Annotated in this window: 58 protein-coding genes (2 of these 58 only partly in view); 31 read left to right on the top strand and 27 right to left on the bottom strand. The window is 66.0% G+C overall.

Annotation, left to right across the window (positions count from 1 at the left end; genetic code table 11):
• The 3 genes from QTI04_RS18040 to QTI04_RS18030 all read left to right on the top strand — a co-directional run.
• Positions 1–87, top strand: the 3' portion of a protein-coding gene (locus QTI04_RS18040; protein ID WP_286599648.1) for a dienelactone hydrolase family protein. It extends 822 nt beyond the left edge of the window; only the last 87 of its 909 coding nucleotides appear in the window; the start codon falls outside the window, past its left edge; its stop codon occupies positions 85–87.
• A gap of 77 nt (positions 88–164) precedes the next feature.
• Positions 165–1,103 carry a ZIP family metal transporter gene (locus QTI04_RS18035; RefSeq protein WP_286616820.1) on the top strand — a complete coding sequence of 313 codons (939 nt, stop codon included), beginning with the start codon at positions 165–167 and terminating at the stop codon, positions 1,101–1,103.
• Positions 1,104–1,220: 117 nt separating this feature from the next.
• The gene (locus QTI04_RS18030; protein WP_286599652.1) at positions 1,221–1,454 is read left to right on the top strand and encodes a hypothetical protein; all 234 of its coding nucleotides are present in this window, start codon (positions 1,221–1,223) and stop codon (positions 1,452–1,454) included.
• A gap of 112 nt (positions 1,455–1,566) precedes the next feature.
• On the opposite strand, the gene QTI04_RS18025 is transcribed toward QTI04_RS18030, so the two are convergent.
• The gene (locus QTI04_RS18025) at positions 1,567–1,776 is read right to left on the bottom strand and encodes a dodecin (RefSeq protein WP_286599653.1); all 210 of its coding nucleotides are present in this window, start codon (positions 1,774–1,776) and stop codon (positions 1,567–1,569) included.
• 194 nt (positions 1,777–1,970) lie between these two features.
• On the opposite strand from QTI04_RS18025, the gene QTI04_RS18020 reads away from it, so the two are divergent.
• The gene (locus QTI04_RS18020; RefSeq protein WP_286616818.1) at positions 1,971–2,447 is read left to right on the top strand and encodes a GNAT family N-acetyltransferase; all 477 of its coding nucleotides are present in this window, start codon (positions 1,971–1,973) and stop codon (positions 2,445–2,447) included.
• Positions 2,448–2,460: 13 nt separating this feature from the next.
• On the opposite strand, the gene QTI04_RS18015 is transcribed toward QTI04_RS18020, so the two are convergent.
• The 7 genes from QTI04_RS18015 to QTI04_RS17985 all read right to left on the bottom strand — a co-directional run bounded on the left by QTI04_RS18015 (position 2,461) and on the right by QTI04_RS17985 (position 8,703).
• A complete protein-coding gene (locus QTI04_RS18015; protein WP_286599655.1) occupies positions 2,461–3,060 on the bottom strand; it encodes a DUF3299 domain-containing protein in 600 nt (199 codons plus the stop codon).
• Positions 3,061–3,062: 2 nt separating this feature from the next.
• A complete protein-coding gene (locus tag QTI04_RS18010; RefSeq protein ID WP_286616815.1) occupies positions 3,063–4,325 on the bottom strand; it encodes an FtsX-like permease family protein in 1,263 nt (420 codons plus the stop codon).
• A complete protein-coding gene (locus QTI04_RS18005) occupies positions 4,322–5,026 on the bottom strand; it encodes an ABC transporter ATP-binding protein (protein WP_286616814.1) in 705 nt (234 codons plus the stop codon). The genes QTI04_RS18010 and QTI04_RS18005 overlap by 4 nt, the downstream gene beginning before the upstream one ends.
• 7 nt (positions 5,027–5,033) lie before the next feature.
• Positions 5,034–5,588, bottom strand: coding sequence for a DUF2796 domain-containing protein (locus QTI04_RS18000; protein ID WP_286599658.1), 555 nt, complete (start codon positions 5,586–5,588; stop codon positions 5,034–5,036).
• The gene (locus tag QTI04_RS17995; protein WP_286616813.1) at positions 5,585–6,490 is read right to left on the bottom strand and encodes a sulfurtransferase; all 906 of its coding nucleotides are present in this window, start codon (positions 6,488–6,490) and stop codon (positions 5,585–5,587) included. Before QTI04_RS17995 ends, QTI04_RS18000 begins: the two co-directional genes overlap by 4 nt.
• A gap of 10 nt (positions 6,491–6,500) precedes the next feature.
• Positions 6,501–7,433, bottom strand: coding sequence for a DMT family transporter (locus QTI04_RS17990; RefSeq protein WP_286616811.1), 933 nt, complete (start codon positions 7,431–7,433; stop codon positions 6,501–6,503).
• A 133-nt stretch (positions 7,434–7,566) separates the two neighbouring features.
• Positions 7,567–8,703, bottom strand: coding sequence for an aromatic ring-hydroxylating dioxygenase subunit alpha (locus tag QTI04_RS17985; protein WP_286616809.1), 1,137 nt, complete (start codon positions 8,701–8,703; stop codon positions 7,567–7,569).
• Positions 8,704–8,992: 289 nt separating this feature from the next.
• Between QTI04_RS17985 and xseB the strand changes: the two genes are divergently transcribed.
• From xseB to QTI04_RS17965, 4 genes are all read left to right on the top strand, one after another.
• Positions 8,993–9,259, top strand: a complete 267-nt coding sequence (xseB, locus tag QTI04_RS17980) for an exodeoxyribonuclease VII small subunit (RefSeq protein ID WP_286616807.1) — start codon at positions 8,993–8,995, stop codon at positions 9,257–9,259.
• On the top strand, positions 9,256–10,173 hold the full coding sequence (locus QTI04_RS17975; protein ID WP_286616806.1) for a polyprenyl synthetase family protein: 918 nt from the start codon (positions 9,256–9,258) through the stop codon (positions 10,171–10,173). Before xseB ends, QTI04_RS17975 begins: the two co-directional genes overlap by 4 nt.
• Before the next feature lie 16 nt (positions 10,174–10,189).
• Entirely contained in the window at positions 10,190–12,073 is a 1,884-nt protein-coding gene (gene dxs / locus QTI04_RS17970) for a 1-deoxy-D-xylulose-5-phosphate synthase (RefSeq protein ID WP_286599663.1), read from the top strand.
• A gap of 90 nt (positions 12,074–12,163) precedes the next feature.
• Positions 12,164–13,243: a TRAP transporter substrate-binding protein gene (locus QTI04_RS17965; RefSeq protein ID WP_286599664.1), complete on the top strand. Its 1,080-nt coding sequence runs from the start codon at positions 12,164–12,166 to the stop codon at positions 13,241–13,243.
• Between the two features lie 85 nt (positions 13,244–13,328).
• Here QTI04_RS17965 and QTI04_RS17960 read toward each other — a convergent pair whose 3' ends face one another.
• From QTI04_RS17960 to QTI04_RS17950, 3 genes are read right to left on the bottom strand one after another with little or no spacing between them, the layout of a single operon-like run.
• The gene (locus tag QTI04_RS17960) at positions 13,329–13,820 is read right to left on the bottom strand and encodes a hypothetical protein (protein ID WP_286616804.1); all 492 of its coding nucleotides are present in this window, start codon (positions 13,818–13,820) and stop codon (positions 13,329–13,331) included.
• Positions 13,817–15,352 carry a TRAP transporter large permease subunit gene (locus tag QTI04_RS17955; RefSeq protein ID WP_286599667.1) on the bottom strand — a complete coding sequence of 512 codons (1,536 nt, stop codon included), beginning with the start codon at positions 15,350–15,352 and terminating at the stop codon, positions 13,817–13,819. Before QTI04_RS17955 ends, QTI04_RS17960 begins: the two co-directional genes overlap by 4 nt.
• A gap of 55 nt (positions 15,353–15,407) precedes the next feature.
• Positions 15,408–15,947, bottom strand: coding sequence for a TRAP transporter small permease subunit (locus QTI04_RS17950; protein ID WP_286599668.1), 540 nt, complete (start codon positions 15,945–15,947; stop codon positions 15,408–15,410).
• 167 nt (positions 15,948–16,114) lie between these two features.
• On the opposite strand from QTI04_RS17950, the gene QTI04_RS17945 reads away from it, so the two are divergent.
• Positions 16,115–17,407, top strand: a complete 1,293-nt coding sequence (locus QTI04_RS17945) for an SUMF1/EgtB/PvdO family nonheme iron enzyme (protein WP_286599669.1) — start codon at positions 16,115–16,117, stop codon at positions 17,405–17,407.
• Positions 17,408–17,413: 6 nt separating this feature from the next.
• Here QTI04_RS17945 and QTI04_RS17940 read toward each other — a convergent pair whose 3' ends face one another.
• Positions 17,414–18,514, bottom strand: a complete 1,101-nt coding sequence (locus QTI04_RS17940) for a substrate-binding domain-containing protein (RefSeq protein ID WP_286616803.1) — start codon at positions 18,512–18,514, stop codon at positions 17,414–17,416.
• Between the two features lie 129 nt (positions 18,515–18,643).
• Here QTI04_RS17940 and QTI04_RS17935 point away from each other — a divergent pair, with 129 nt between their 5' ends.
• From QTI04_RS17935 to QTI04_RS17920, 4 genes are read left to right on the top strand one after another with little or no spacing between them, the layout of a single operon-like run.
• Complete coding sequence (locus tag QTI04_RS17935; protein WP_286599671.1) at positions 18,644–19,393, top strand: ABC transporter permease; 750 nt, start codon at positions 18,644–18,646, stop codon at positions 19,391–19,393.
• The gene (locus tag QTI04_RS17930; RefSeq protein WP_286616802.1) at positions 19,390–20,109 is read left to right on the top strand and encodes a phosphate ABC transporter ATP-binding protein; all 720 of its coding nucleotides are present in this window, start codon (positions 19,390–19,392) and stop codon (positions 20,107–20,109) included. The genes QTI04_RS17935 and QTI04_RS17930 overlap by 4 nt, the downstream gene beginning before the upstream one ends.
• Positions 20,106–20,951 carry a substrate-binding domain-containing protein gene (locus QTI04_RS17925; RefSeq protein ID WP_286616801.1) on the top strand — a complete coding sequence of 282 codons (846 nt, stop codon included), beginning with the start codon at positions 20,106–20,108 and terminating at the stop codon, positions 20,949–20,951. The genes QTI04_RS17930 and QTI04_RS17925 overlap by 4 nt, the downstream gene beginning before the upstream one ends.
• The gene (locus QTI04_RS17920; RefSeq protein ID WP_286616800.1) at positions 20,938–21,765 is read left to right on the top strand and encodes a molybdate ABC transporter substrate-binding protein; all 828 of its coding nucleotides are present in this window, start codon (positions 20,938–20,940) and stop codon (positions 21,763–21,765) included. The genes QTI04_RS17925 and QTI04_RS17920 overlap by 14 nt, the downstream gene beginning before the upstream one ends.
• A 145-nt stretch (positions 21,766–21,910) precedes the next feature.
• On the opposite strand, the gene QTI04_RS17915 is transcribed toward QTI04_RS17920, so the two are convergent.
• Positions 21,911–22,378 carry a winged helix-turn-helix transcriptional regulator gene (locus tag QTI04_RS17915; RefSeq protein WP_286599676.1) on the bottom strand — a complete coding sequence of 156 codons (468 nt, stop codon included), beginning with the start codon at positions 22,376–22,378 and terminating at the stop codon, positions 21,911–21,913.
• Between the two features lie 129 nt (positions 22,379–22,507).
• On the opposite strand from QTI04_RS17915, the gene QTI04_RS17910 reads away from it, so the two are divergent.
• A complete protein-coding gene (locus tag QTI04_RS17910) occupies positions 22,508–23,818 on the top strand; it encodes a D-amino acid dehydrogenase (protein WP_286616862.1) in 1,311 nt (436 codons plus the stop codon).
• 98 nt (positions 23,819–23,916) lie between these two features.
• Here QTI04_RS17910 and QTI04_RS17905 read toward each other — a convergent pair whose 3' ends face one another.
• From QTI04_RS17905 to QTI04_RS17890, 4 genes are all read right to left on the bottom strand, one after another.
• Positions 23,917–25,047 (bottom strand): 2-aminoethylphosphonate--pyruvate transaminase, encoded by a 1,131-nt coding sequence (locus QTI04_RS17905; RefSeq protein ID WP_286599679.1) that lies wholly within the window; start codon positions 25,045–25,047, stop codon positions 23,917–23,919.
• 44 nt (positions 25,048–25,091) lie between these two features.
• A complete protein-coding gene (locus tag QTI04_RS17900) occupies positions 25,092–26,825 on the bottom strand; it encodes a putative 2-aminoethylphosphonate ABC transporter permease subunit (RefSeq protein WP_286616798.1) in 1,734 nt (577 codons plus the stop codon).
• Positions 26,822–27,955 (bottom strand): putative 2-aminoethylphosphonate ABC transporter ATP-binding protein, encoded by a 1,134-nt coding sequence (locus QTI04_RS17895; RefSeq protein WP_286599681.1) that lies wholly within the window; start codon positions 27,953–27,955, stop codon positions 26,822–26,824. The genes QTI04_RS17900 and QTI04_RS17895 overlap by 4 nt, the downstream gene beginning before the upstream one ends.
• 133 nt (positions 27,956–28,088) lie before the next feature.
• Positions 28,089–29,084 carry a putative 2-aminoethylphosphonate ABC transporter substrate-binding protein gene (locus tag QTI04_RS17890; RefSeq protein ID WP_286600073.1) on the bottom strand — a complete coding sequence of 332 codons (996 nt, stop codon included), beginning with the start codon at positions 29,082–29,084 and terminating at the stop codon, positions 28,089–28,091.
• A gap of 194 nt (positions 29,085–29,278) precedes the next feature.
• Here QTI04_RS17890 and QTI04_RS17885 point away from each other — a divergent pair, with 194 nt between their 5' ends.
• The 6 genes from QTI04_RS17885 to QTI04_RS17860 all read left to right on the top strand — a co-directional run bounded on the left by QTI04_RS17885 (position 29,279) and on the right by QTI04_RS17860 (position 35,162).
• Positions 29,279–30,007, top strand: coding sequence for a phosphonate utilization associated transcriptional regulator (locus QTI04_RS17885; RefSeq protein ID WP_286599682.1), 729 nt, complete (start codon positions 29,279–29,281; stop codon positions 30,005–30,007).
• Position 30,008: 1 nt separating this feature from the next.
• Entirely contained in the window at positions 30,009–31,235 is a 1,227-nt protein-coding gene (phnA, locus tag QTI04_RS17880) for a phosphonoacetate hydrolase (protein ID WP_286616797.1), read from the top strand.
• 20 nt (positions 31,236–31,255) lie between these two features.
• Positions 31,256–32,704 carry a phosphonoacetaldehyde dehydrogenase gene (gene phnY, locus QTI04_RS17875; RefSeq protein WP_286616795.1) on the top strand — a complete coding sequence of 483 codons (1,449 nt, stop codon included), beginning with the start codon at positions 31,256–31,258 and terminating at the stop codon, positions 32,702–32,704.
• Positions 32,705–32,706: 2 nt separating this feature from the next.
• Complete coding sequence (locus tag QTI04_RS17870) at positions 32,707–33,279, top strand: phosphonate degradation HD-domain oxygenase (RefSeq protein WP_286616794.1); 573 nt, start codon at positions 32,707–32,709, stop codon at positions 33,277–33,279.
• Positions 33,280–33,285: 6 nt separating this feature from the next.
• Positions 33,286–34,674, top strand: a complete 1,389-nt coding sequence (locus tag QTI04_RS17865; protein ID WP_286616793.1) for an FAD-dependent oxidoreductase — start codon at positions 33,286–33,288, stop codon at positions 34,672–34,674.
• A gap of 110 nt (positions 34,675–34,784) precedes the next feature.
• Positions 34,785–35,162: a nuclear transport factor 2 family protein gene (locus QTI04_RS17860; RefSeq protein ID WP_286616792.1), complete on the top strand. Its 378-nt coding sequence runs from the start codon at positions 34,785–34,787 to the stop codon at positions 35,160–35,162.
• 30 nt (positions 35,163–35,192) lie between these two features.
• Here QTI04_RS17860 and QTI04_RS17855 read toward each other — a convergent pair whose 3' ends face one another.
• The 3 genes from QTI04_RS17855 to QTI04_RS17845 form a co-directional block, all read right to left on the bottom strand.
• A complete protein-coding gene (locus QTI04_RS17855; protein WP_286616791.1) occupies positions 35,193–35,522 on the bottom strand; it encodes a thioredoxin family protein in 330 nt (109 codons plus the stop codon).
• 158 nt (positions 35,523–35,680) lie between these two features.
• Positions 35,681–36,841 carry an ABC transporter substrate-binding protein gene (locus tag QTI04_RS17850; RefSeq protein ID WP_286616790.1) on the bottom strand — a complete coding sequence of 387 codons (1,161 nt, stop codon included), beginning with the start codon at positions 36,839–36,841 and terminating at the stop codon, positions 35,681–35,683.
• A gap of 170 nt (positions 36,842–37,011) precedes the next feature.
• The gene (locus tag QTI04_RS17845; protein ID WP_286616789.1) at positions 37,012–38,166 is read right to left on the bottom strand and encodes a helix-turn-helix domain-containing protein; all 1,155 of its coding nucleotides are present in this window, start codon (positions 38,164–38,166) and stop codon (positions 37,012–37,014) included.
• A gap of 180 nt (positions 38,167–38,346) precedes the next feature.
• Between QTI04_RS17845 and QTI04_RS17840 the strand changes: the two genes are divergently transcribed.
• From QTI04_RS17840 to QTI04_RS17810, 7 genes are all read left to right on the top strand, one after another.
• A complete protein-coding gene (locus QTI04_RS17840) occupies positions 38,347–38,841 on the top strand; it encodes a (2Fe-2S)-binding protein (RefSeq protein ID WP_286599700.1) in 495 nt (164 codons plus the stop codon).
• Positions 38,842–38,851: 10 nt separating this feature from the next.
• Positions 38,852–41,296 (top strand): xanthine dehydrogenase family protein molybdopterin-binding subunit, encoded by a 2,445-nt coding sequence (locus QTI04_RS17835; protein ID WP_286616788.1) that lies wholly within the window; start codon positions 38,852–38,854, stop codon positions 41,294–41,296.
• Positions 41,297–41,317: 21 nt separating this feature from the next.
• Positions 41,318–42,109, top strand: coding sequence for a xanthine dehydrogenase family protein subunit M (locus tag QTI04_RS17830; RefSeq protein ID WP_286616787.1), 792 nt, complete (start codon positions 41,318–41,320; stop codon positions 42,107–42,109).
• Between the two features lie 108 nt (positions 42,110–42,217).
• A complete protein-coding gene (locus QTI04_RS17825; protein ID WP_286616786.1) occupies positions 42,218–43,141 on the top strand; it encodes a MoxR family ATPase in 924 nt (307 codons plus the stop codon).
• Between the two features lie 53 nt (positions 43,142–43,194).
• Positions 43,195–44,343: a VWA domain-containing protein gene (locus tag QTI04_RS17820; RefSeq protein WP_286616860.1), complete on the top strand. Its 1,149-nt coding sequence runs from the start codon at positions 43,195–43,197 to the stop codon at positions 44,341–44,343.
• Positions 44,344–44,385: 42 nt separating this feature from the next.
• Positions 44,386–44,994 (top strand): CoxG family protein, encoded by a 609-nt coding sequence (locus QTI04_RS17815; protein ID WP_286616785.1) that lies wholly within the window; start codon positions 44,386–44,388, stop codon positions 44,992–44,994.
• A gap of 26 nt (positions 44,995–45,020) precedes the next feature.
• On the top strand, positions 45,021–46,028 hold the full coding sequence (locus QTI04_RS17810) for an XdhC family protein (RefSeq protein WP_286616783.1): 1,008 nt from the start codon (positions 45,021–45,023) through the stop codon (positions 46,026–46,028).
• Positions 46,029–46,038: 10 nt separating this feature from the next.
• Here the strand turns inward: QTI04_RS17810 and QTI04_RS17805 are convergent, their stop codons facing one another.
• The 4 genes from QTI04_RS17805 to QTI04_RS17790 form a co-directional block, all read right to left on the bottom strand.
• Complete coding sequence (locus QTI04_RS17805) at positions 46,039–46,266, bottom strand: hypothetical protein (protein WP_286599708.1); 228 nt, start codon at positions 46,264–46,266, stop codon at positions 46,039–46,041.
• Positions 46,267–46,338: 72 nt separating this feature from the next.
• The gene (locus tag QTI04_RS17800) at positions 46,339–47,970 is read right to left on the bottom strand and encodes a sulfatase-like hydrolase/transferase (RefSeq protein ID WP_286599709.1); all 1,632 of its coding nucleotides are present in this window, start codon (positions 47,968–47,970) and stop codon (positions 46,339–46,341) included.
• Between the two features lie 35 nt (positions 47,971–48,005).
• On the bottom strand, positions 48,006–48,599 hold the full coding sequence (locus QTI04_RS17795; RefSeq protein ID WP_286599711.1) for a YceI family protein: 594 nt from the start codon (positions 48,597–48,599) through the stop codon (positions 48,006–48,008).
• Positions 48,596–49,378, bottom strand: coding sequence for a CDP-alcohol phosphatidyltransferase family protein (locus QTI04_RS17790; RefSeq protein ID WP_286599713.1), 783 nt, complete (start codon positions 49,376–49,378; stop codon positions 48,596–48,598). The genes QTI04_RS17795 and QTI04_RS17790 overlap by 4 nt, the downstream gene beginning before the upstream one ends.
• A 155-nt stretch (positions 49,379–49,533) precedes the next feature.
• On the opposite strand from QTI04_RS17790, the gene QTI04_RS17785 reads away from it, so the two are divergent.
• From QTI04_RS17785 to QTI04_RS17770, 4 genes are all read left to right on the top strand, one after another.
• Positions 49,534–50,442: a zinc-binding alcohol dehydrogenase gene (locus tag QTI04_RS17785; protein WP_286616781.1), complete on the top strand. Its 909-nt coding sequence runs from the start codon at positions 49,534–49,536 to the stop codon at positions 50,440–50,442.
• Positions 50,443–50,451: 9 nt separating this feature from the next.
• Complete coding sequence (locus tag QTI04_RS17780) at positions 50,452–50,865, top strand: 6-carboxytetrahydropterin synthase (RefSeq protein WP_286599717.1); 414 nt, start codon at positions 50,452–50,454, stop codon at positions 50,863–50,865.
• Positions 50,862–51,926 carry a glycosyltransferase family 4 protein gene (locus QTI04_RS17775; RefSeq protein WP_286599719.1) on the top strand — a complete coding sequence of 355 codons (1,065 nt, stop codon included), beginning with the start codon at positions 50,862–50,864 and terminating at the stop codon, positions 51,924–51,926. The genes QTI04_RS17780 and QTI04_RS17775 overlap by 4 nt, the downstream gene beginning before the upstream one ends.
• 128 nt (positions 51,927–52,054) lie before the next feature.
• Positions 52,055–52,804: a class I SAM-dependent methyltransferase gene (locus QTI04_RS17770; protein WP_286616780.1), complete on the top strand. Its 750-nt coding sequence runs from the start codon at positions 52,055–52,057 to the stop codon at positions 52,802–52,804.
• Here the strand turns inward: QTI04_RS17770 and QTI04_RS17765 are convergent.
• From QTI04_RS17765 to QTI04_RS17755, 3 genes are all read right to left on the bottom strand, one after another.
• Complete coding sequence (locus tag QTI04_RS17765) at positions 52,801–53,694, bottom strand: RibD family protein (protein ID WP_286616779.1); 894 nt, start codon at positions 53,692–53,694, stop codon at positions 52,801–52,803. The genes QTI04_RS17770 and QTI04_RS17765 overlap by 4 nt on opposite strands.
• Before the next feature lie 31 nt (positions 53,695–53,725).
• Positions 53,726–54,601 carry a hypothetical protein gene (locus QTI04_RS17760; RefSeq protein WP_286599724.1) on the bottom strand — a complete coding sequence of 292 codons (876 nt, stop codon included), beginning with the start codon at positions 54,599–54,601 and terminating at the stop codon, positions 53,726–53,728.
• A 61-nt stretch (positions 54,602–54,662) separates the two neighbouring features.
• On the bottom strand, positions 54,663–54,969 hold the final stretch of the coding sequence (locus QTI04_RS17755; protein WP_286616777.1) for a glutathione S-transferase family protein. It continues 386 nt past the right edge of the window; only the last 307 of its 693 coding nucleotides appear in the window; the start codon falls outside the window, past its right edge; its stop codon occupies positions 54,663–54,665.

Below are 54,969 nucleotides of genomic sequence, written 5' to 3'. Positions count from 1 at the left end.
GACAACCGGTCCAGCTACGTCAAAGAGGCGGCCGAAGACGGATGGAAGCGCGCCCTGGCCTGGTTCAAAGCCAACGGTGTGGCCTAGCCACATCCGCTAGCCGCTTTCAATCGAAAGCCGTCCGATGGACGGCTTTTGTTTTTGCCACCATTGCGCAAGCAGTCATGAATTTGTTAGCCATCATCGCCGCGACCCTTGTCGCCGGCATCGGAAGTGTCTGGATCGCCGCGCTGCTGCTGCGCGTGGGCGTGCGTAGCGGGGCCGGCGGCGTGAATCCGCAGCATTTGCTGAGCCTCGCCGCGGGCGCGCTGTTGGCGACCGCCTTCATGCACCTGCTGCCCGAAGCCTTCGAGAGCCACATCGCGCCGGCCGTGCTGTTCGGCGTGCTGTTGTTCGGACTGGTTTTCTTTTTTCTGCTCGACAAGGCAGAGTTGTGGCACCACGGGCACGAGCATCATCATGGCGAGCACGTCGACGAACCTGGGCACAGCCGAGCCAATCCGCACGATCAAGGCCATCACCACCTTCACGTTCACGCCCACGACCACGACCACGACCACGACCATGCGCATGCGCACGACGCCAAGGGCGGCGGCTGGGCCGTGCTCACCGGCGACAGCGTTCACTGCTTCGGCGACGGCATCCTGATCGCCTCGGCCTTCGTCGCGGACATGCGCCTGGGCCTGGTGGCTGCGATCGCCGTGCTCGCGCACGAGGTGCCTCACCACATCGGTGACCTGGTCGTGCTGCGCCAGAGTTCGTCCAACCAGCGCGTGGCGCTCGTCAAGGTCTCATTGGCCGGGACGATGACCGCGCTTGGCGGCCTGGTGGGCTGGTGGCTGGTCGACCAGCTGCATGGGTGGCTCCCCTATTTCCTGGTGCTGGCGGCCAGCAGCTTCGTCTACGTGGCGCTGGCCGACTTGATCCCGCAGCTGCAGAAGCGGCTGCCGGCGCGGCAGACGGCCTTGCAGATCGTGTGGCTGGCGATCGGCATCCTGCTCGTCACGCTCGTGAGCCGGTTCGCGCATGCCGACCATGACCATGCGCACGGCGGCGTTGCCGATCCGGACCACGCGCACGGGGCGTCCGACCACAAGCACTGAGTGGACACCCGCGGCACTTTCTGACACGCTTGTTGCCCCTTCGCCGAAGTGGCTGATTCGGCTGGGACCCACACTCGGGGTGCATCATGCAAACATCAGTCAGCCAGGAGTCCGATCATGATCAGCGCCGACCCCCCTCTGCGTCCCGGAGAAGCCGCAGACGAACCCGAGATCGACGAAGCCGAAGACACATTGCCCGAGGACGACGAGGCGTTCGAAGAAGATGACGCCGAAGCGACCGATGAGCTGTCCGAAGAAACCGGCATCGACCTGACCGATGCCAGTGAACTCGATGCCGACAACGTGCCGGCGGACGAGGAGTTTGACCGCGTGATTCAGGCCCCGGATTGACCAAGCTTACCCCCAGGCTTGCCTCACTTCGTGTGGCCGCCCACCCCCTGCCGGGGGCAATGCCTGCGGCCCGGCAAAGCCGGTTCCGCGGCATTCCCGGAATGGCGCGGGTCTAGTCCTCCAGCGTGAAGCCTGCCTTGATCGTCACCTGCCAATGGGCGACCTTGCCGTCGATCACATGGCCGCGCGTTTCGGTCACTTCGAACCACTGGATGTTGCGCACGGATTCGCTGGCTTTGGCGATGGCGCGCAGCACGGCATCGTCGCTGCTCGTCGGCGACGAGCCTGTGAGTTCGAGGAGCTTGTAGACGTGATTGGACATGGGGGCCTCCTGTCGCAGGGGGACGCGCGAATTGCGCGTGCCTCGCCGCGCGCCATGTTGGCACGGCATGGGCGTTCAGCACTCCTAGTTGAAACCCGGGGATTGCTTGTCCATGTCCCGCACCTGCCTGTGGCGGCACGGGCGTGCAATATGCTTCCCGCAACTTCAATACTCGAAATGATGGTCAAGCGTCGATGAACCCTTCATCTGCAGTCATTCGGATCGACCTCGACGATCTCTCGGGCCCGGAGATTCGTGCGTTGCTACAAGCCCATCTGCGCAACATGCACGAGCTTTCGCCGCCCTGCAGCGTTCACGCGTTGGACATCGACAAACTGCGACAGCCCGATGTCACGTTCTGGACGGCGTGGGGAGGCAATGAACTGCTCGGATGCGGCGCGCTTCGGGAGCTTTCGCCGAAACATGGCGAGGTCAAGTCGATGCGAACCTCGGATGCCCATCGGGGACAAGGGGTCGCACGCGCCGTGCTCCATCGCATCATCGAGGAAGCGCGGACGCGTTCCTACGATCGATTGAGTCTGGAGACGGGCCGGATAAAGGCGTTCGAGCCGGCGCAGAAGCTCTACGAGTCGTTCGGGTTCACGCGCTGCGCTCCCTTCGGCAACTACGTCAATGATCCCCACAGCGTCTTCATGACGAGGTCGCTGTAGCGGAGGTTGTCGGTTACTTCGCGCCGCCGGTGTACTTGGTGACGCTGTCGGCTGTGACGTGGTAGCCGCTCACGCCCATCATCGAATCGTTGCGCAGGGTCTGCAGCTTGCCGGTGACCCACACGGTGTCCATGGCGCGGAATTTCGCGCCTTGCTTCGGGCGCACGTGCAGGATCTGGTTGGCCGGCGGCGGCGGTGTGTGGATGCAGGCGCCGAAGTAGGGCACCAGCAGGAACTCGGTGACTTCGCCCTTGTTCTCTTCGAGCGGCACGATGAAGCCGGGGATCTTCACCTCGACGCCGTTCATCGCGGCGTTGGTCGGCGCGTTGTTCGAGGCGTCCTGGAGCTTCATAAGCATCTCGTTGGCGCGCGGGTCGCTGTCGTCGAGCTTGCTCAGGTCCATGCCCTTGAGTTCCTTCATCGGGTCCCAGTCTTTGGGCACTAGTTCTTCCCACGAGATGACGCGAGGCTGGCCGGGTGCGGCCTTGGCGTCGGCGGGCTTGCCACCGAGCGGGTTGGTCGGGGAGGTGGCCTGTGGCGAGGGCTCGGCGGCCCATGCGCTGCCGGCGATGACGACCGCGAGAAGGAAGGAAACGGGAAGGCGCAATGTCATGTTCAGATCCTTGGAGAGAGGCCATCGGCGAGTGAAAGCCGGTAGGCGCGGATGCCCGGCAGCAGGCTGGCGACCCAGCCGGCCACGACGAGGGCCGCGAGCAGCGTCCATTCGTTCAGTGTAGGTTCGGACAAGTGCAGCGCCAGTCCGAACTGCGATTGAAGCCAGGGGGAAAGCAGGGTGACACCCAGCACGGCAAAGACGACGCCGATCGCCACGCCCAGCAGCGTGACCAGCGCGCCTTCGAGCGCCAGCAGCGCGAGCACGTGGCGCAGGCTGGCGCCGACAGCGCGCAGCACGGCCAGCTCGCGGCGCCGCTCGTTGAGGCTGGCCATCACCACCGACACCAGCCCTGCGAGGCTGACGAGTGCGACCAGCGCCGACATCAGCAGCAGCGCGTTCTCGCCGACGCCGATCACGCCCCACAGCTCGTCGAGCGCCACGCCCGGGAGGATGGCCATCAGCGGCTCGTTCGCATAGGTGGAGACCCAGCGCTGCACTGCGAACACGGCGGCGCGGTTCTTCAGGCCGACCAGCGCGGCGGTCACGTTCTTGGGCGCGAGGTCGAACTTGCGAACTTGTTCCGCCGGGATCTTGACGCCCGGCATCGGGGCGCCGCCCATCCATTCGAGGTGGATGGCTTCCATGGCTGGGAGCCCGATGTGCACCGTGCGGTCGACCGGCGTGCCGGTGCGCGCCAGCACACCCACCACGGTGAAAGGCTTGTCGGCATGCTCGGACACGTTCAGCTCGCCGCTCCCGTGGGCCAGCGTGATCTTCTGGCCGACGTGATAGCCCAGCTTGTCGGCCACCTCGGCGCCGACCATGGCATCGAAGAGTTCGCCGAAGGGCTTGCCCTCGCGCATCCGGAGCGGCTGGCGGTTGCCGTAGTGGAAGTGCTCGAAGTAGGCGGGCGTGGTGGCCAGCACCGAGAAGCCGCGGTGCGAGTCGCCCAGCGACAGCGGCACGACCCAGTCGACGCCAGGGTGCGCGGCAAGCGCCTGCACGCTCTTCCACTGCACGTTGTTGGTGGCGGCGCCGATGCGAAACACGGAATAGAGAAGCAACTGCGTCGAGCCGGTGCGCGCGCCGACGATCAGGTCGGTTCCCGACACCGAGGACGAGAAGTTCTCGCGCAGTTCGGTACGGATGCGCTCGACGCCGAGCAGCAGAAAGGTCGATAGCGCGATCGACAGCAGGGTGAGAGCGAGGGTGAAGCGGCGGTTCCACGCGCTGCGCCACGCGATGCCAAAGAGGGCGCTCATGCCAGCTCCCCCGAAGCCGCACGATTGATCTCGGGCAACAGTACATGGCGCGAGAAGCGTTCGGCGATGCGCTGGTCATGGCTCACGAACACGAGCGCGCTGTGGTTCGTCCGGCAAGCCGACAGCAGCACGTCGAGGAAGGCTTCGCGGCGGTCCTCGTCGAGCGCCGAGGTCGGTTCGTCGGCAATCACGATTTCGGGATGACCGACGAGCGCACGCGCGGCGGCCACGCGCTGTTGCTGGCCGACCGACAGCTGCATCGCCTGGCGCTGCCACAGGCTGGCATCCAGGCCCATCTGCGCGAGCAGCTCTTCAGCCTGCGCCCGCGCCGTGCCATCGCGCGACGCCCGTTCCATGCGCCGCGCCGAGAAGCGGCAGGGCAGCAGCACGTTGTCGAGCACGCTGAGGTACGGCAGCAGGTTGAACTGCTGGAAGATGTAGCCCACATGCGCGACGCGCGATCGGTCGCGCGCGGCTCCCGAGAGTGCGGCCCAATCGTGTCCGAGCAGGGTGATGCGGCCCGCGTCGGCCACCAGCACGCCGGCCAGCAGCGACAGCAGCGTGCTCTTTCCGCAGCCGCTGGGGCCATGCAGGAAGACGGCCTCGCCGGCCGAAATGTCGAGCCGTTCGATGTCGATGCAGGGCGTTTGGGCGCCGGGCCAGGCGAAGCGCAGCGATTCGGCGGAAAGGACGAGCGTCACGAGCGAATCACTTGGTCCAGGTCAGTCGCGTGGCCGGCCGTTTCAGCGTGCGCTTGAACTGGCCCTGCGGCGAAACGATCTGGGCCTCAATCTGGCGTGGACCCTTGAAGACATTGAAGAGATCGATGTCGATGAATTTCGCCGCACCGGCGTTGGTGCAGTTGAACGCGATGGTGGCGTCGAGGTCGGCGTGGCCTTCGGTGGCAGTGGCGTCTGGCTTGCCCAAGCCCAGCGCGGCGGAGCGCAGCGTCACCGGACCGAGCTTGCAATTGGCGGTGGGATCGATCTTGAAGAGATGATCCGCTGCGCGAAGCTGTGCGACGGCATCGACGACGGCTTTTTTCTCGGCATCGGTGCGCGGCGCGCGTTCGAAGCCGACGAAGTTGTCGAGCGGCGATCCCATCTCGATCACGACGGTGGGGCCTTCGACGACGACGTCGAGCTTGATCTGGCCATGCACGTGGGCGTGCTGGGTCTGAGCCGAGGCGGCGAGAGGAAATGCGGTGAGTGCGAAGAAAGCGGTCAGTGCGAGGGTCGAGAGCGGCCTGCTCGTCAGGATCATGGTTGTGCGCCTTGCCGGGTCGGCAGCCCCGGCGTGTTGCTCCACTCGCTCCAGCTGCCGGCATAGAGCGCGGTCGGCCCGAGACCTGCGATCTGCATGGCGAGCAGGTTGGGCAACGCGCTCACGCCGCTGCCGCACTGGTGGACGACCGTGGTGGGATCCCGGCCCGCCAACAGTGCTTCGAATTCGGCGCGCAACTGCGCGGCCGGCTTGAACTTCCCGTCGGGGCCGAGGTTCTCGGTAAAGGGCCGGTTGAGGGCCCCCGGGATGTGACCTGCGATCGGGTCCAGAGGTTCCACCTCGCCGCGATATCTTGCCGCCGCGCGCGCGTCGATCAGCGTCTGGCCGGCTTGCTCGAGACGCGCGGCCACGGTCTTGGTGTCGGTGAGCGAGAGCAGAGGCTTGTCGGCGACGAAATTCGACTGGAAGTGCGATGGCTCCTCGCGACCGGTGACTGCACCGCCCGCCGCCTGCCAGGCCTGCAGGCCGCCATCGAGCACGGCCACGGCATCGTGGCCCATCCACTTGAGCATCCACCAGAGCCGGCCGCAATAGTTGGCGCCGTTGCGGTCGTACACCACCGCCTGCATGTTGTTGGCAAAGCCCACGCTCGACAGCCAGGCCGCGAACTTCTCACGGCTCGGCAGCGGGTGGCGGCCGCCCGAGGCGGGAGGGCCTTCGTCCTGCGCCACGACGACGCCGTGGGCGCCGGCCACGCCGTGCTTCGCGCTGAGGTCGGTATCGAGGTTGGCGTACACCGCGCCAGGCATGTGCGCCGCCCGGTACTGCTGTGCGCCGGATTCGGGCTTCATCAGGTCGAAGGTGCAGTCGAAGATCATCAACGGCAGGTCGCTGGCCTGCAAGGCGATGAGCTCTTCGGCGGAAATCAGCGTCGTGTACATGCGAACTCCTTCAATGTTCCTCGGCCGGTGCCTTCGGCAACGACCGCTGGCGCAGCACCGTGGCCGCGATGCCGCTCGCGACGATCAGCGCCATGCCGGCCCAGCCCGCGGCATCGATGCGATCCCCGAACAGCAGCACGCTGTACATCGCGGCAAAGACGATGCCCGAATACTGGAGATTGGCAACCAGCAGCGTACCGCTTTCGGTCTTGGCGCTGGCATAAGCGCGCGTCATGCAAAGCTGGCCGAGTGCCGCCAGAACGCCGACGGGCAGCAGCCAGAGCGCGTGCGACCACGTCCAGTTCGACCATGGGGTGGATTCGCCCAGCAACGTTCCGAGGCCGCCCGCCACGGCCGAGCCGACCGCGAAATAGAACACCGTGCGCGCTTCGGGTTCTCCGAGCCTCGAAAGTGCCACCACCTGCATGTATGCAAAGGCGGCCGTGAGGCCGGACAGCAGCCCCATCAGACCCGCGAATCCCTGGTTGTCGCCGACGGTGGGCTTGAGCATCAGCACGACGCCGCCGAAGCCCGCGAGCACCGTGAGGACCAGCGGGCCTTGCAGCGGCGGGCGCGACACGCTGCCGTCGCGTCCGGGAACTGGCACCCAGGCGAGCAGGGCGCCGCCGACCAGGAAGGCGGCGATCCAGACGCTGCTCATGTAGTTGAGCGTCATCGCGGTGGCGAGCGGCATGTGCGCGATCGCGAAGAACCACGCGCCAAGGGACACGACGCCAATCAGGCTGCGCCATGCGTGCATGCCGGGGTATCGGGTGGCGAGCGTGACGCCGCGGCTGCGCGCGAGCACCCAGAGGAACACGATGCCGATCAGGCCGCGATAGAGGACCAACTCGGCGCTGGAAAACCAGGCCGAAGCAATCTTCACGCACACGCCCATCGTGGCGAAGATCAGTGCGCCCAGCACCATCCAGAGCGCTTGCATCAGGAGCTCACCCCCAGGCTTCGCGCACTTCGTGTCGCTTCGCCATCCCCCTTGCAGGGGGCAACACCAGCGGCCCGGCAGAGCCGGTTCCGCGGTGTTTCTGGCACAGCGGGTGTGGGGGGCATCGATCGCATCAGGACGACATCTCGCGGCGGTACCACTCGTGGAACTGCTGCATGCCATCTTCCATCGGGCTTTGGTACGGGCCGCTTTCGTCGTCGCCGCGCAGCATCAGGGCGCGGCGGCCGGCATCCATGCGTTCCGCGATCTCGTCGTCTTCCACGCAGGTTTCCATGTAGGCGGCCTGTTGCGCTTCGACGAACTCGCGTTCGAACGCGACGATCTCCTCGGGATAGAAGAACTCGACCATGTTGAGCGTCTTCTGCGGGCCGATGGGGTGCAGCGTGGAGACGGTCAGCACGTGCGGATACCACTCGACCATCACGTGCGGGTAGTAGGTGAGCCAGATCGCGCCGTACTTCGGCGGCTTGCCTTCGCGGTACTTCAGGAGCTGTTCCTGCCACTTCTGGTACACCGGGCTGCCCGCGCGGCCGAGCCGGTTGGCGACACCCACCGTCTGCACCGAGTGATGACGGCCGAATTCCCAGCGCAGGTCGTCGCAGGTGACGAAGCTGCCCAGTCCTGGATGGAAGGGGCCGACGTGGTAATCCTCCAGGTACACCTCGATGAAGGTCTTCCAGTTGTAGTTGCACTCGTGCAACTCGACGCGGTCGAGCGCATAGCCCTCGAAGTCGAGATCCGCGCGGGCGCCGATGTTCGCGAGGTCGGATGCGACGTCACGACCCTTGCCCGTGCCGTTCTTCTCGAACAGCAGGCCGTTCCACTCGGTCAGCGGGTAGTTGTGCAGACTGAGGCAGGGGTCCTGCTCGAAGTGCGGCGCCCCGATCAGCGTGCCTGTGGTGCGCGGGTCCGCAGCGGCGTACGTCCAGCGATGCAGGGGGCAGACGATGTTGCCGCCGGCCTGTGTGTCGAGCTGGCCGCGGTCCTGGAGGATCAGGGCCTGGCGATGGCGGCAGACGTTGGAGATCAGTTCCACGCCCTTGGGCGTGTGGACGAGCGCACGACCCTGATGCTCCTGCGGCAAGGTGTGGAAGTTGCCCGGTTCAGGCACCGCGAGACGATGGCCGACGTAGCGCGGCCCCGCCGCGAAGAGCGTTTGCAGCTCGCGGGCATAGAGCGCCTCATCGAAGTACGCGGAAACCGGGAGTTGGCTGGAAGCCTGCTGCAGTTGAAGACTTAAATCAGACATGGGTGACCTGACCAAGCTCCCCACAGGGAGAAAGATAGAACGGAAGGCTGCCGTCAAAGGTGCGGGACGGCCCGAAGATTGCGCCGGCAGCTGCCGGCCAGGGAGCCGCGGATTGTACCCCGGAGAAATTTTTCCCCCCACGCCCTCGATCCGGCAAGTGCCAGGGCTGCCACGGAACCGGCTCTGCCGGGCCGAAGGCAGCGCCCCCGGAAGGGGGTGGGCGGCCACACGAAGTGGGCAAGCCTGGGGGTGAACTTAAAATCCCATGTTTCACCACGATCCGCCCCGCATGCCCAAGGTGCCTTCCTCCTCCCCGTCGGCCTCGCCAGACGCGCCCGGTACCGGCGCGCTGCCAGCGAGCTACGAAGCCGGGCTCCAGGAACTCGAACAACTCGTGACCGAACTCGAGTCGGGTCAATTGCCGCTCGACCAGCTGCTCGGCAGCTACCAGCGGGGCGCGGCGCTGCTCGCGTTCTGCCGCGACAAGCTGCAGGCGGTCGAAGACCAGATCAAGGTGCTCGATGCGGGCAGCCTCAAGGTCTGGGCGGCCGAATGACGGTCGCCGACACCTTGCGCTGGGACGCCGCCCGCCTTGCCGCGTGGAGTGAGCCGAAGCTGTCCAGTGTCGAAGCCGCATTGTCCGAATGGGTCGGTGTCGACGCACCTGTGGAACTCGGCGACGCGATGCGCTACGCGGTGCTCGACGGTGGCAAGCGGCTGCGACCGATGCTGGTTTTTGCCGCGAGCGAAGCCGTCGGCGGCCACGCCGAAGCGGCCTTGCGCGCGGCATGCTCGGTTGAATTGATCCACGCCTATTCGCTCGTGCACGACGACTTGCCGTGCATGGACAACGACGTGCTGCGTCGCGGCAAGCCGACCGTGCACGTGAAGTTCGGCGAAGCCGATGCGCTGCTGGCCGGCGATGCCCTGCAGGCGCTGGCTTTCGAACTGCTCACGCCCGATGGCGACGCCATCGCGCCCGCCGTTCAGGCCAACCTGTGCCGCCTTCTGGCACGCGCCGCTGGCAGCCAGGGCATGGCGGGGGGGCAGGCGATCGATCTGGCGAGCGTCGGCCTTGCGCTCGATGAAGCGCAACTGCGCGAAATGCATCGGCTCAAGACCGGCGCCCTGCTGCAGGGCAGCGTGGAAATGGGCGCGACCTGCGGCAATGCGCTCGCGCCCCACGTCCTTGATGCACTGCGGGAGTACGGCGCGGCCATGGGCCTCGCCTTCCAGGTGGTGGATGACATCCTCGACGTCATCGCCGATTCGGAAACGCTCGGCAAGACGGCCGGCAAGGACGCCGCGAGCGACAAGCCCACCTATGTGTCCCTGCTCGGCCTCGACGGCGCCCGCGCCCAGGCCCGCGAACTGTTGGCCGAGGCGCTCGCCGCGCTGGACCGCAGCACACTGGCCGATACCGGCGCACTGCGCGCGCTGGCCCACATGGTCGTCGATCGCGATCGATAGACAACAACAACATCCCATGGCTCCGTTGCTTCCAACCATCCACGACCCTTCCGTCCTGCGACACTTCGACCGCGCCCAGCTCAAGCAGCTGGCCGACGAAGTGCGGACCTGCGTGCTCGACAACGTGTCGCGCACCGGCGGGCACCTGAGCTCGAACCTCGGCACGGTGGAGCTCACGGTCGCGCTGCACCATGTGTTCAACACCCCGCACGACCGGCTGGTGTGGGACGTGGGCCACCAGACCTATCCGCACAAGATCCTCACCGGCAGGCGCGAGCGCATGCCCACCCTGCGGCAGCTCGGCGGCATCTCCGGATTCCCGCAGCGTACCGAGAGCGAGTACGACACCTTCGGCACCGCCCATTCGTCGACCAGCATCTCGGCCGCGCTGGGCATGGCGATGGCTGCGCGGCAGAAGGGCGAAGACCGTCATTCCGTCGCGATCATCGGCGACGGCGCATTGACTGCAGGCATGGCCTTCGAGGCACTGAACAACGCGGGCGTGTGCGACGACTGCAAGCTGCTCGTGATCCTGAACGACAACGACATGTCGATCAGCCCGCCGGTCGGTGCGCTCAACCGCTATCTTGCACAGTTGATGAGCGGCAACTTCTACGCCGCTGCCAAGAACGTCGGCAAGAGCGTGCTGCGTGCGGCGCCGCCGCTCTTCGAGCTGGCCAAGCGCTTCGAGCAGCATGCCAAAGGCATGGTGGTGCCGGCCACGCTGTTCGAGCAGTTCGGCTTCAACTACGTCGGGCCGATCGACGGGCACGACCTCGATTCGCTGGTGCCCACGCTCGAGAACCTCAAGCATCTGCAGGGTCCGCAGTTCCTGCACGTGGTCACGAAGAAGGGTCAGGGCTACAAGCTGGCCGAGGCCGACCCGGTGGCCTATCACGGCCCCACCAAGTTCGATCCGGCCGTCGGCCTCGTCAAGCCGGCGACCGCACCCAAGCAGACCTTCACCCAAGTCTTCGGCACATGGCTGTGCGACATGGCCGCGCAGGACGGCCGCCTGGTCGGCATCACGCCGGCCATGCGCGAGGGCTCGGGGCTCGTCGAATTCGAACAGCGCTTTCCCGGTCGCTACTACGACGTGGGCATTGCCGAGCAGCACTCCGTGACCTTCGCGGCCGGACTCGCATGCGAAGGTCTCAAGCCAGTGGTGGCAATCTACTCGACCTTCCTGCAGCGCGCGTATGACCAGCTCATCCACGACGTCGCGATCCAGAACCTGCCGGTGGTCTTCGCGCTCGATCGCGCCGGCCTCGTGGGGGCCGATGGCGCGACGCATGCCGGCGCGTACGACATCCCTTTCCTGCGCTGCATTCCGAACATGAGCGTGGCATGCCCGGCGGACGAGGCCGAATGCCGTCAGCTGCTGACCACGGCCTACGAGCAGAACCATCCGGTCGCGGTGCGCTATCCGCGCGGCGCCGGTGCCGGCGTCACGCCGCATCTCACGCTCGAGGCGCTGCCCTTCGGCAAGGGCGAGATTCGCCGCGAGGGCCAGCGGATCGCGATCCTGGCGTTCGGCACCTTGCTCTATCCGGCACTGCAGGCGGCCGAGGCGCTGGATGCCACGGTCGTGAACATGCGTTGGGCCAAGCCGCTCGACATCGACCTGCTGTTGAAAGTTGCGGGTACGCACGATGCCATCGTGTCGGTGGAAGAGGGCGCCATCATGGGCGGCGCGGGCAGCGCGGTGCTGGAGGCCTTGCAGTCCGCCGGCATCCAGAAGCCTGTGCTGCAACTCGGCTTGCCCGATCGCTTCATCGAGCATGGCGACCCGAGCAAGCTCCTGGCCGGTATCGGACTCGATGCAATCGGCATCGAACAGTCGATTCGGCAACGCTTCGATCGCGTCGCCGCAGGGAAAACCCCCCCCGGCGCCTTGTAAGCGTTTTTTACAATCGTTGTCGACTCAAAAAGTCAGCAACGCGGCCACAAGCCGCGTTCTCGTTTTCTAAAAGCACTCGGAGTGAATTCAATGGATCGTCGTTCCCTCATCAAAAACGCCGGCATTGCCGGCGTCCTCGCTGCCGGCATCGCGCCGGCAGTTCACGCGCAGGCAGCCGTCCGCTGGCGCCTGGCATCGAGCTTCCCCAAGTCCCTCGACACCATTTTCGGAACGGCTGAAACGTTCTCCAAGAGCGTCAGCGACATGACCGGCGGCAAGTTCCAGATCTCCGTGCATGCCGGCGGCGAACTGATGCCCGCTTTCGGCGTGGTGGATGGCGTGCAGAACGCATCGGTCGAAATGGCGCACACCGCGCCTTACTACTTCTACGGCAAGGACCCGACCTTCTGCCTCGGCTGCGCAGTGCCCTTTGGCCTCAACACCCGCCAAATGAACGCGTGGATGTATGAAGGCAATGGCCTGAAGCTGATGCGCGACTTCTACGCCAAGTACAACATCTACAACCTGCCGGGCGGCAACACCGGCGCGCAGATGGGCGGCTGGTTCCGCAAGGAAATCAAATCGGTCGCCGACCTGAAGGGCCTGAAGTTCCGCACCAACCCGTTCGCGGGCCGCGTGCTCGAACCCTTCGGCGTGATTCCCCAATCGATCCCCGGCGCCGACCTGTACCCGGCGCTCGAAAAGGGCACGCTGGACGCGCTCGAATGGGTTGGCCCGTATGACGACCAGAAGCTCGGCTTCAACAAGGTCGCACCGTTCTACTACTACCCTGGCTGGTGGGAGGGCGGCCCGCAGCTGGACTTCTACATCAACACCAAGGCCTGGGAAGGCCTGTCGGCCGAGTACAAGGCGATCGTCACCGCGGCAGCCGCGCAGGCCAACATCGGCATGACGGCGAAGTACGATGCACGCAATCCCGTCGCGCTGAAGCAGCTCGTCGGTTCCGGCACGAAGCTGCGTCCCTTCACGCAGGACGTGATGAACGCGGCCTTCAAGTCGGCCCAGCAGATCTACTCCGACCTCAACGGCAGCAATCCCGAGTGGAAGAAAGTCTACGGCGACTACTCGAAGTTCCTGGCCGACCAGAACGCCTGGTTCCGCTTCACCGAAGGCACCTTCGACCGCTTCATGCAGCAACAAAAGCTGTGAGCGGGGCCGGCTCAGGCCGGCTCCCCAAAGCAAAAAGCCCCGCTGGCAACAGCGGGGCTTTTTTCATGGGCGCGCTGATCGAAGCTCAGGGCTTGGCGTTCGGGAAGCTGCGCGCCGCAACGCGCTCGGCAAAGCCCGTCAGCAGGCGCGCATCGGCCGAATGGATCCACGTGACGGCGCCATTGCGACGGCGCACCAGCAGGCGCGGCGCAATGATTCGTTCAAGCCAGCGCCAGTGCACGAGCTTGAGATGGGCCACGTCGGCCGCGTGCTCGCGCTTGTTCCACAGCCATGTCTGCGTGAGCACGTCGCCATCCAGGCGCGTGCGGCTGCTGACAATCCAGTAGCCCATCCAAGCAATGCACAGCGCAGCCAACCCGAAAAGCACGATGCTGCTGACGGACCACGACGCACCACTGAGCGCAGGCAGGCTCCAGATGCCGAAGCCGATCAGATCGACCACGAGGATGACCGCCAGGACCCGCACGAAGGGCGGATAGGCGGGGCTCTCGAGCGCGGCCGGGGTTTCCTCGATCTCGCCCGGCGCGCCGGTTTCTCCTGCCTCGGTGGCGCTCACTGCTTGGTGCCGGCGTCCGGCGCCGGGCTGGCCGGCGCGGCCTCTTCCGGCGCGGCCTGCTTCTGGTTGCCGAACGGATCTTCCATGTTCATGCCGCTGTTGTCCGAACCTTGCGATTCGGCCGGCATTTCAAGCTGCACCTTGTCCACGTCGACCACGACCTTCTTTTCGAGGAAGACAGTGACGGTCTGCGGAAAGAAGATGACGATCGCCACGAGCAGCAGCTGCAACCCGACCCACGGAATGGCGCCGAGGTAGATGTCGCGTGACTCGATCTTTCGCGGCAGCGCGCCGTTCTTGAACAGCGTGTCGGCAATGCCGCGCAGATAGAACAGCGCGAAGCCGAAGGGCGGGTGCATGAACGAGGTCTGCATGTTCACGCACAGCAGCACGCCGAACCAGACCATGTCGATGCCGAGCTTGGCAGCGACCGGGCCCAGCATCGGCAGGATGATGAAGGCGATCTCGAAGAAGTCGAGGAAAAAGGCCAGGAAGAAAACGAAGATGTTGACGACGATCAGGAAGCCGATCTGTCCGCCCGGCAGGCCCGAGAGCAAGTGTTCGATCCACTTCGCGCCGTCCACGCCCTGGAACACCAGCGAGAACATCCGCGAGCCGATCAAGATGAAGACCACCATGGCCGTCAGGCGCATGGTGCCGTCCATTGCGTCTCGGAGCATCGGCCAGTTGAGGCGGCGATGGATCGCCGCGAGAATCAGCGAGCCCACGGCGCCCATGGCGCCGGCTTCGGTCGGCGTGGCGATCGCGTGGTCCATGAAGGGCAGGCCGCCCATCGAACCGAGCACTGCGAAGATCAGGATGGCCGACGGGATGATGCCGCGCAGGCACTTGCCCCACAGCGCCCAGCCGGTGAGCGTGCGCGCCGAAGCCGGCACGCCCGGAACGTAGCTCGGACGGATGCGCGAGATCAGGAAGGTGTAGACCGCGAAGATCAGCACCTGCAGGATCGACGGGCCCCACGCGCCCTTGTACATCTGGCCCACGTCGGTGCCGAGCTGGTCGGCCATGACGATGAGCACCAGCGATGGCGGCACGAGCTGCGTGATGGTGCCGGAGGCGGCCAGCACGCCCGTCGAGTACCGCATGTTGTAGCCGTAACGCATCATCACGGGCAGCGAGATCATCGCCATCGCGATCACCTGGCCGGCCACGGTGCCGGTGATGGCGCCGAGGATGAAGCCGACGATGATCACCGAGTAGCCCAGGCCGCCGCGGATCGGACCGAAGAGTTGGCCCATCGAATCGAGCATGTCTTCGGCCAGCCCGCATTTCTCGAGCACCGCGCCCATCAGCGTGAAGAAGGGAATCGCCAGCAGCGTCTCGTTGGACAGGATGCCGAACACATTGAGCGGCAGGTTGGCCATGAAGCCGGCCGGGAACCAGCCCATCTCGATCGCGAAGAAACCGCTGAACAGGCCGAGTGCGGCGAGAGAGAACGCGACCGGGAACCCGATCAGCATGATCACGACCAGCCCCGCGAACATGATCGGGGCGAAGTTTTCCATTTCCATTTTTCTTATCCTGCGAAGCGGTGCGAGAGGCGGGCGTTGCTTGTGAGGAGGGCACTCATTGCACGGGCTTCTCGTAGTGCGTGTCCATCTCGATCAGGCCACGCAGGTAGGCAATGCGCTTGATGATTTCGGCCACGCCTTGCAGGAACATCGCGCCGAAGCCCAGGGGCATCATCAACGCCGCGGGCCAGCGGATGAGGCCGCCGATGTTCCCCGAGATCTCGCCTGTGCGCAGCATGTTGAGGAAGAAAGGGAAGGTGAGCCAGAACAGCAGGCCCATCACGGGCAGCAGGAAGAACACCAGGCCGAACAAGTCGACGTAGACGGGGCCGTTGCGCTTGAGCTTGCCGTAGATGATGTCGACGCGAACGTGTTCATTGAGCTTGAGCACCAGCGGGGCACCGAGCATGACAGTGGCGGCGAACAGATACCACTGAATCTCGAGCCACGCGTTGTTGCTGAGGTCCAGGCCATAGCGGATGACGGCGTTGCCGGCGGAGATGACCGAAGCGGCCAGCACGGCCCAGGCGGCGACCTTGCCGAGCTTGGCGCTGATCCAGTCCATGACGAGCGCGAATTTGAGGAATGCTGACAACGTTTTGTCTCCCTGCGGGATGAATGCGGTGGCGCCGGGTCGTTTGGCGCAAAGTTGACAATGGTAACGCTCTGTAGCGCCTGCTCTTCCCTGTGCTCGTGCCCGGGTTTACCCCGAGGCGGATTGCACGGCGCCAACGCGGTCGATGCGCCTCGCCATAATGGCCGATGCCCTCGAGCCCGCCGTCATCGACGCCGTTCAGCACGCCCGGCCTGCCGCATTCCATCGACTCGCCGGACATGCGTCGCGCGGGTCGCGAACTGCTTTCGCTGGCGCTGATCGACGCGCGCAACCACACGCTGCATCTTCTGTCGCTCTACGAGCAGGCGCTCGGCTCAGCGGCGCTGGCCGTGCCCCGGGTCGAGGGAGTCGATCCGCCCGTATGGCTGGCCGGCCACATCGGCTGGTTCGCGGAGTGGTGGATTGCGCGCAACACGCAGCGCGCGTTCGGTACGGAATGCCCGGTGCGGCCCACGCGCCTGGCCGCGATCGAGCCAGATGCCGACGCATGGTGGAACCCGCTGCAGATCGACGTGCACGAGCGTTGGTCGCCCGAGATGCCCGATCTGACGCAGACCAAAGCCTATTTGCTCGAAACGCTGGAGAGCACGCTCGAACTGCTCGAGCACGCGGCCGAAACCGATGCCGGCTTGTACTTCTACCGGCTCGCCCTGTTTCATGAAGATTTGCGCGGCGAGCAACTGGTCGTCATGGCGCAGACGCTCGGCTTGCCGTTGGGCGTCGAACTGCCGCCGGCCGCGGTCACGCGGGAGCCGCTGCTGGTGCCTGCGACGCCGTGGGAACTCGGGCTGCCCGACTCGGGGTTCGTCTTCGCGCAGGAGCGCGGCTTGCAGCGGGTCGATGTGCCGGAGTTCGAGATCGATGCCCAGCCCGTGACCTGGGACCAGTACGTGGAGTTCGTCGATGACGGTGGCTACGATCGGGCCGAACTGTGGCGGCCCGAGGGACTGCAATGGCTCGAAAGCCAGACCGAAGGGCGACGCGGGCCGCGACACGTGGAGCAGATCGGCGCGGCGCGCCACGGCACCGGCGGCTCGGTGCTGCAGCAGCATTTCGGCCGGACCGTGCGCGCGGCGGGCAACCAGAGCGCCGTGCACGTGAGCTGGTGGGAAGCGGACGCATGGGCGCGCTGGGCCGGGCGCCGGATCGCCACCGAAGTCGAGTGGGAGATTGCCGCGCACACCCTGGGACGCCGTGGCTTCCGGTGGGCCGATGTGCACGAATGGACCGCTGGCACCTTGCAGCCCTGGGAGGGCTTTGCGCCGGACCCGTGGAGCGAAGGCACCGAGTTCGATCCTCAGCCTGCTTTTGGAAAGGCTCGTGTGCTGCGCGGCGCATCGTTCGCGACGCGCGCACGGCTGCGTTCGCCGAAGCGCCGGGGCTTTGCATCGCCCGCGCGCGACGACGGATTCTTCGGCTTCAGGACCTGTTCGCTTTGATGCTGGCTACCCGGCCTTCTTCGGCTTGAAATTCCACCACGGCAGCAGCGCGCTCAGCGATTGCACCTCGCCGCTGCTTGCGCTTTCGTAGCCCGGCAACGTGCCCAGCCGATGCTGCCAGGCAGCACCGTGCAACAACTTGAGCAGCGCTTCGATCGCCGGTTGGTCGAGTGCCGACTTGAGGCAGGCCAGGTGGTAGCGCTCGTTCACCAGCGGCACGAAGCCAAGACCCGCAGTGCGTGCCGCGGATTCGAGCCCAAGCCCCGCATCGGCCTGGCCGGCCGCGACCGCATGTGCGACGGCTGCATGCGAAGGCTCATCCCTCGCGTACCCGTCGACCGCATCGGCGTCGAGCCCATCGCGAGCCAGCAGCTCGTCGAGCAGAACGCGTGTACCCGTGCCGAGCGCCCGGTTCACGTAGCGCGCCCGGCGCGCAATGACATCCGGGAGGCCGTTCAACTGCAGTGGATTGCCGGACGCGACGATCAGGCCCTGCGTGCGCCGTGCGAATCCGATGATCTTGTGCAGGCCGGGCTTCAGCAGCGGCTTGTAGGTGCGCTGCGCGATCGAGCCGATCGGCGGCCGCTCGATGGTGTGAAAGCCCGCCATCACGCACCGGCCCTGGTTGAGCGCGCTGATCGCATCCACGCTGCCGGTGAACCGGATGTCCAGTTGCAGTTGGGCCGTCGCGGCCGCATGGGCGCGCAGGAGGACGAGCGCGTCATCGTGGCTTGCATGCAGGCTCAGCACATGCGTGCGGTCATCGAATGCAAGCGCAAACGCGCGTTCGAGATCGGCGTGCAGCGCTTCGATCTGTGGCGCCAGCCGCGCCTGGGCCTGGCGCTCGGCCCACAACAGTTTGTCGCCGAACTCGGACAACTGCGCCGATCGTCCCTGGTCGCCCGTCACCAGTGGATGGCCCAGCGTCTGTTCCCAGCGCTTCAGTTCGCCCCACACGTGCCGGTAGGAGAAGCCGAGCGCACGCGCGGCAGCCGAGATCGAGCCGTGCTCGCGCACTGCGTGCAGCAGTTCCATGAGCGGATTGCGGATCAGCGCACGGCCACTGCGGCGCGGCGCGATGGCATAGGAGAGTTCGATCTGTTGCACAAGGAGTGGGGGGCGTGTGAATGGCGCGAAGGATTATGCAGACGCGGCCGTCTACCTATGCAAGAGATTGCATAGGTAGCGCGTCGATGCTTGCCCATACTGCGTGCGCTTTTCTGAACCACCCCTTGAATGAACACCTTTGCCGATAGCGTTGCCGCTGCTGGACACCTCGTTGTCTCGGGCGATCCCGTTTTGCTCGCCATCGTCGGCCGGTCGCTCGCAGTCAGCGCCACTGCCTGCCTGCTGGCCTGCGGCTTCGGCTTGCTGCTGGGGGCATGGCTCGCGGTGAGCCGGTTCGCCGGCCGGGGCTTGCTGCTCACGCTGCTCAATACCTTGCTGGCGCTTCCCTCGGTGGTCGTGGGGCTGGTGATCTACCTGTTGTTGTCGCGCTCGGGGCCGCTCGGTTTCCTGGGCTGGCTCTTCAGCTTCAAGGCCATGGTGCTCGCCCAGACGATCCTCGTGCTCCCGGTGGTCACGGCCCTCACGCGCCAGACCATCGAGGACGCCGACCGCGCGCACGGCGAGCAACTGCGATCGCTCGGCGCCGGTGCTTTCGCGCGCGCGCTGCTGCTCGTGTGGGACGAACGCTATGCGCTGGTCACCGTGGTGATCGCCGCCTTCGGCCGTGCAGTTTCGGAGGTCGGCGCGGTGATGATCGTCGGCGGCAATATCGACGGCTTCACGCGGGTGATGACCACGGCCATTGCGCTGGAAACCAGCAAGGGTGACCTGCCCCTGGCGCTCGCACTCGGACTCGTGCTGCTGGGTGTGGTGCTGGTGCTCAACTTCGCCATATCGGCCCTGCGCGGCTGGCGCGAGCGGGTCGACGGCGGCGCTGCCGATGCGTCCGCGGTGCGGCATCTGGAGGTGGCTTCGTGAGCGGGACGGGTGACGGCTCGGCGAACGACGAGGCGCTCTTCAGCCTGCGCGGCGTCGATGTGCAATTCGGCCGCGTACGGGCGCTGGCCGGCGCCACCTTGTCGATCCATCCCGGCGAGCGTGTCGCGCTGATCGGCGCCAACGGCAGCGGCAAGAGCACTCTGCTGCGCGTGTTGCATGGTCTCGTGCCGCATGCCCGCGGCGCAGTCGTCAGCAGGGTGCCGCGCCGCGCGCAGGCGATGCTGTTCCAGCGGCCGCACATGCTGCGCGCGAGCGTGCGCAACAACGTCGCGCTCGCCCTGTGGCTGCACGGCGCGCGCTGGCGTCATGCACGACAGGAGGCCGTCGATGCGCTCGGGAGGGTCGGGCTCGCCGACCTCGCGGGGCGCAACGCGCGCACGCTGTCGGGCGGTCAGCAGCAGCGCATGGCGCTCGCAAGAGCCTGGGTGCTGCATCCTGACGTGCTGTTCCTGGATGAGCCGACGGCCAGCCTGGACCCTACCGCCAAGCGCGAGGTCGAGGCATTGATTGCCGATGCTGCGCAGGGCCGCACGCTGGTCTTTGCCAGCCACAACCTCGGCCAGGTCAAACGGCTTGCGAGCCGCGTGATCTATCTGGAGCACGGCCGCGTACTCGCCGATCTCCCGGCACACGATTTCTTCAGTGGACCCCTGCCAGAGGAAGCCCGTCTTTTTGTCAAAGGAGAGTTGGTATGAGCTATTTCAATCTGCCCAAGAGGGCGCGTTCTGCGCTTGGCGCGATCGTCCTCACGGCGGGTACGCTGGCTGCACATGCCGAGACCATCACGATGGCCTCGACCACGTCGACCGAGCAGTCGGGCCTGTTCGCCCACCTGCTGCCGGCGTTCAAGCAAGCCAGCAACATCGACGTCAAGGTGGTTGCCGTTGGCACCGGCCAGGCGATCGACATGGCAAAGCGCGGCGATGCGGATGTGCTCTTCGTGCACGACACGGCTGCGGAGGAGAAGTTCGTCGCCGAGGGATTCGCGGCCCAGCGTTTCCCCGTCATGTACAACGACTTCGTGCTCGTGGGCCCGAAGGCCGACCCGGCCGGCGTGAAGGGCAACGACATCGTCGCCGCGCTGAAGAAGATCGCCGCGACCAACTCACCCTTCGTCTCGCGCGGCGACAAGAGCGGCACGGACGCCGCCGAGCGCCGGCTGTGGTCGCAGACCGGCATCGTCGAAACGGGCCAGCCCGTACCCAACGAAAAGAAAGGCACGGGCTACAAGGAATGCGGCTGCGGCATGGGCCCGGCGCTCAATATCGCGGCATCGAGCGGTGCCTACGTGCTGAGCGATCGCGGAACCTGGCTGAGCTTCAAGAACCGTGCGGATCTGGCGGTGCTGGTCGAAGGCGACAAGCGCCTGTTCAACCAATACGGGGTGATGGTCGTGAGCCCGACGAAGTTTCCACAACTCAACAGCGCGGGCGCGCAGAAGTTCGTGGATTGGGTGATCTCGCCAGCCGGGCAGTCGACCATCGCGAGCTACAAGATCGGCGGCGAGCAGTTGTTTTTCCCCAATGCCACCAAGTAAGGTGCTGGGTGCCGCGGTGCTCGCTTCAGGTCTGATCACAGGCGCGGACGGGGCTCAGACAGCGTCACCCGACGCGACCGTGTCGGTCTTCGCGGCCGGCAGCCTGCGTCGGCCGATCACGCAGGCGGCGCAGGCCTTCGAGAAGGCGAACCCGGGCACCCGTATCGCACTGACCTTCGGCGCGTCGGGCCTGCTGCGCGATCGCATCGCTGCGGGCGAGCGCGTCGATGTGTTCGCATCGGCCAACATGGCGCATCCGCAATCGCTGGCTGCGGGCGGCAATTGGGGGTCGACCGTGGCCTTTGCGCGCAATGCGCTGTGTGCGCTCGCTCGGCCCGGCCTCAAGGTGACGCGCGACACGCTGGTCCGACTGCTCCTCGATCCGTCGATCAGGCTCGGCACCTCGACGCCGAAGGCCGACCCCTCGGGCGACTACGCCTTCGAACTTTTCGAGAAAGTGGAGCGCAGCGGCGCTGCGCCTGCCGGGTCCGCCAAGTCATTGGCCGACAAGGCGCTGCAATTGACCGGCGGGCCGAATTCACCTGCGCCACCTGCGGGACGCAACGTATACGGCATGCTGGTCGCGAGCGGCCAGGCCGACGTCTTCCTGACCTATTGCACGAACGCGGTGCTGGCTGTCAACGAGGAACCGGGCCTGCAGATGATCGACGTTCCGCCCGCGATCAATGTGAGTGCGGATTACGGGCTTGCCGTGCGAAGTGGTGCGCCCCAGCCGGCGCAGGCCTTTGCGGATGATCTGCGCAGCGGCACCGGGCAGCAGGCCTTGCGCCGGGCCGGATTCCTGGCGCCCTGAACCGCGCTTTCAATCGAGCGCGCGGTCACCCCTGACTACGAGTTGCTGGCTCGGTTGTGCCGCGGCGCTTGCCCACACGGCGCAAAGCAGGATCAGGCGAATGGCAAGTTGAAAGACGCGCATCGGGCAACTCCAGGATGGCGGTTCATCGGTCCATCGGAAGGTACAGGCTTTCCTTGACTTCTTCCATCACGATGTAGCTGCGCGACTCCGCCGTGACCGGCAGCTTCTTCAACAGGTCGCCCAAGAGGTTGCGGTAGTCGCTCATGGCGCGCAGCCGCGCCTTGATGAGGTAGTCGAAGCCGCCGGACACCAGATGGCATTCCATCACTTCCGGCACGTGCAGCAACTCCTTGCGCACCTTGTCGAAGACGTCGCCCGACTTGGACGACAGCGTGATCTCGACGAACACCAGCAGCGTCTTGCCGATCGCCTGCGGATCGATTCGGGCGTGGTAGCCCGTGATCACGCCGTCACGCTCCATGCGCCGAACGCGCTCCGAGCAGGGGGAGGTCGAAAGCCCGATCTGCTCGGCCAGGTCGGTCATGGAAATGCGTCCCTGGCGTTGGAGGATGTCGAGGATTTTTCGGTCGGTGCGGTCGAGATCGATAATTTCACTCCTTCGGGGCCTGTTGGCCTCAAAAATCAGCAAGAACCACTGAGCATGGAGCACATTTCAGTGGAGTTTATGGCGATCCGAAGAATACGCTTGAATCCTTTCCTGCATGCAAAGGGTTTCGCGATGAAAGTGATCGTTTTGGGTGGCGGAGTCATCGGTGTCACGACCGCTTACTACCTGGCCCGCGCTGGCGCCGAGGTGACGCTGGTCGACCGTCAGGATGGCCCCGCGCAGGAAACGAGCTTTGCCAACGCCGGGCAGGTGTCGCCCGGTTATTCGACCCCGTGGGCCGCGCCCGGCATCCCCTTGAAGGCGCTGAAGTGGATGTTCCAGAAGCACGCGCCGCTGTCGATCCGGCCGGACGGCACGCTGTTCCAGTTGCGCTGGATGGCCGCCATGCTGAAGAACTGCTCGCCCGAGCGCTACGCGGTCAACAAGGAACGCATGATGCGGGTGGCCGAATACAGCCGCGATTGCCTGCGTGAGCTTCGTGCCGAAACTGGCATCCGCTATGAGCACCGCACACAGGGCACGCTGCAGCTGTTTCGTACGCAGGCGCAGTTGGACGCCGTGCAGCGCGACGTCGCGGTCCTGCAGGAGTGCGGCGTTCCCTATCAATTGCTCGATCGCACGCAACTCGCCACGGTCGAGCCGGCGTTGGCTCACACGGGCGATATGCTGGCCGGCGGCCTGCGTTTGCCGAACGATGAGACGGGCGACTGCAACCTGTTCACGCGCGGGCTGGCGGACATCGCTCGCGGCCTCGGCGTGAACTTCCGCTTCGAGCAGTCGGTCGATGGCCTCATCACCGAAGGCGGTCGCATTGCCGGCGTTCGTCTGGGTGGCGCGTCTCGCGAGGTGCTGAGGGCCGACCGTTACGTGCTCGCCTTCGGCAGCTATTCGCGCGACTTCATCGCGCCGTTGGGCCTGGACATCCCGGTGTACCCGGTCAAGGGCTATTCGCTGACGGTGCCGTTGATCGACCCATCGGCGGCGCCACAATCGACCGTCCTCGACGAAACCTACAAAGTCGCTGTCACGCGTTTCGACGACCGCATCCGCGTCGGTGGCATGGCCGAACTGGGCGGCTTCGACCTTCGCCTGAACCCGCGCCGGCGCGAAACGCTGGAGCGCGTGATCACCGATCTGTTCCCTTGCGGCGACCTGCCGCGTGCCACGTTCTGGACGGGCCTGCGACCGATGACGCCGGACAGCACGCCCATCGTCGGCGCGACGCCGTACGCCAACCTGTACCTCAACACCGGCCACGGCACGCTGGGTTGGACCATGGCGTGCGGGTCGGGCAAGGTGGTGGCGGACCAAGTGATGGGACGTCGGCCGGACATTCGCACGGATGGGCTGTCCGTCGATCGTTATCTGGCGCCGAGTTCGGGTCCTCGCGGTACTGCTCGGCCGGCGGGCGTTCCTGCTTGAACTGAGGTTGGTGGGCAGCGTCGTCGGGCGGTGTGCCTTGTGCCGGCCGACGTCACCGGGCGCCCGCCCCAAAGGAACAAGCGCCCAACCGTCAGAGCCTATGCCAAAGCCGCAGCAGAAACCTGCCGGATCCCCATCGCCTTCAACGTATCCGCGACGGCGGCTACAGCTCCCGGAATCCCCGCATCGCCAAAGTGCCCCATGCATCCGACGCGGAAGGTTTCCACCTGCGTCAGCTTGCCCGGATAGAGGATGTACCCACGCTTCTTGACCTCTTGGTAGAAGGTCTTGAAGTCGTACTTCGGATCGTCTGGCGCGTGAAAGGTCACGATGATCGGCGCCTGGATCGCAGGATCGAGATAGGTGCGGAAGCCGAGCGCCGCGAGACCCGAAATCAGAGCCTTGCAATTGCGCGCATACCGACCGCCACGCGCTTCCAGGCCGCCTTCCTCGAAGTACTGCGTGATCGCCTCGTCGAGCGCCGCGACCACGTGCGTCGGCGGCGTGAAACGCCACTGTGTCGTCTTGCCCATGTAGACCCACTGGTCGTACAGATCCATCGCGAGCGAATGACAGTGACCTTCGCACTTCTCGAGAGTGCTGCGCTTGATGACCACGAAGCCCATCCCCGGCACGCCTTCGAGACACTTGCCAGAGGCTGCGACGACCGCATCGAAGGGCGTCTTGCGCGCATCGATCTCCAGCGCGCCAAAAGAACTCATCGCATCGACGATCAACCCGCGGCCATGCTTGGCCACGACCAGCGCAACCTCGTGCAGCGGATTGAGCACGCCCGTTCCGGTCTCGCAGTGCACCAGCGCAACGTGCGTGATCGTCGGATCGGCCGCCAGCACGCGATCCACATCCGCCGCTGTCACCTGCTTGTCCTCCGTGTAGTCGATCGTCGTCAATTTGCGCCCCAGCACCTTGCAGATGCGCGCAATGCGCTGGCAGTACGCGCCGTTGTTCGGCACCAGCACATGGCCACCGCGCGGAACCACCGTGCCGATGGCTGCCTCGACCGAGAAAGTGCCGCTGCCTTGCAATGGGACGCATTCGTGCGTGCCCTCGCCGTGGACGATGCGCAGCACCTGCTGGCGAATGCGTGCAGTGATCTGGTTGAAATCCGAATCCCATGAACCCCAGTCGCGCAGCATGGCCGCCCGCGTGCGGTCGGACGTCGTCAACGGGCCGGGTGTGAGGAGGATCGGGTGGGAGGCTTGACTCATGGTGTCTCCAGGTGAGGGAAGGTCAGCAGGAATGAGGATGAAGATCAGGCACGCCGCAAGTTGCGCCACGCCTGGGTGCGGGTCAGCATCACTCGCGTGAGCAGCGAATAGGCGATGCAGACGACGGTCGAGGTCGCCACGATCAGGCTCGCCAGCGCCGCCGCGGGGCCGATGTCGCCGGCCTCGTCCAGATGCATGATCGCGACGGAAGCCAGGATCGTCTCCGGCGAATACAGGAAGATCGCGCACGACAGGCTCGCCATCGAGACCACGAAGAAATAGCGGCCGATGTCCAGGATGGCCGGCAGGCACACGGGCACCGTCACGCGGATGAAGGTCTTGAAGAACGGCACCTTCAGCGAGGCCGACACTGCCTCGAATTCGTTGTCGATCTGCTTCAGCGCCGTCACCGCAGTGAGGTGGCTCGACGTGTAGTAGTGGACGATGGTGGACACGATCAGGATCGCCATCGTCTGGTACATGAAGTTGAGTGGGTTGGCCGGATGGTTGAAGAACATCACGTAGCCCAGGCCCAGTACCAGGCCCGGCACGGCCATCGACAGGACGGCCATCAGGTGCATCGTGCGGCGCATCAGGTCGATGTTGCGCGTCTTCTCGATCAGGTAGGCGCCCACGAAGACGATCAGCGAGCCAGCGACCGCGGTGGAGATCGCCAGGATCAGGCTGTTGGTGTAGGCCGCCGCCATGTCGCTCTCGACCAGCGCAAAGTGATAGTGCTTGAGCGTGAACGAGAGGTCGTACGGCCAGAGCTTGATCAGCGAGGTGTAGACCGCCATGCCGATCGTGGCCAGCAGCAGCAGGCATACCACCGTGCAGAACAGCGCCAGCAGTGTGTCGCCCAGCCGGCTCGGCTTCGGGCTGTAGGGCACCGAACGGGCCGTGAGCTGCGCTTTGAGCTTGCGCCGCACCGTGTAGTCGATCGCGAACGAGATCAGGGAAGGCACCAGCAACAGCATGCCGACCACCGCACCCATCGAGAAGTTGTGCTGCCCGACCACCTGCTTGAACACATCCACCGACAGCACGTTGAAGTTGCCGCCGATCACCTTGGGCGCGCCGAAGTCGCTGACCACGTACGTGAAGACGACAGTCGCCGCGCTGATCAGGCCGTACTTGCACGAGGGCAGCGTGATCGTCGTGAACTGGCGCCAGGCGGGCGTGCGCAACGCCGTGGCCGCTTCGTACAGCCGCCCGTCGGCGAGCGACAGAGCGGTGACGAGGATCATGAGCGCGTGCGGAAAGGTGTTGTAGACCTCCGCCAGGATGATCCCCGGCGCGCCGTAGATCGATGCGCCGCCGAGCAGGAACTTGAGCGCGCCCTGGTTGCCGAACCACTGCACGAAAGAGATGGCCGACAGCAGCGAAGGAGCCAGCAGCGGAATCAGCGCGATCAGCCGGAACGTGGCCTTGAACGGCGTCGGCAGGCAGGTGCGTGTGAGCGCATAGGCGCAGACGAAGGCCGTCGGCACCGAGATCAGCACGACCACCGTCGAGACCCAGATCGAGTTCCACGCTGCCCGCATCAGGCTCGGCGTCTGGAAGTAGGTGATGAAGTGCGCGAGGCCGACGAAGCGGCCTTCCTTGTCCAGCACGGCGTTGATCAGGATCGTGAAGAGCGGCGCGATCAGGAACACGAAAAGCATCGCCATCACGAGAAGCAGCACGCCGCGCGCGATGAGTTCGTCGCGGCTCCAGCGCATGCCGGGACGACCGAGCCACGCGGCGCGGACAGGGTGGGCGTGTGCCAGTGTGTTCATCTCTTAGAGGTCCTCTCGCAAAAGGCCCGGATGCGGTTCGCGCGCAGCGCGATGTCGATGTGATTGCCTTCGCGGATGTCGAGGTCGTGGAGTTGGTTGAGCGAGAAGTGCAGGCCGAGCGTCTGGCCGTGCAGTGCGTCGGCGGTCACCTCCGCAATGCAAAGGCCACCGAGGAACTCGACCTTGGTGACCAGTGCGTTGAGCCGATTGGGCGTGTCGGGGCCGAGGTGCTCGGCAACGCGGTCTTCCGGGCGCAGGTAGAGATTCACCGCATCGCCAGGTTCGAAGCCCGTATCGCAGGCGTCGCACTGCAGTTCCATGTCGCCGACGCGGAAGAGATTGCCGCCCAGTGCGTGACCGCGCAGCACATTGACCTTGCCGACGAAGTCAGCGACGAAAGGTGTGGCAGGCCGCTCGTAGATTTCCATCGGCGTGCCGACCTGCTCGATGACGCCGTGGTTCATGACCACGATGCGGTCGGCCATCGACAAGGCTTCTTCCTGGTCGTGCGTGACCATGATGGTCGTGATGCCGACCTGCTTCTGTAGCCGGCGGATTTCACCGCGCAGGCGAATCCGCTCCAGCGCGTCGAGCGCCGACAGCGGCTCGTCCAGCAGCAGCAGGCCAGGGCGCGTGGCGAGGGCACGCGCAAGCGCGACGCGCTGCTGCTGGCCACCCGAGAGCTGGCTCGGATACTTCTGGCCCGAGGTCGGCAGGCCGACCAGCGCGAGGAGCTCTTCGACGCGCGCCTTGATCTCGGCCTTCTTCGCCTTGCCGTTGACCAGGCCGTAGCCCACGTTGTCCGCAATCGTGAGATTGGGGAAGAGGGCGTAGGACTGGAACACGATGCCGTAGTCGCGCTTGTCGGGCGGCAGCCACGAGACATCGCGTCCGTTCTGCAGGATCTGCCCGGAGGTCTGCGCCTCGAGGCCCGCGATGATGCGCAGCAGCGTGGTCTTGCCGCAGCCGGAGGGACCGAGGAAGCACAGCATCTCGCCGGGCTTCACGCGCAGGTGCACGTCGCGCAGGGCGCTGAAGGACTCGAAGTCCTTGCGGATGCCGACGACCTCGAGGGCGGCGGTCTTTTGTTGCAGTTCGTCTGCGATGAACTTGGCGGCGGTCATATCCATTGAGAGCAACTCCGGAACACATGAGATGCGTATCCCTGCCAGAAACACCGCGGAACCGGCTTTGCCGGGCCGCTGGTGTTGCCCCCGGCAGGGGGTGGGCGGCTACACGAAGTGAGCCAACCTGGGGGCGAGCCTAGTTACTTTTCGCTTCTGCCTTGCCTTCGTAGCGCTTGCTCCATTCGGCCAGGATGCGCTCGCGGTTCTTGGCTGACCAGTTCAGGTCGTTCTTGGCCAGCAGCTTTTCGTAGTTTTCCGGGATGCCTTCCAGCTTCTTCGCCACGCCGGGGTAGGCGACGATGGCCCACCAGTTGGAGGTGACCTGGTTGGCCTCCTTGCTGGCCATCCAGTCCGCCAGGCGCTTGGCCTGCTCCATCTTCTTGGTGGTCTTCATGACGCCGGTGGCCTCGATGTCCCAGCCCAGGCCTTCCTTGGGGAAGACCAGTTCGACCGGCGCGCCCGACTTCTTCACCTGGTGTGCCCGGAACTCGAAGGAGATGCCAATCGGGAATTCCCCGGCCCCGGCCTGCTTGCAGGGCTTGGAGCCCGAATGCACGTATTGCGCGATGTTTTCATGGAGGGCATCCATGTACTTCCAGCCCTCGGGCTCGCCCCACATCTGCAGCCACGCGGCCACGTCGAGATAGCCGGTGCCGCTGGAAGCCGGGTGCGGCATCACGATCGCGCCCTTGTAGATGGGCTTCGTGAGGTCCTTCCAGCTCTCGGGCTTCGGCAAGCCGCGCTTCTGGGCTTCGACCGTGTTGAAGCAGATCGTCGCGGCCCAGACGTCCATGCCGACCCAGGCGGGCGGGCTCTTGCTGTCCGAATAGGCGGGCGTCAGCGCCTTGAAGCCCTTCGGCTCATACGCGGCGAGCATGCCTTCCTGGTCAAGGAGGGCGAGGCTGCTGGCTGCGACGCCGGCCACCACATCGGCCTGGGGATTGGCTTTTTCGGCCAGCAGCTTGGCGGTCACGATGCCGGTGGAGTCGCGAACCCACTTCACTTCGATGTCCGGATTGGCCTTTTCGAAGCCGTCCTTGTAGAGCTTCATCGCATCGGTTTCGAGGGCGGTGTAGACGAGAAGTGGCGTCCGTTGCTGGGCCAGCGCGGCACCCGTGGCAAAGGCAAGCATGGCGGCGCACAGGGCGATCGCGAGAGGACGCGCGCTCTTTCGTGTGTTCATCGTTTTCTCCGGTAGAGAGGGGGTTGGACTGATCACTGCCCAAGCTCTTGACTGGCTTCGGTGGGCTCAATGTAGGTTGTCGATTGGAGACTGTCAATAAAAAATTGTTGACAGTTGGCAATTCGAAGCGAAAAATGCGCTGCATGCAAACGAACAAGTCGACCGCCGCCCTAGCTTTTCTGCAATCCAGTTCCCTGCCGATGCTGGTGCAAGAGGAGATCGAGCGACTCATCATGACGGGCGAGTTGGCGGTCGGGAGCCGCATCAACGAGAGTGAACTCTCGCTGCGCTTCAACACCAGCCGCGGCCCGATCAGGGAGGCCTTGCGGGCGCTGGAAGAAGCGGGCCTGGTGCGCAACGAAAAGAACCGCGGCGTGTTCGTGCGCGAGATCGCCTTCGAGGAAGCCGACGAGATCTACGAACTTCGCGAGGCGCTGGAAGAAATCATCGGCCGCCGCGTGACGCGCGCCATCGCGCCTGATGCGCTCGAGCGCCTCAAGGCCATGCTCGATCCCATGAAATCCGCCGCCCAGGCGGAGGACCTGGAGCAGTACGCGCAGCTCAATCTGCAGTTCCACGAGATCCTGCTCGACACCGCGGGCAGCCAGAAGCTGACCGAGACCTACAAGCGCCTGATCAAGGAGCTGTCCCTGTTTCGCATGCGCGCCCTCGATGGCGGCGGCGGCCTGCGCGTGTCGGTCGATGAACACCGCGAGATCGTCGAGGCCATCGCTTCCGGCGATGCCGACCGTGCTGGCCGCGTGATGCGCGAGCACGTCGCGGGCAGCCGCGCTCGAATGCACAAGGCCCTGGGCCGCTCTGATACCGCGCAAATCGTGCCAATCACTCACTCACCTACCAAGGAAGCTTGAAATGACAACGGAGACCATCGAAGTCAACGCCAGGAACTACCGCTGGATGAGCCGGCCCGTGGTCGTTGTGTGCGTGGACGGCTGCGAGCCCGCCTATCTCGACGCCGCCGTGGCAGCAGGCGTTGCCCCGTACCTCGCGCGCATGATGAAGACGGGCGCCAATCTGCTGGCGGACTGCGTGGTGCCTTCGTTCACCAACCCCAACAACCTGTCGATCGTCACGGGCGCGCCCCCGGCCGTGCATGGCATCTGCGGCAACTACTTCTTCGACCGCGAACTCGGCGAGGAAGTCATGATGAACGACCCCAAGTACCTGCGCGCCGGCACCGTGCTGGCCGCGTTCGCGGACGCGGGCGCCAAGGTGGCCGTGGTCACGGCCAAGGACAAGCTGCGCAAGCTCCTCGGCAACCACATGAAGGGCATCTGCTTCTCGTCCGAGAAGGCCGACCAGGTGACGCTGGTCGAGAACGGGATCGACAACGTGCTCGATCTCGTCCGCATGCCGGTGCCGTCTGTGTACAGCGCCGAACTGTCCGAATTCGTGTTCGCTGCCGGCGTCAAGCTGATGGAGACGCGCCGCCCCGACCTGATGTACCTGTCGACCACCGACTACGTACAGCACAAGGCAGCGCCCGGCAGCGCCGCCGCGAACTCGTTCTACGCAATGATGGACCGCTACCTCGCGCAGCTCGACGAGCTCGGCGCCACCATCGTGCTCACTGCCGACCACGGCATGAATGACAAGCACGACAGCGACGGCAAGCCCAACGTGATCTATCTGCAGGATGTGCTGGACGGCTGGTATGGCGTCGACAAGGCGCGCGTCATCCTCCCGATCACCGACCCCTACGTGGTGCACCACGGCGCGCTCGGGTCCTTCGCGACGGTGTATGCGCCCGACGAGGCCACCGCTGCGCAATGGATCCTTCGCATCAAGGAGGTCCCGGGCATGGAGTCGGTACTCTCCCGCGCCGAAGCCGCCAAGCGCTTCGAGCTGCCGCCGGACCGCATCGGCGACATCGTCGTCGTCAGCGAGCGCAACACCGTGATCGGCACCTCCGCCAGCCGACATGATCTTTCGGCACTCGAAGTGCCGCTGCGCTCGCACGGCGGTGTGTCGGAGCAGCGCGTGCCGCTGATCTGCAACCGGCCCGTCAACGGTATCGCGAGCGGCCGACGCTTGCGCAACTTCGACGCTCTCGATCTCGCGCTGAACCACGCCCAGTAACGTCGCACGGAAGCACCACGATGAGCCAGCCCATGCCGAAGCCAGCCGACATCCACTGCGAAGCCCTGCGCATTGCCGGCGAGCGCGTCTATCGCGACGAGGTGATCGAGGTCACCTATCCGTACACGGGGGAGGTGGTCGCCACCGTGCCCAAGGCGACGCTGGACGACGTGCGCCGCGCCTACCGCATTGCACGCGACTACAAGCCGACGCTGACCCGCTACGAACGCTACAAGATCCTGATGCGTGCCGGCGAGATCATCGCCTCGCGCCTCGACGAGATCTCGCGCACGATCACGCTCGAGTCCGGCCTCTGCCGCAAGGACTCGCTGTACGAAGTCGGCCGCGCCTCCGATGTGCTGCTCTTCGCCGCGAACCAGGCGCTGGTCGATGACGGCCAGGTTTTTTCCTGCGACCTGACGCACCACGGCAAGAGCCGCAAGGTCTACACGCTGCGCGAGCCGCTGCTGGGTGTCATCACGGCGATCACGCCCTTCAACCATCCGCTGAACCAGGTGATTCACAAGGTGGCGCCGGCCATTGCGACCAACAACCGCATCGTGCTCAAGCCGAGCGAGAAGACGCCGCTGACCGCCTTTGTCCTCGCCGACATCCTGTATGAGGCGGGCCTGCCGCCGGAGATGCTCTCGGTCATCACCGGCGATCCGCGCGAGATCGCCGACGAGATGCTGACGAACCCTGACGTCGATCTCGTCACCTTCACCGGCGGCGTCGCGATCGGCAAGTACATCGCGGGCAAGGCCACCTACAAGCGACAGATCCTCGAACTGGGCGGCAACGACCCCATCATCGTGATGGAAGACGCCGACATCGAGGAGGCCGCCACACTCGCCGCCAGCGGCTCGTACAAGAACTCGGGCCAGCGGTGCACGGCCATCAAGCGCATGCTCGTGCACGAGGCCGTGGCGGACCGGTTCGTCGAACTGCTGGTGCAGAAAACCAAGGCCCTGAAGTATGGCGACCCCATGGATCCGACCATGGACATGGGCACGGTGATCGACGAAGCCGCTGCGATCCAGTTCGAGTCGGTGGTCAACGAAGCCATCGCTGGGGGAGCCAAGCTGCTCTGCGGCAACGTGCGCCGTGGCGCGCTGTATTCGCCGACCGTGCTCGACCGCGTCGACCCGGAGATGACGGTGGCCAAGCACGAGACCTTCGGCCCGGTCTCGCCGGTCATCCGCTTCGGCAGCATCGAGGAGGCGATCCGCATCTCCAACGGCACGGCCTATGGCCTGTCGTCGTCTGTGTGCACCAATCGGCTCGACTACATCACGCGCTTCATCCGAGAACTCAACGTCGGCAGTGTCAACGTGCGCGAGGTGCCGGGCTACCGGCTCGAACTCACGCCTTTCGGCGGCATCAAGGACTCGGGCCTGGGCTACAAGGAAGGCGTGCTCGAGGCGATGAAGAGCTTCACCAACAGCAAAACCTACTCGCTCCCCTGGTAGCCATGAGCCTCACCATTTCCGACATCGTCGGTCTGTTCGAGTCGAAGGGCCACGCCCAGTACGACGGCGAGCCCGTGACGCAACTCGAGCATGCGCTGCAGTCTGCCCATCTGGCGGAGCAGGAGGGTGCCGACAGCGCCCTGATCACGGCCTCGCTGTTGCACGACCTCGGTCATCTACTGCACGACTTCGGTGGCACGCCGACGCAGCAGGGGCTGGACGATCTGCACCAGTACCGCTGCCTGCCCTTTCTTCGTCCATTGTTCGGACCGGCAACTCTGGAGCCGATCCGGCTGCACGTGAACGCCAAGCGATTCCTGTGCGCCCGGGAGGTCGGCTATCTCGAATCGCTGTCAGCCGATTCGAAGCGCAGCCTGGCGCTGCAAGGCGGTGTGTTCGACGACGCGCAGGCCAAGGCTTTTGAGGCCTTGGCTTTCGCCAGCGACGCGGTCCGCCTGCGTCGTTGGGACGACACGGCCAAGTCCGCCGCTGCCGCGGTGCCGGATCTGGCGCACTTCGTTCGCCACATGGAAACCTGCGCAGCCGATCATCGGCGTGCAGCCGTAGCGGCCTAGACCGACATGCGTCCGTTCTGGATCGAGCAGGCGCTCTTCAACGACGGCGATCTCGCGCCGGCCTTGCAAGGTGCGCAGCGCGCCGATGTCTGCATCGTCGGAGGCGGCTTCACCGGGCTCTGGACGGCGATCCAGGCCAAGCAGCAAGACCCTTCGCTGGACATCGCGATCGTCGAGAGCGATCTCTGCGGAGCGGGCGCCAGCGGGCGCAACGGCGGCTGCCTTCTCACGTGGTCGGCCAAGTTCTTCACATTGCGCCGACTCTTCGGCGAAGCCGAGGCAATCCGTTTGGTGAAGGCCTCGGAAGCGGTGGTGGACCATATCGCCGGCTTCTGCCGCGCGCACGGCATCGACGCCGAACTGCGCCAGGACGGCACGCTCTACACCGCGACCTCGCAGGCACAGATCGGCACGCTCGATCCGGTGATGCAGGCACTGGAGGACTGCGGCATCAAGTCCTACTACGCGCTGCCACCCCAAGAAGTGGCGCGCCGGTCCGGTTCGGCGCGGAACCTCGCCGGCGTGTATTCGCCGATCGCCGCGACCGTGCATCCCGGCAAGCTGGTTCGTGGCCTGCGCCGCGCGGCGCTTGCGATGGGAATCCGGATCTACGAGCGCAGCCCGATGCTCGACTTCAGCACCGGCCATCCCGTCACCGTGCGCACGCCCTGCGGCAGCATCGAGGCGAAGAAGCTGGTGCTGGCGATCAATGCATGGATGGCGAGCACCTTCCCGCAGTTCGAACGCACCATCGCGGTCGTGTCGAGCGACATGGTGATCACCGAGCGATGCCCGCAACTGCTTCGGCAGAGCGGTCTGGTCGACGGTGTCTCGGTGCTGGACTCGCGCACTTTCGTCTACTACTACCGCAGCACGGTCGACGGGCGGATCATGCTGGGCAAGGGCGGCAATACGTTTTCGTGGGGAGGCCGCATCGCACCGGTCTTTGACCAGAGGTCGCCCTACGAGGCAGAACTGACGCAGGCATTGCGTTCGTTTTTCCCGGCATTGCGCGACACGCCGATCACGGCGAGTTGGAACGGGCCATCGGACCGTTCCGTCACAGGCTTCCCCTTCTTCGGCAAGCTCGATGGTGCCCCGCACATCTACTACGGCTTCGGCTACTCGGGCAATGGCGTCGGGCCGAGCTACATGGGCGGCCAGATTCTTTCGTCCATGCTGCTCGATCAGGACAACGCATGGACCCGGAGCCCGCTGACGAAAGGACCGCTCGGCCACTTTCCGCCGGAGCCGATCCGCTATGTCGGCTCCATCGTGGTTCGCAATGCGATCCGCCGCAAGGAGCGTGCTGAAGACGAGAACAGGCAGCCGTGGCTCGTCGATCGGATGCTCAGCAAATTCGCGAACGCAGCCGGGAAATCCGACAAAGCATGATCCCGGGTCGCGGGGACATGACCTCCCAGGTCATCGACCCGCGGCGCTGTCATGGCGACCATTCATTCACCCCGCGCTGTTGCGGGTCGTGAACACTGAAAGGAATCGCCATGAACACCGCCACTCCCGATGCCGACCATGTCGCCGAGCACTACATTGCCGTCTGGAACGAGACCGACGAAAGCCGCCGGCTGAAGCTGCTCGAAACCCACTGGGCTGACGATGCGCACTACGTCGATCCCATCATGCAGGGCAGCGGCCGCACGCAGATCAGCGCGCTGGTCGGCGGCGTGCACCAGCGCTACCCCGGTTTCCGCTTCGCACTGAAGGGCCGGCCCGACGGCCACGGCGATCAGCTGCGCTTCTCATGGACCCTCGGCCCGAGCGGATCGGAAGACCTGATCGAAGGAACCGACTTCGTGCAACTCGAGGCAGGCAAGCTGCGCTCGGTGACGGGTTTCCTCGACAAGGTGCCGACCGGCGCCTGAGGCGCCTGATGCAAGGCGCAGGCAGTCGGGCTAGCGCTCGGCAGCTTGCGCCTGTTCGAGCTCCCGCCGGATCAGCGAAGCGCTTTCCGGCCGGACCACCCGGCCCACCTCCTTGCCATCCCGCATGAAGACCAGCGTCGGCCACAGCTTGATGCGAAACGACCGACCCAGAGGCCGCCCGCTCCCATCCTCGATCTTCAGATGCCGCAAGGGCGCCGCGCCGGACAAGGCTTCAGCGATCAGCGGTTGCGCCATCTTGCAGAAGCCGCACCAATCAGTACCGAACTCGACCACCGTGAGGCCGGGAAGCGCGTCGACCTCCGCGCGCGAAGGCGCAACCGTCGCATAAGTTTCATTCATCGCAAGATTCTGCGCGACCGCCAACAATCGCGCTCGGCAGGCCGGCGAAGCCCGGCCCCCTCGTGAAACACCGCGGAACCGGCTCCGCCGGGCCGCAGGTATTGCCCCCGGCAGAGGGTCGGCGAAGCGACACGAAGTGCGCGAAGCCTGGGGCGAGCCTAGCTGATCAGCCTTCCATTGGCACTCATCACCGCCACATCCACGAACTGGTTGCCCTCGCGGTTCCTCGGCCCGAAATTGATCTTCACGCCGCCCAGATCGAAGCCCTCTATCCGCTCGAGTCCGGCCAGCACGGCCGCACGCGACGGCGACGGGCCTGCGCGGCGCAAGCCCTCGGCGAGCACAGACGCATCCATATAGCCTTCCAGGCTCGGCAGCGAAAAATCCTTGGCGCCGCTCGCCAGCATGTCGGCCTGGTAGCGACGCACGATCTCGAACTTGGTCGCGAAAGGCGAGGGCACGACGATCGCGAAGCCCAGCCCATGTGCCAGGTCGCCCATCGCACCCAGCGAACCCGCCGTGATCGACAGACCGTAGGCGCTGCTCTTGCCGCCCGCGGCGCGGAATGCGCGCACGAAGGCGGGCGCGGTGCCGGCCAGTCCGATGATGACGATCTGCGGCTTCGCCTCGGCGATCTGCTTGGCCGCGGGCTCGACTTCCATGCTGGTGGTGCTCGGCGTGCTGGCGATCACCGCCGGCTCGAGCTTGGCCTTCGCCAGCGAAGCCTTGAACCCGGCGAGCAAGGACTGCCCGAGCGGGTCGTTCGAATAGACGATGCCGATGCGCGACTGGCCGAGCACGGCTGCGGTCGCGATGAGCTTGTCGATTTCCTGGTCGTAGTTGGCGCGCACCCAGAAGGTGTTGGGCGCGGCCTTCTTGCGCAGCGACACCGTGCCGGTGTTGGGGCCGACCACCGCCATGCCGGGAACCGCGTCGCTCACTTCCGCCGTCTGGCGCGTGCCCAGCGGATGGATCATGGCGAGCACCGAGTTGTCGGCATAGAAGGCGAGCGCATTCGACTTGGCGACGTCGGGCTTGAACTGGTCGTCGGCCAGCACGAGCTCGACCTTGGTGCCATTGATGCCGCCCGCACGGTTGAGTGCATTGAAATACGCGGACGACCCGAGGAACAGGCCCGTGCCGTTGGCTTTCTCGACGCTGCTGTTGTCGAAGGTGGCGCCGATTCGGATGGATCGGGCCTGCGCAAACACCGGCAGTCCCATGCTGGCCGCCGCGGCGACGCCGGTCATGCGTGTCAGGACTTGGCGTCTCGTCGGCTTGGGGGACAAGGTGAAGGTACGGGCCTCTGATGCGCTCATGGTCAAACGTCCAGTCATGCCGCCAATCCGGCGTGCAGGTAGTTATAGACAAACGATAACAATAGCAACTAAATGTAAATGAGCCGCGCACAGAAGGAAAGTGCCGTGTGGCGAACGGCACGAATGAAAGCGTGAGATTTCCGGCACCCACCCGCCGGTCAGAAGGGCGCTCAGGAATTCGAGCGCGGGCTCTGCGACAGCTTGCGATAGACGGTCGCGCGGCTGATGCCCAGTGCGCGCGCTGCCTCCGTCACGTTGCCGCGCGCGTCGTCTACCGCCTTGCGAATCAACGCGGTCTGGACGTCGCGCAGGCGCGGCCGGTTCGTGCCCGCAGCGTGGGCCGATGCCGGCACGGGCTGGTCGACTAGCTGTGGCCGGGCCTGCACGCGCAGCCCCGACCAGAGCGGCACTTCGAGCACCGCATCTCCGCGCCGTGCCGCGTCGAACAGCATCTGCGGCGGCAGGGCGAAGAGGTCGTTGCAGTTCAGCGCCGGTCGTGCGCCAAGCGGCTGGTGGAGCATGTGGCGCGCCGCGGCATTGGCACCCGTCACATTGCCGTCCGCATCGATGCAGAGGAGCCCCTCGGTGTCCGCGCCGGTCGCGCAGCCCGGCCAGCCGATCTGCAGCAGCAGCTCGCAGGCGTGAGTGCGCAGCAGCGCGTTCTCTATGCTGCGCGCCGACAGCGCGGCCAGATGCCGCAATTCCGGCCGCTCGACCACTTGCACGCCGGTCAGGTCCAGCATGCCGATGCATTCGCCCTGCGGTCCGAAGAGGGGAGCGCCCGCGCAGCTGTAGATGCTGGTGTCGTCGAAGAAGTGCTCTCCGCGGTGCAGCCAAACCGACTCATGCTCGGCCAGCGCAGCGCCGATGGCCGTGGTGCCGACCGCGCGCTCCGACAGGTCGACGCCGATTCGAGCGAGGTCGCGCGCATGCCGGGCCGCCGCGTCGCTGCCGCCGGGCAGGGCTCCGACGTCCACCACGATGCCGTCGGCGTCGGTCAGAATCGCGAAGTAGCGCGTGTCGGCGATCGCTCGTGACAACCGGTCGAGCACCGGGCGGGCCGCCGCGACCAGCGCCCGGTTGCGCTCGGCGACAAGCCGTGCGGACGGCGCCGAGACCGGATCGAAACTCACCCGCTGCCGGGGGTCATGGCCTACCGCCAGGCACCGCTGCCAGGAACGCACGAGCCAAGGCTCCACCCGAGAACCGGGCACGCCGGGCACGCCGGGCACGTTGGACGAGGGTTCGCCTTCGATCCATTCGCGCCGTGCCTGGGCGATGGAGAGGGAACGCTCGGGCAGGGGCGAAGCGGATGGGACGGTCATCGTGTGGTTCGGGCCTGAAGCGGCGCCTTGTCTCGGCTCGCCGAATGGCAAGCTGTTTCATTTTGAGAATTTCAAGTGCAACGCGCAAGCGGCTAGGGTTTTGCCTAGGCTAATGGTCAGGTCGCACGGCCAAGATTCAATTGGCCGAAATCAGCCATCACCTACAACGGAGACAGCCACATGCAGGTTCCTTTCACGGTCAACGGCCGCGAGGTCACGGTCGACGCGCCCCCCAACACCTTCCTCGTGCACGCGATCCGCGAGCATCTGCACCTTACCGGCACGCACGTCGGCTGCGACACCGCGCAGTGCGGCGCCTGCACCGTCCACGTCAACGGACGAGCGATCAAGTCGTGCAACGTACTGGTCGCGCAGGTGGCCGGCGCCAACATCACCACGATCGAAGGCATCGCCCAGCCCGACGGCACGATGCACCCGATGCAGGCTGCGTTCAAGGAGTGCCACGGCCTGCAATGCGGCTTCTGCACACCCGGCATGGTGATGAGCGCCATCGACCTGTGCACGCACCATCCCAAGTCGAGCGAAACCGAAATCCGCGAACTGCTCGACGGCAACCTGTGCCGCTGCACCGGCTACCAGAACATCGTGAAGGCCGTGCAGATGGGTGGCGAGGCGATGGCCGCCGCGCCCGCCAAAGCAACGGCCTCGGCCTGAGGAGCACGACATGGGTGCATCCGACTTCGCAGGCCTCCCGCACATCGGCGAGGCCTTCCGGCGCAAGGAAGACTATCGGTTCCTGACAGGCGCAGGCCAGTACACAGACGACGTGACGATGGGCAACCAGAGCCACGCCGTGTTCGTGCGTTCCCCGCACGCGCACGCGAAGATCAAGTCCGTCGACATCGCCGATGCCATGAAGATGCCCGGTGTGGTCGGCATCTTCAGCGGCAAGGACATCGAGGGCAAGATGGGCGGCCTGCCCTGCGGCTGGCTCATCAACAACCCCGACGGCACGCCGATGAAGGAGCCGGCGCACCCGATACTCGCGATCAACAAGGTGCGCTACGTAGGCGACCACGTCGCGATGGTGGTGGCCGAAACGGTCGAGCAGGCGAAGAACGCCGCCGAAGCGGTCGTTGTCGACTACGAGGTGCTGACCCCGGTGGTCAGCGTGGCCGATGCCGCGAAGAAGCAGAGCGGCGTCACCATCCATGACGAGGCACCTGACAACCAGTGCTACAAGTGGGCAATCGGCGACAAGGCGGCGGTCGACGCCGCTTTCGCCACTGCGGCGCACGTCACCAAGCTCGACCTGGTCAACAACCGGCTGATTCCCAACCCGATCGAACCGCGCGTCGCCATCGGCAACTACAGCCGCGGAACCGAGGAGTACGTCCTCTACGTCTCCAACCAGAATCCGCACGTCGAGCGGCTACTGATGACGGCTTTCGTGCTGGGCCTGCCCGAGCACAAGGTGCGGGTGATCGCTCCGGACGTCGGTGGCGGCTTCGGATCCAAGATCTTTCTCTACGCGGAGGACGTCTGCCTGACATGGGCCGCCAAGCAGCTCAACCGAAGCATCAAGTGGACTGCCGAACGCTCGGAGTGCTTCCTTTCCGACGCGCATGGCCGCGACCACGTGAGCCACGCCGAGATGGCGATGGATGCACAAGGCAAGTTCCTCGCGCTGCGCGTGCACACCGATGCCAACCTCGGGGCGTACCTCTCAACTTTCGCGACGGCGGTGCCGACCATCCTCTACGCGACCTTGCTCGCGGGGCAGTACACCACGCCGCAGATCTACGTGGAGGTCGATGCCTGGTTCACCAATACGGCGCCCGTCGATGCTTATCGTGGCGCGGGCCGCCCCGAGGCGACCTACCTGCTCGAGCGGCTGGTGTCGCGCTGCGCCTGGGAAATGAACCAGGGCCAGGACGAAATCCGCAAGCGCAACTTCATCAGCACCTTTCCGTACCAGACGCCGGTGGCACTGCAGTACGACACGGGCGACTTCCATGCCTGCATGGACAAGGCCAAGGCGCTGGCCGACGTGGCGGGCTTCGCACAGCGCAAGTCCGCGAGCGAGGCCAAGGGCAAGCTCAGGGGCATCGGTTACTCCAGCTACATCGAGGCGTGCGGCATCGCGCCGTCGAACATCGCCGGTGCGCTCGGTGCGCGCGCAGGTCTGTTCGAGTGCGGCGAGATCCGTGTGCATCCGACGGGCAGCGTCACGGTATTCACGGGCTCTCACAGCCATGGACAGGGCCACGAGACCACCTTCGCGCAGGTCGTCGCGGCGCGGCTCGGCATCGCCGTGGAGGCGGTGGACGTCGTGCACGGCGACACCGGGCGCGTGCCCTTCGGCATGGGCACCTACGGCTCGCGCTCGATCTCGGTCGGCGGCGCTGCGATCATGAAGGCGCTCGACAAGATCGAAGCCAAGGCCAAGAAGATCGCGGCCCACCTGCTGGAAGCAAGCGATGCGGACATCGAGTTCGCCAACGGCGAGTTCACGGTCAAGGGCACCGACAAGAAGATCCCCTTCGGCCAGGTGGCACTGACGGCCTACGTGCCTCACAACTATCCACTGGACAAGTTGGAGCCGGGCCTGAACGAAACCGCGTTCTACGACCCGACCAACTTCACCTTCCCTGGCGGCACCTACATCTGCGAGGTCGAGATCGACAAGCAGACGGGCGAGGTGAAGATCGATCGCTTCAGCGCGGTCGACGACTTCGGCACCATCATCAATCCGATGATTGTCGAAGGGCAGGTGCTCGGCGGGCTGGTGCAGGGCATCGGCCAGGCGCTGATGGAAAACTGCGTCTACGACAACGAGACCGGCCAGTTGCTCACCGGCAGCTTCATGGACTACGCCATGCCGCGCGCCGAGGACTTCCCCATGTTCAAGCTGGACACGGTGTGCACGCCGTGCACCCACAACCCGCTCGGGACCAAGGGCTGCGGCGAAGCCGGTGCCATCGGTTCGCCGCCCGCGGTGATCAACGCCGTGCTCGACGCGCTGGCGCCGCTCGGCGTCAAGGACTTCGACATGCCGGCGTCACCGCATCGCGTCTGGGAGGCGATGCAGAAGGGCAGCGTGAGCCCCACGCAGCAGCCGCAGCAGCCGTCGCTGGCCGCCAGCACCCAAGGCCGCCCCGCACCCTGAACACCGGAAGGAAAAAACACCATGTACGCCTTCACCCTCGAACGCCCTACCACCCTGGCCGATGCCGTCAAGCTCGCCGCAGCGGGCGCCAAGCCGCTGGCCGGCGGCCAGACCCTGCTGGCCTCGATGAAGCTGCGCCTGTCGGCGCCCGAGCAGCTCGCCGACCTGAGCGGCGTCAAGGAGCTCACCGGCATCACCAAGGAGGGCAATGCCTTCCTGATCGGGGCGATGTCGCGGCACCTCGATGTCGCGAACAACTCCGCGATCAAGGCGGCCTACCCGGCGCTGGCCGATCTCGCTTCGCGCATCGGCGACCGGCAGGTGCGCGCCATGGGCACCCTGGGCGGTTCTGTTGCCAACAACGACCCGGCCGCGTGCTATCCCAGTGCGGTGCTCGGTTCGGGTGCCACCGTCGTCACCACGCAGCGGGAGATCGCCGCAGACGACTTCTTCGTGGGCCTCTTCACCACCGCATTGACCGACGGCGAGTTGATCAAGGCCATTCGCTTTCCGATTCCCAAGCGCGCAGCCTATGAAAAGCTGCGCCAGAAGGCGTCCAACTTTCCGTTGGTCGGCATCTTCGTCGCGCAGTACGACGGCGGCGTGCGCGTCGCGGTCACCGGTGCGGGCAACGGAGTGTTCCGGCACAAGGGGTTGGAAGAGGCGCTGACGAAGAGCTTCACGCCCGAATCGGCGGCCGGCGTGAAGATCGATTCGAACGATCTCAACAGCGACCTGCATGCGTCGGCCGCCTACCGTGGCAACCTGATCAGCGTGTTGACACAGCGAGCAGTCGCCAAGGCGCTCGGCTAAAGGGATGGCCCCCACGCTCGGCACCGCGTGTCCTCGCTGCCCCCCGAGGGGGCCGCAGGCCGCCTTGGGGCGGCCCGGCACCCGCCTGGTCGCCGCTATCCTCTCGCAATGACCGATACCCTCGCAGCCACCCCGTTCCCCACCATCGACGCGGTCGTGCAGGCGCTGCAAGGCGCCGGCTATTACGCCGATCGGCGGCTTGCCACGGCGGTGTATCTCGCGCTCAAGCTCCAGCGCCCCTTGCTGCTGGAGGGCGAGCCGGGTGTCGGCAAGACCGAACTCGCCAAGGCGCTGTCGACCGCATTGCAGCGCGAGTTGTTGCGCCTGCAGTGCTACGACGGGCTCGAACAGCGCGAAGCACTCTATGAATGGAACTACGCGGCGCAGCTCCTGCACATGCGCGCCGCCGAGGCGCACGGCACTTCGAGCGACGTCGAATCCGAGGTCTACCAGCCGCGCTACCTGATCCGCCGGCCACTGTTGCAGGCGCTGCAGGCGCCGGCGCCCGGCGCCGTCCTCCTGATCGACGAGGTCGACCGCGCCGACGAGCCTTTCGAGGCCTTCCTGCTCGAATACCTCGGCGAATACCAGGTCAGCATTCCCGAACTGGGCACGGTGCGCGCACTGGTGCCGCCGGTCACGCTGCTGACCAGCAATCGCACGCGCGAACTCAACGATGCCGTCAAGCGTCGTTGCCTCTATCACTGGCTCGACTACCCCGAACGCGAGCGCGAACTGGCCATCGTGCGCGCGCAGGTGCCGCAGGCTGGGGCGGTGCTTTCCGAGCAGGTCGCGGCCTTCGTCGGTCGGCTGCGCAGCGCGCCCTTCGCGAGCGCATTCCAGCGCGGGCCCGGTATCGCCGAAAGCGTCGAATGGGCGAAGGCGCTGGTCGCGCTCGACACCATCGAGCTCGACCCCGAGATCGTGGTCGACACCGCCGGCATCCTTTTCAAGCAGCGTGACGACGTGGCGGCGCTGACGCACGAGCTCGCATCGGATCTCCTCAAGCCCGAGGAGGAGGCTGCGCCTTGACCACCCGCGTCCAGCAGCTGGGTGATGCACGGCGGGGCAAGCTCGCAGGCAACATGCTGGGATTCGGCCGCGCGCTGCGACGCGCCGGTGTGCGGACCGATTCCATGCGCATCGCGCTCGCCGCCGAGGCGGCCACGCTGGTCGGTGTCGACAACCGGCTCGACCTCGCGGCAGCGATGGAAGCCGTGATGATCAGCCGCGAGGAAGACCGCCTGGTCTTCCGCGAACTCTTCGACGCCTGGTTTCGCGACCCGGAGCTTGCCAACAAGCTGCTGGCCCAGATGCTGCCGAGCGCCGAAGGCAAGGCAGAACCGTCGAAGCGCCGGCCGCGCGTGCGCGAGGCACTCGCTGCGCCGCGCGATACGGTCAAGCCCGCGCAGACCGATCGCGAGGTCGACTTCGACGCCGCGATGACGGCGAGCGACCGGCTGCGGGTGCACCACGCAGACTTCAACGCACTCGGCGCCGCGGAGTACCGGCTGGTCGAGCGCCTGGCTCGCGACATCGCGCTGCCGATCCCGACGTTGCCCGCACGGCGCCTGCGCCTGACCGGCGACGCCGGCGCCCATTCGCGCATGCACTGGCCCGGCGTGCTGCACGAGGCGGCCCGCACCGGCGGAGAGATCATGCGTCTGCCGCGGTGGTCGCGCCGCAAGCAGCCATTGCCGCTGCTGGTGCTGGTCGATGTGTCCGGGTCGATGGAGCGCTATGCGCGCTTGCTGCTCGCCTTTCTTCATGCAGCGACTCGGCGTTCGGGACGGCGCGACGTGTTTGCGTTCGGCACTCACCTGACTGATCTGACGCCGGCTTTCCGCATTGCCGACACCGATGCGATGCTGGCCGCGGCAAGCGACGCCATCGACGACTTTGCCGGCGGCACGCGCCTCGGCGCATCGCTCGGTGAATTGCGTCGACGCCATGCCCGCCGCCTCACCGGACGCCGCACGCTGGTGCTGGTGATCAGCGACGGCCTGGACACCGGGGAGCCCGAAACGCTGGAGAACGAATTGCTCTGGCTCAAGCGCCATTCGCGACGCGTGCTGTGGCTCAACCCGCTGCTGCGCTATGAAGGCTACGCGCCGCTCGCGCGCGGTGCGGCCATGTTGCACCGTCATGCAGACGCGATGCTCGCAGTCCACAATCTCAGTGCTCTGGAACAACTGGCAGCGAGTCTGGCCAAGTTGATGCGGTCCGGCCGGTAGGGCCGGCCGCTCGCGCGATACAAGACATCAAAGGAATCCACCATGGAAATGCTCGGCAATCGCAGGCTCGGCGTCACGCAACAGCAGGCGTGGGAAGCACTGAACGATCCTGAAACGCTGAAGAAATGCATCCCCGGCTGCGACAAGTTCGAGCTGACCGGCGAGAACCAGTACACCGTCGCGCTCGCCGTCAAGATCGGTCCCGTGTCGGCCAAGTTCAACGGCAAGGTCAGTCTCGCGGATATCGAGCCGCCCAATAGCTACAAGCTCTCGTTCGAAGGGCAGGGCGGCGTGGCGGGTTTCGCCAAGGGCTCGTCGAGCGTGTCGCTCAAACCGGTTGCGGACGGCAGCGAGGGCTGCGAACTCGACTACACGGTGCAGGCGCAGGTGGGCGGCAAGATCGCCCAACTGGGCCAACGCCTGATCGACGGTGCCGCGAAGTCGACCGCCGACGATTTCTTCAAGCGCTTCGAAGCCGAGATGCAGAGCCGCTACGGCCCGCCGCCCGCGGAAACGCCTGCGGAGGAAGCGCCGGCGGAAAAGACTGGCGCCATGGCCGGGTTCATGCAGAAGCTCGGCATCGGCCGGAAGTCCGACAAGGCTGCGGACGAAAAGACAGACGAGAAGCCAAGCGAGAGGCCAGGCGAATAAGGCGCCTCGGAAAGCAGGGAACAGACATGGAAAACCTCGACGTCATGGTGCTTCGCACCTTGCGCGACTGGCGCCAGGCCGGTCGCCGTGCGCTGCTCTCCACCGTGGTGCGCACGTGGGGATCGTCGCCCCGGCCGATCGGTTCGATCATGGCGCTGGCCGAGGACGGCGCGGTCGTCGGCTCGGTGTCGGGCGGCTGCATCGAAGACGACTTGATCGCGCGCTACAGCCGCGCGCACGGTGGCGATGGCGCGATGCCATCCGGCGCACCGGCGCTCGTCAAGTACGGCATCACCGCCGACGAGGCGCATCGCTTCGGGTTGCCGTGCGGCGGCACGCTGGAACTGCTGCTCGAATACGATCCCGATCCCGCTTCGCTTGCGACGCTCGTCGCCGCGCTCGAGCAAGGCCGGCTGATGCAGCGCACGGTGTCGCTCGCCGATGGCGCCGTCAAGCTGGCCGAGGCGCCATCGCCCGCCGAGCTGACGGTGACGGACTCGGAACTGGTCAACACCTTCGGCCCCGAGTACCGCATGCTCCTGATCGGCGCCGGCCAACTGGCCGAATACCTCGCGACGATGGCGAAGTTCAGCGGCTTCGCAGTCACCTTGTGCGACCCGCGCACGGAGTACCACACGGCCTGGTCCTTGCCGGGCGTGACCATTACCACTGAAATGCCCGACGACGCGGTGACGGCCTTCAGGCCGGATCGCCGAACCTGTGTGGTCGCGCTCACGCACGACCCGAAGCTCGACGATCTCGCATTGCTCGAAGCCTTGAACAGCGAGGCCTTCTACGTCGGCGCCATCGGCTCCCGCCGCAACGCCGAAGCGAGGCGCGAACGCATGATCGATCACTTCGACCAGACCGAAGCGTCGCTGGCGCGCCTGCGTGGGCCGATCGGCATCTACATCGGCAGCAAGACGCCGCCGGAGATCGCGGTGAGTGTGATGGCGGAGATCCTGGCAGTGAAGAATGCAGTCGCGCTGCCGCGGGAGGCTGCGGTTGCCGTGGCCAAGGCGGCCGTCGAATAAGGGTGCGGAATCAGCGCTTGCTGGAGTGGAAGAGCCCACCGAGAAAGGTGGAGTTCCGCCCCATCGCCCTCTGCACGTCCTTCGATTCGCGCGCTTCGATCTTGGCCATCGAGAAGACGAAAAAGGCTGCAACGAGCACCACGCAGACACCGGCCGCGATCAACAGTCCTATCCACGATCCCAGGTAGAAGGCCAGGGCAAGGACCCCGATATTGGCAAGCAGGACGATGGCGCGCATAGCCGGACAGGCTATCAGAGAAGCCCCCGCAACCAGCGTGAAATAGTGCACAGAACGCGCAGGCTTGCCGGTCTATTCCGCGGCGCCGGAACGACTGCCTGAGCGGCCGTCGAATGCGCTGAGCAGCACGGACGTGAGGCCATGCATCGACATGAGCGAAGGCTGCATCGGCAGCAGGCCTGGTGTGAAGCCGGCGGCTTCGAGGCGCTGCAGGAGCTGCGGGTCGGCGCTGATGATGTGAACAGGTACATCCCACGATGCGTCACGGCCACTCACGCTCGCCATCGGCTGATGGTCGCCGATCACGATCGTCAGCATGTTCGGCGGCGCGTGGCCTGACAGGTAGTCGCCCAGCCATTCGAAGGTGTAGGCCAGCGAATCGAGATAGGCGGGCACCGGCTCCAGCCATGACAAGGGCTCGGCCACGGCATGCGCCACCTGGTCTTGCGCGTACGCATCAGCGCGAAGTAGTCGGTCCCAGTCGGGCACATAGGGCGCCAGGGGGCGAAACGGCGCGTGGCTGGCCAGGGTCGGGAAGACGATCAGGCGCGGCGCGCGTGTGGCGGGTGAGGCGGCCAGCTCCTGCGCCTGCACCAACGCGACCGAGGCCTGGTCCGGGATGCGCCAATGCCCGAAATCCGGGCCGCGATAGCCCATGTTGGTAGCGTCGACGTAGCGGTCGAAGGCGTAGAAGCTGCCTTCGGGCCAGGGCCGCTGCAGGCCCGGCATCCAGCTTACGGTTCGGTAGCCGTGGGCCTTGAAGTGCCGCACCAGCGTGGGTCGCTCCGTCGCGAGCAGCAGTTCGTAGTTCCCAGGCTTCTGCATGTCGACACCGCTCAGCAGTTCGGCGTGGGCGAGCCAGGAGGCACCGCCGTAGGTCGGCGATCGCACACGCCCCGAAACAACCTGTCGTCCGCCGGCCCGCAGGGCTTCGGCCAGCCGCGCACGGTGTGACGCGAGCCTGGCGGCCTGGTCGGGGGCGTCGAGGGTCGTCACGCCGTAGGACTCCGCGAAGATCAACAGAACATCGGCGCCGCCGAGTCCTCCCAGGTGCGTGTCGAAGGCCGGGCTGGGCGACAGGCGCGAGGCGATACTGCCCGGCCACAGTTGCCCTGCGAGCAACTCGGCCTGTCTGGCGATGATGGGCGCGACCGGCATCGAAAAGAACCAACGCGTGTCGCGCCCACCCATGCCGTGCATGGCGAAAATCCCCAGCAGCAGTGCGCCGAAGACGCCGATCGCCGGACGCGGCCGGTGCCATGCGAGTTCGCGCGCCATGGCAGCCCAGCAATGGTGAGCGACGCGGTACGCCAGCCACACGACGGCCAGAATGATTGCCGCACCCAGGGCGATCTGCCATTCCGCAGCATTGCCCATGCGAAGCACGTCGAACAGATGACGGCCGTCCCAGTACAGGTTGATCTCCCGGCCGAAGACGGCCGATGCAGTCACCTCTACATAGCGCGTGACAACCCAGAAGGTGGTGAGCGCGGCCAGCGCGCGCAGCATCCGGGCGCTCGCGGCGCCTCGCGCGGCCAGCCACGCCGTGAGCGCGAGCGTTGCCATGCACAACTCGAAGGACAGACGCAGCCCCGGTCGCGCCCACAGCGTCGGCCAGATGTTCTCCAGCGTGAACATCGCATTCAGCATGGCGAAGGGCAGGCCGAAGCGCAGCAGCCATCGCGTCCATCCGGGCCATGGCACCGCCCCGGTCCGCGGTGAGTGCCGGGCGCCGGCGATCATTTGCGCTGGGCCTCGAACTCGATGATGAGCGGTATCTCGTCGCCAACCCACTCGTTGCTCACGCCGTAGTTCATTCCGTAGCTGCTGCGCTTGAAACTGCCGCGTGCCGACACGCCCATCGTGTAGACCCTGTCGATGGGCGAGGGGCCGCTCTTGTTCCAGGTCGCGGTGAGCGTCAGTGGCTGTGGCTTGCCCAGCAGTTCGAGCTGACCCGGGATCTCGAAGGTGCGGTCGCCGGTTCGCTTGGCGCTGGACGCGGTGAACACCATGCGCGGGAATTCGCTGGCGTTGAGGAAGTCGGCGCTCTTCAGATGCTGGTCGCGCCTGCCGTAGTTGCTGAAAACGCTCTGCGTGTCGACCTCGACGCGCAGGTTGCTCAAGGTGGCGGTGGCTTCGTCGAAGCTGTAGCTGCCGCGTGCCGCACGAAACATCCCGAGCACCTTGGCATAGCCGAGGTGATCGACCATGAAGGCGACGGTGATGTGGTTCGGGTCCAGCTCGTAGCGCGCCGGCTCGGCCCGCACCGGCGAAGCCAGTGCCATCAGCGAGAACAGGGTGACGCACAGTCTCCGGATCGGCGGCGCATTCATGGTTCGACCTCCAAGGGGGAACGGTGACGACGGGCCAGCCAGACGATGTCCACTGCGAAGGATGCAGCCAGGGCGGCCAGGCTGGCCGCGGCAATGGACTGGCTCCACGCGAGCGGAATGATCGGCCCGAGGCACACGATCAGGCTGGTGATCTGCACCACGCACACGGCCTTGCGGCGCTGGCTCGGCGGTAGAGGCCGCGCCAGCCATGGCCAGGCCTTGGCGGCCAGCACGAATACGTAGCGCATGAGACCAGCCGCAATGATCCATAGGCCGGCCTTGTCGAAATGAATCACCAGCAGGCTCAGGACGAGCACCATCAGCGCATCCGTCTCCATGTCGAAGCGCGCGCCGAATTCGCTGGCGATGCCATGAGTGCGTGCCAATGGGCCATCCAGCGCGTCGAGCAGCGCTGCGGTCGTGGCGATGACGATGGCGGCCCAGGCGATCGGCGCGACGTCGGCAGTGGGCTCGCCAATTCCGGCCGCGAGCAGTGCCACGAGCGTCAGGCGCAACAGCGTCACGCGGTTGGCCGGGCCGAAACGCAGATTCGGCGAATGGTCCGGAAGCCCGCGCAGGACGATCGCGAACGCCACGACAAATACGCTCACTGCCTTGATGTGAAACCAGGGACCGAGCGCAGCCAGCAGCCCGGCGCCGCCGGCGATCAGCGTCAGCAACACGAGGCAGGCCAGGGCCTCCCCCCATGCATCGCGACGCAGCGCAGCAGCATGGCTCGACGGGAATACGCGACGGTCATTGGAGGACTGCGAAGTCATCGTCTTAAGATCGCTTCCATCGGCTTGAACAGGGTCGCTCGCGGACAGCGAGCGCTGAAAGCAGCATGCCAGCATATCCGTCCCGCGAAGTTTCAGGTGAGTCAAGGGCTTGCTGGATCGAGGCGCCCGGCCGGGCGGCGATCCGCAGTGCCGGCGTGCATGCCCCCGCCGCCGGCGACGTACTGGTGCGCGCGCTGCACAGCGGCATCAGCCGCGGCACCGAGATGCTCGTGTACCGGGGCGAGGTGCCGGCTACCGAGTTCGAGCGGATGCGGGCGCCGTTTCAGGAGGGTGATTTTCCGGGGCCGGTGAAGTACGGCTATGCCAGCGTCGGTATCGTGGAGCAGGGGGCGGAGGCGCTCTTGGGCCGCACCGTCTTCTGCCTCTATCCGCACCAGACCCGCTACGTCGTGCCGGCCCATGCCCTGCACCTGCTGCCTGAAGGCGTGCCCGCGCCGCGTGCGGTACTGGCGGCCAACATGGAGACCGCCGTCAATGCCTTGTGGGATGCGGCGCCTCGCATCGGCGATCGCATCGCGGTCGTGGGCGGGGGGGTGGTGGGCCTTCTCGTCGCATGGCTCGCGGGCCGGCTGCCGGGTTGCGCGGTCGAGCTGATCGATTTGAATCCCTCGCGTCGACAGGTGGCTGAAGTCCTGGGCGTGGCCTTTGCAAGCCCGGAGGGTGCCAAGCCGGACGCGGACCTCGTCGTACATGCGAGCGGCAGCGCGCAAGGGCTTGTCACCGCGTTGCGCCTGGCGGCGTTCGAGGCCACGGTCATCGAGATGAGCTGGTACGGCCGGCGCGAAGTCGCGCTTCCGCTGGGGGAAGCTTTCCACGCGCAGCGCCTCACGCTCAAGAGCTCGCAAGTGGGCCATGTGGCCGTTGTCCAGCGTTCGCGCTGGAGCCACCACCGCCGGCTCGCGCTCGCCTTGTCGCTGTTGCGCGATCCGGTGCTCGACGCGCTCATCACCGACAGCGCCCCATTCGACGAGTTGCCCGCGGTGCTCGGCCGCCTGGCCACTGCCGCACCGGACACCTTGTGCCAGCGTATCGACTACTCCTGAAAGGCCTCCATGTACAGCGTCAACGTCCGCGACCACTTCATGATCGCCCACAGCTTTCGGGGCGAAGTGTTCGGCCCCGCCCAGCGCCTGCATGGTGCGACCTACGTGGTTGACCTCGAACTTCGCCGCGTCGAACTGGACGCCGATGGCGTGGTGGTCGACATCGCGCTCGCGACCGAGGTGTTGCGCGGCGTGCTGAGCGAACTCAACCTGCGCAACCTCGACGACGATCCCGCGTTCGAGGGAAAGAACACGACCACCGAGTTCATGGCGCGCGTGATCTTCGATCGCATTGCCGACCGCATTGCCAAGGGCGAACTCGGACCCCACGCAAGCGAACTGTCAGCATTGCGCGTGAGGCTCAACGAATCGCATGTGGCCTGGGCGGCCTACGAGGGCGCCTTGTCGGCGCGCGCTGGTTGAACACTCGCTGCGCCTTTCTCGTGCCGGGAGACCTGAACACCCGAACGGGTGGCTACACCTACGACCGGCACGTCATCGATGGACTGCGCGCCCGACGATGGCAGGTCGATGTGCGTTCACTCGATGGGGGCTGGCCCATGCCGAGTGCATCGGCGGAGGCGCTGGCGCGCCGCGTCGTCGAGGCCGTCCCCGATGGCGAACTCGCGGTGATCGATGGCCTTGCCTTCGGCGCGATGCCCGCATTGGCCGAAGCCCACGCGCAACGCCTGCGTTGGGTCGCGCTCGTTCATCACCCTTTGTCGCTGGAAACCGGGCTTGAGGCCGCCATGCGGCTCGCGCTGTTCGAGAGCGAACGACGCGCCTTGGCGACCGCGCGGGGCGTGATCGTGACCAGTCCTTCCACCGCGCGTGCGCTGGCTGCGTTCGACGTGCCCGCGTCGCGCATCGCCGTGGTCGAACCGGGAACCGAGCCGGCGCCGCTCGCGGCTGGATCGGGCTCTGGCGGGTTGTCGCTTCTTTGCGTGGCGACCGTGACGCCGCGCAAGGGCCACGGCCTTTTGATCGAAGCGCTCTCCGCATTGCGCGACCGGCACTGGACGCTGCATTGTGCCGGGAGCCTGACGATGGATCCCGCATGTGCCAGCGCTTTCATCGAGGCCATCGAACGCCATCGTCTGGCCGAGAGGATCGTGCTTCACGGTGAGCAGGACGAGGCCGGCTTGAGGGCGCTTTATGCGGGCGCCGATGCGTTCGTGCTGCCGTCCTTTCACGAAGGCTACGGCATGGCGCTGGCGGAAGCCCTGGCACATGGACTGCCCGTGATCAGCACCAGCGCGGGCGCCATCCCGGACACCGTGCCCGCGGATGCCGGCGTGCTGGTGCCGCCCGGCGACGGCCTTGCTTTGCGCACAGCCTTGCAGCGTGTGATCGACGATGCCGACTGGCGCGCGCAGCTGTCGGAGGGCGCTCGCGCGGCGCGGCAACGGTTGCCAACGTGGGCGGACAGCGCCGCGCGTTTCGCAACAGCTCTTCGCAGGTTTCAGGGAGCGACTGACACGTGACCGGCTTCAGTGCCGACTGGCTCGCGCTGCGCGAGCCCTATGACCGCGAGGCGCGCGGCATGGCAGCGCGCTCGCTGAAGCTGAACGCGCTCGCCACACGTTTGCGCGGTGGTGATCCGACACTCGCGGTGCTCGACCTGGCCTGCGGAACGGGCGCGAACCTGCGTGAACTCGCACCGCGCCTTGCTGGATCGCAACGATGGATCCTGGTCGACCATGACCCGAAGCTGCTGGAGGCATTGCCAGGCGTGCTTGCGGCATGGGCGTTGGAGAACGGCTTATTGCTTGAGGCAAGAGCCACTTCCATGCGCATCGAAGGTCCGGGTTGGAAGGCCGAGGTACACCTCCTGTGCATCGACCTCGCGTTGCAACTCGGCGCTGTTCCCTTTGCCGGATCAAGGCTCGTTACCGCATCGGCGCTGCTGGACCTCGTCTCCGCATCCTGGCTGGACGCGCTGTTCGGCCGTGTTCGCTCGGCGGGCGCGGCCATGTTGTTCGGCCTGAATGTCGACGGCCGCGTCACCTGGGATCCGCCCATTGCCGGCGACGAGGAGGTGGATCGACTCTTCGCTTCAAATCAGCGTCGAGACAAGGGATTCGGTCCTGCACTCGGCGCGGACGCGGTGAGCGTTGCTGTCAGTCGTCTCCCTGCGATGGGATTTCGAGTTTCCCAGGCCAACAGCGACTGGCACATCGATGCCGGCGAAGAAACACAAGCCGCGGCGATGCTGACCGCGATGGTGGAAGGCATGGGCACTGCGGCGATCGAGCAAGACCCGACGGCCCGAAGCTCGGTGAGCGCATGGATTCAGCGACGAATCGACGTTCTCGACAAGACTCGCCTGCGCATCGGGCACCAGGAGATTCTGGCGGTCTAGCTTCGCGGGGCTTCGGGTTGCTCGGCCCGTAGGTCGAGATCCCACAGCACATCGAACCCCATGCGGAAGATTCGCACTGAAGGCCGCATGCAATCCCGCATCGCGGCGCTTCTCGGCAACTGCAACCCCGGCCGACCGGCGCCGATGATCACAGGCGCGACGCTCAGGTGCAACCGGTCCAGGCATCCTTGCGCGATGAAGCGCGAAACCGTGACGCCGCCGCCTTCGACGAACAGGACGCGAAGGCCGCGCGCTTCCAATGCAGCCGTCAGTGCGCGCAGGTTCAGCCCGCCCTCGACTCCCGTCAGACCTCGCACCCCGAGTACCTGATCGGCGCCCACGCGATTTGCCGCTTCGGCTGCCCGGGTTGCATCGCACGCGAGCAGAGTCGCAGCCTGCCGGTCCGAGAAGACACGCAAGGTCGGCGGAAGACCGAGTTCCGGATCGAGCAGCACCCGCACCGGGTGTGCGCCCGCCACATGACGCGTCGTGAGTTGCGGGTCGTCGATGGCCGCGGTGCCGGCGCCCACGATGACCGCATCGCTCAACGCACGCAGGCGATGCAGATGCACCAGCACCTCGGGGCCGTTCACGTAGTTGGAGTCGCCGCCGTGCGTTGCCACGCATCCGTCGAGGCTTTGGCCGAGCTGGCCGATCAGCCAGGGCTTGCTCTTGCGCGGGCGGTCCAGCACGGGCTTGAGCAGGTCGAACAACTCGACTGCGCCGTCGTCCCACACGCCGCGCAAGGCAAAACCCTGCGATGCATCCCAGGCCAGGGGCGAGTGCGCGTCCCATTGCTGCGGTGCAGCGTGCCCGCGGCGTTGCGCAACGATGTCCAGACACAGAGGCCACAGGGCATCGATGCCCGGGATCGAGGAGGGGTTGGGCATCATGGAAGTCGATCTGCGTGTCTCGCCACGTCTACCAGCGTGGCGTGTAGTAGGGGTCGTCGAGGCTGCCGGCCGGTGCCTTGGCATCGTCGCGCAGCGCCAGCGCCACGGCGCCGGTCACCCAGATCGCGGCCAGCACCGCGATGATCAATGCACCGCGCCAGTTGCGCCGCGATGCATGGGGCTGCGGACTTCGAAACCATCGGGCCGCCCATTGCACGATCGGTCCCGACAGGAAGGCGCAAGCGAGCAACAACAGCACGACAGGCCGCACAGGTGACAGCAATGCGATGCCTTCCGCCAAGGATAGCCAGGCGATCACCGAGACCACGGCACCGCAGGCGCCGAAGGCGATGCGGGCCGTGGGCCAGACCCACAGTGCACAGCCCGCGACTGCGGCGGAGATCGACAGGCTCAGCTCGAACAGGAGCGCCGAGCCGTTGATGAGGGCGACCGCTGCCAGTCCGAGTCCGGCGACGACGAGGCTCGCCGGTGCGTGGGCGCTCTCCTCGGATTGCCCCAGCACCGCAGCGATCACCGCAACGCCGACCAGCCAGGTCAACGCCTGCACTGCGAGCGGCTGGTCGCTCAATCCCGCGAGCACGAGCGTCCAGAGGGCGCAGGTGGCGAGCCAGGTGGTCCGGGGGGCGGCGCGCATGGCTTCCAGGCCGAGACCCAGCAAGGCGGCGGCCATATAGATCCAGGGCAGTTCCTCCGTCAGCGTGCGGGGCCACATGTCCCAGCCCAGGATCCATACCGATCCGACGACGATCGCGACCCCGACGCTGGCCGAAGCCCAACGCCGCCCGTGGACCGGCCCCAGTCCCACCCGCAGCAGCCCTGCACCCGCGAAGGAGAGAACCAGCGGCAGCGCAAGGCTCTGGAAGAGCGGGTGGTGGAAGTCCATTCCTGCGGTTATGCAGGCGCAAGGGCGGTTGAGTCAATGGCGGGGCCTTGATGGAAGCGAATCAAGTGCCGGGCGTGGAAGGCGAGGGAGTCGGCGAAGACTGCGGCGAGACGCCCTGCGTCAACGCCGCGCCGTGCTGCGAGGCCAGCGCGCGCCGGTAGCCGTCGCGCAGTTTCAGTCGCTCCCAATAGGCGGCGATCGCGGGAGGAATGCGCGCGGTCAGGCCGATCTCGCCGGCCAGCATCAGGGCATAGCCGACCGAGATGTCCGCGGCCGTGAAGCGGTCGGCGCAGAGGAACTCGTGCTTCGCCAGCACGCCGTCGATGCCGCGCAGGCGCGCGATGAACCACTTGGCGTAGTCCTCCGCA

Source organism: Variovorax sp. J22R115, from assembly GCF_030317005.1.
GTDB lineage: Bacteria > Pseudomonadota > Gammaproteobacteria > Burkholderiales > Burkholderiaceae_C > Variovorax.
The sequence above is the reverse complement of the archived record's forward strand: the minus strand, read 5'-3'. Positions and strand labels throughout refer to the sequence as shown.

What these genes read in the sequence shown, in the direction of transcription:
- QTI04_RS18035 (WP_286616820.1), top strand. Translation starts at nt 165, where the DNA reads ATGAATTTGTTAGCCATCATCGCCGCGACCCTTGTCGCCGGCATCGGA.
- QTI04_RS18030 (WP_286599652.1), top strand. Translation starts at nt 1,221, where the DNA reads ATGATCAGCGCCGACCCCCCTCTGCGTCCCGGAGAAGCCGCAGACGAA.
- QTI04_RS18025 (WP_286599653.1), bottom strand. Translation starts at nt 1,776, where the DNA reads ATGTCCAATCACGTCTACAAGCTCCTCGAACTCACAGGCTCGTCGCCG.
- QTI04_RS18020 (WP_286616818.1), top strand. Translation starts at nt 1,971, where the DNA reads ATGAACCCTTCATCTGCAGTCATTCGGATCGACCTCGACGATCTCTCG.
- QTI04_RS18015 (WP_286599655.1), bottom strand. Translation starts at nt 3,060, where the DNA reads ATGACATTGCGCCTTCCCGTTTCCTTCCTTCTCGCGGTCGTCATCGCC.
- QTI04_RS18010 (WP_286616815.1), bottom strand. Translation starts at nt 4,325, where the DNA reads ATGAGCGCCCTCTTTGGCATCGCGTGGCGCAGCGCGTGGAACCGCCGC.
- QTI04_RS18000 (WP_286599658.1), bottom strand. Translation starts at nt 5,588, where the DNA reads ATGATCCTGACGAGCAGGCCGCTCTCGACCCTCGCACTGACCGCTTTC.
- QTI04_RS17995 (WP_286616813.1), bottom strand. Translation starts at nt 6,490, where the DNA reads ATGTACACGACGCTGATTTCCGCCGAAGAGCTCATCGCCTTGCAGGCC.
- QTI04_RS17990 (WP_286616811.1), bottom strand. Translation starts at nt 7,433, where the DNA reads ATGCAAGCGCTCTGGATGGTGCTGGGCGCACTGATCTTCGCCACGATG.
- QTI04_RS17985 (WP_286616809.1), bottom strand. Translation starts at nt 8,703, where the DNA reads ATGTCTGATTTAAGTCTTCAACTGCAGCAGGCTTCCAGCCAACTCCCG.
- xseB (WP_286616807.1), top strand. Translation starts at nt 8,993, where the DNA reads ATGCCCAAGGTGCCTTCCTCCTCCCCGTCGGCCTCGCCAGACGCGCCC.
- QTI04_RS17975 (WP_286616806.1), top strand. Translation starts at nt 9,256, where the DNA reads ATGACGGTCGCCGACACCTTGCGCTGGGACGCCGCCCGCCTTGCCGCG.
- dxs (WP_286599663.1), top strand. Translation starts at nt 10,190, where the DNA reads ATGGCTCCGTTGCTTCCAACCATCCACGACCCTTCCGTCCTGCGACAC.
- QTI04_RS17965 (WP_286599664.1), top strand. Translation starts at nt 12,164, where the DNA reads ATGGATCGTCGTTCCCTCATCAAAAACGCCGGCATTGCCGGCGTCCTC.
- QTI04_RS17955 (WP_286599667.1), bottom strand. Translation starts at nt 15,352, where the DNA reads ATGGAAATGGAAAACTTCGCCCCGATCATGTTCGCGGGGCTGGTCGTG.
- QTI04_RS17945 (WP_286599669.1), top strand. Translation starts at nt 16,115, where the DNA reads ATGCCCTCGAGCCCGCCGTCATCGACGCCGTTCAGCACGCCCGGCCTG.
- QTI04_RS17935 (WP_286599671.1), top strand. Translation starts at nt 18,644, where the DNA reads ATGAACACCTTTGCCGATAGCGTTGCCGCTGCTGGACACCTCGTTGTC.
- QTI04_RS17925 (WP_286616801.1), top strand. Translation starts at nt 20,106, where the DNA reads ATGAGCTATTTCAATCTGCCCAAGAGGGCGCGTTCTGCGCTTGGCGCG.
- QTI04_RS17920 (WP_286616800.1), top strand. Translation starts at nt 20,938, where the DNA reads ATGCCACCAAGTAAGGTGCTGGGTGCCGCGGTGCTCGCTTCAGGTCTG.
- QTI04_RS17910 (WP_286616862.1), top strand. Translation starts at nt 22,508, where the DNA reads ATGAAAGTGATCGTTTTGGGTGGCGGAGTCATCGGTGTCACGACCGCT.
- QTI04_RS17905 (WP_286599679.1), bottom strand. Translation starts at nt 25,047, where the DNA reads ATGAGTCAAGCCTCCCACCCGATCCTCCTCACACCCGGCCCGTTGACG.
- QTI04_RS17900 (WP_286616798.1), bottom strand. Translation starts at nt 26,825, where the DNA reads ATGAACACACTGGCACACGCCCACCCTGTCCGCGCCGCGTGGCTCGGT.
- QTI04_RS17895 (WP_286599681.1), bottom strand. Translation starts at nt 27,955, where the DNA reads ATGGATATGACCGCCGCCAAGTTCATCGCAGACGAACTGCAACAAAAG.
- QTI04_RS17890 (WP_286600073.1), bottom strand. Translation starts at nt 29,084, where the DNA reads ATGCTTGCCTTTGCCACGGGTGCCGCGCTGGCCCAGCAACGGACGCCA.
- QTI04_RS17885 (WP_286599682.1), top strand. Translation starts at nt 29,279, where the DNA reads ATGCAAACGAACAAGTCGACCGCCGCCCTAGCTTTTCTGCAATCCAGT.
- phnA (WP_286616797.1), top strand. Translation starts at nt 30,009, where the DNA reads ATGACAACGGAGACCATCGAAGTCAACGCCAGGAACTACCGCTGGATG.
- phnY (WP_286616795.1), top strand. Translation starts at nt 31,256, where the DNA reads ATGAGCCAGCCCATGCCGAAGCCAGCCGACATCCACTGCGAAGCCCTG.
- QTI04_RS17870 (WP_286616794.1), top strand. Translation starts at nt 32,707, where the DNA reads ATGAGCCTCACCATTTCCGACATCGTCGGTCTGTTCGAGTCGAAGGGC.
- QTI04_RS17865 (WP_286616793.1), top strand. Translation starts at nt 33,286, where the DNA reads ATGCGTCCGTTCTGGATCGAGCAGGCGCTCTTCAACGACGGCGATCTC.
- QTI04_RS17860 (WP_286616792.1), top strand. Translation starts at nt 34,785, where the DNA reads ATGAACACCGCCACTCCCGATGCCGACCATGTCGCCGAGCACTACATT.
- QTI04_RS17855 (WP_286616791.1), bottom strand. Translation starts at nt 35,522, where the DNA reads ATGAATGAAACTTATGCGACGGTTGCGCCTTCGCGCGCGGAGGTCGAC.
- QTI04_RS17850 (WP_286616790.1), bottom strand. Translation starts at nt 36,841, where the DNA reads ATGAGCGCATCAGAGGCCCGTACCTTCACCTTGTCCCCCAAGCCGACG.
- QTI04_RS17845 (WP_286616789.1), bottom strand. Translation starts at nt 38,166, where the DNA reads ATGACCGTCCCATCCGCTTCGCCCCTGCCCGAGCGTTCCCTCTCCATC.
- QTI04_RS17840 (WP_286599700.1), top strand. Translation starts at nt 38,347, where the DNA reads ATGCAGGTTCCTTTCACGGTCAACGGCCGCGAGGTCACGGTCGACGCG.
- QTI04_RS17835 (WP_286616788.1), top strand. Translation starts at nt 38,852, where the DNA reads ATGGGTGCATCCGACTTCGCAGGCCTCCCGCACATCGGCGAGGCCTTC.
- QTI04_RS17830 (WP_286616787.1), top strand. Translation starts at nt 41,318, where the DNA reads ATGTACGCCTTCACCCTCGAACGCCCTACCACCCTGGCCGATGCCGTC.
- QTI04_RS17825 (WP_286616786.1), top strand. Translation starts at nt 42,218, where the DNA reads ATGACCGATACCCTCGCAGCCACCCCGTTCCCCACCATCGACGCGGTC.
- QTI04_RS17820 (WP_286616860.1), top strand. Translation starts at nt 43,195, where the DNA reads ATGCTGGGATTCGGCCGCGCGCTGCGACGCGCCGGTGTGCGGACCGAT.
- QTI04_RS17815 (WP_286616785.1), top strand. Translation starts at nt 44,386, where the DNA reads ATGGAAATGCTCGGCAATCGCAGGCTCGGCGTCACGCAACAGCAGGCG.
- QTI04_RS17810 (WP_286616783.1), top strand. Translation starts at nt 45,021, where the DNA reads ATGGAAAACCTCGACGTCATGGTGCTTCGCACCTTGCGCGACTGGCGC.
- QTI04_RS17805 (WP_286599708.1), bottom strand. Translation starts at nt 46,266, where the DNA reads ATGCGCGCCATCGTCCTGCTTGCCAATATCGGGGTCCTTGCCCTGGCC.
- QTI04_RS17795 (WP_286599711.1), bottom strand. Translation starts at nt 48,599, where the DNA reads ATGAATGCGCCGCCGATCCGGAGACTGTGCGTCACCCTGTTCTCGCTG.
- QTI04_RS17790 (WP_286599713.1), bottom strand. Translation starts at nt 49,378, where the DNA reads ATGACTTCGCAGTCCTCCAATGACCGTCGCGTATTCCCGTCGAGCCAT.
- QTI04_RS17780 (WP_286599717.1), top strand. Translation starts at nt 50,452, where the DNA reads ATGTACAGCGTCAACGTCCGCGACCACTTCATGATCGCCCACAGCTTT.
- QTI04_RS17765 (WP_286616779.1), bottom strand. Translation starts at nt 53,694, where the DNA reads ATGCCCAACCCCTCCTCGATCCCGGGCATCGATGCCCTGTGGCCTCTG.
- QTI04_RS17760 (WP_286599724.1), bottom strand. Translation starts at nt 54,601, where the DNA reads ATGGACTTCCACCACCCGCTCTTCCAGAGCCTTGCGCTGCCGCTGGTT.